The sequence below is a fragment of the Marinobacter sp. genome (assembly GCF_014859525.1).
In the GTDB taxonomy this organism is placed as follows: Bacteria; Pseudomonadota; Gammaproteobacteria; order Pseudomonadales; family Oleiphilaceae; genus Marinobacter.
In genome coordinates this window covers 57,672-98,946 of the sequence record NZ_JACUUB010000004.1, presented here as the reverse complement: position 1 = coordinate 98,946, position 41,275 = coordinate 57,672, and the positions used below count along the sequence as shown (strand labels likewise).

The 41,275-nt window shown below is 57.0% G+C and carries 40 protein-coding genes, 1 tRNA gene and 1 pseudogene (1 of these 42 running past the window's edge); 14 read left to right on the top strand and 28 right to left on the bottom strand.

The window, feature by feature from the left end; genetic code table 11:
* Nucleotides 1-149: 149 nt before the first annotated feature.
* From IBX51_RS02530 to IBX51_RS02515, 4 genes are all read left to right on the top strand, one after another.
* Nucleotides 150-1,361, top strand: a complete 1,212-nt coding sequence (locus tag IBX51_RS02530; protein ID WP_291828398.1) for a serine hydrolase — start codon at nt 150-152, stop codon at nt 1,359-1,361.
* A 140-nt stretch (nt 1,362-1,501) separates the two neighbouring features.
* Nucleotides 1,502-2,779, top strand: a complete 1,278-nt coding sequence (locus tag IBX51_RS02525) for an aminotransferase class I/II-fold pyridoxal phosphate-dependent enzyme (RefSeq protein WP_291828397.1) — start codon at nt 1,502-1,504, stop codon at nt 2,777-2,779.
* Between the two features lie 131 nt (nt 2,780-2,910).
* Nucleotides 2,911-3,957, top strand: coding sequence for a lipoyl synthase (lipA, locus tag IBX51_RS02520; RefSeq protein ID WP_291828395.1), 1,047 nt, complete (start codon nt 2,911-2,913; stop codon nt 3,955-3,957).
* 139 nt (nt 3,958-4,096) lie between these two features.
* Complete coding sequence (locus IBX51_RS02515; RefSeq protein ID WP_291828393.1) at nt 4,097-6,574, top strand: MMPL family transporter; 2,478 nt, start codon at nt 4,097-4,099, stop codon at nt 6,572-6,574.
* 102 nt (nt 6,575-6,676) lie between these two features.
* On the opposite strand, the gene IBX51_RS02510 is transcribed toward IBX51_RS02515, so the two are convergent.
* Entirely contained in the window at nt 6,677-7,117 is a 441-nt protein-coding gene (locus IBX51_RS02510; RefSeq protein WP_291828391.1) for a Spy/CpxP family protein refolding chaperone, read from the bottom strand.
* Nucleotides 7,118-7,356: 239 nt separating this feature from the next.
* On the opposite strand from IBX51_RS02510, the gene ylqF reads away from it, so the two are divergent.
* A complete protein-coding gene (ylqF, locus tag IBX51_RS02505; protein WP_291828390.1) occupies nt 7,357-8,280 on the top strand; it encodes a ribosome biogenesis GTPase YlqF in 924 nt (307 codons plus the stop codon).
* A 115-nt stretch (nt 8,281-8,395) separates the two neighbouring features.
* Nucleotides 8,396-9,145, top strand: a complete 750-nt coding sequence (gene fnr, locus IBX51_RS02500) for a fumarate/nitrate reduction transcriptional regulator Fnr (RefSeq protein ID WP_291828389.1) — start codon at nt 8,396-8,398, stop codon at nt 9,143-9,145.
* Between the two features lie 42 nt (nt 9,146-9,187).
* On the opposite strand, the gene IBX51_RS02495 is transcribed toward fnr, so the two are convergent.
* Nucleotides 9,188-10,072 (bottom strand): sugar nucleotide-binding protein, encoded by an 885-nt coding sequence (locus tag IBX51_RS02495; protein WP_291828388.1) that lies wholly within the window; start codon nt 10,070-10,072, stop codon nt 9,188-9,190.
* A 157-nt stretch (nt 10,073-10,229) separates the two neighbouring features.
* Here IBX51_RS02495 and IBX51_RS02490 point away from each other — a divergent pair, with 157 nt between their 5' ends.
* Nucleotides 10,230-10,586, top strand: a complete 357-nt coding sequence (locus IBX51_RS02490) for a hypothetical protein (RefSeq protein ID WP_291828386.1) — start codon at nt 10,230-10,232, stop codon at nt 10,584-10,586.
* A 30-nt stretch (nt 10,587-10,616) separates the two neighbouring features.
* On the opposite strand, the gene alr is transcribed toward IBX51_RS02490, so the two are convergent.
* The 8 genes from alr to rnr form a co-directional block, all read right to left on the bottom strand.
* Nucleotides 10,617-11,693, bottom strand: coding sequence for an alanine racemase (alr, locus tag IBX51_RS02485; RefSeq protein WP_291828384.1), 1,077 nt, complete (start codon nt 11,691-11,693; stop codon nt 10,617-10,619).
* Nucleotides 11,693-13,099: a replicative DNA helicase gene (dnaB, locus tag IBX51_RS02480; RefSeq protein WP_291828383.1), complete on the bottom strand. Its 1,407-nt coding sequence runs from the start codon at nt 13,097-13,099 to the stop codon at nt 11,693-11,695. Before dnaB ends, alr begins: the two co-directional genes overlap by 1 nt.
* Nucleotides 13,100-13,248: 149 nt before the next feature.
* The gene (gene rplI / locus IBX51_RS02475) at nt 13,249-13,695 is read right to left on the bottom strand and encodes a 50S ribosomal protein L9 (RefSeq protein WP_291828381.1); all 447 of its coding nucleotides are present in this window, start codon (nt 13,693-13,695) and stop codon (nt 13,249-13,251) included.
* Between the two features lie 20 nt (nt 13,696-13,715).
* Nucleotides 13,716-14,582: a hypothetical protein gene (locus IBX51_RS02470; protein ID WP_291828380.1), complete on the bottom strand. Its 867-nt coding sequence runs from the start codon at nt 14,580-14,582 to the stop codon at nt 13,716-13,718.
* Between the two features lie 25 nt (nt 14,583-14,607).
* Nucleotides 14,608-14,838 carry a 30S ribosomal protein S18 gene (gene rpsR / locus IBX51_RS02465; RefSeq protein WP_008937282.1) on the bottom strand — a complete coding sequence of 77 codons (231 nt, stop codon included), beginning with the start codon at nt 14,836-14,838 and terminating at the stop codon, nt 14,608-14,610.
* A 24-nt stretch (nt 14,839-14,862) separates the two neighbouring features.
* Nucleotides 14,863-15,279: a 30S ribosomal protein S6 gene (gene rpsF, locus IBX51_RS02460; protein ID WP_291828367.1), complete on the bottom strand. Its 417-nt coding sequence runs from the start codon at nt 15,277-15,279 to the stop codon at nt 14,863-14,865.
* Nucleotides 15,280-15,519: 240 nt separating this feature from the next.
* Nucleotides 15,520-16,257: a 23S rRNA (guanosine(2251)-2'-O)-methyltransferase RlmB gene (gene rlmB, locus IBX51_RS02455; protein ID WP_291828365.1), complete on the bottom strand. Its 738-nt coding sequence runs from the start codon at nt 16,255-16,257 to the stop codon at nt 15,520-15,522.
* Between the two features lie 25 nt (nt 16,258-16,282).
* Nucleotides 16,283-18,724 (bottom strand): ribonuclease R, encoded by a 2,442-nt coding sequence (gene rnr, locus IBX51_RS02450; RefSeq protein ID WP_291828364.1) that lies wholly within the window; start codon nt 18,722-18,724, stop codon nt 16,283-16,285.
* A 254-nt stretch (nt 18,725-18,978) separates the two neighbouring features.
* On the opposite strand from rnr, the gene IBX51_RS02445 reads away from it, so the two are divergent.
* Nucleotides 18,979-19,065 (top strand) — tRNA-Leu (locus IBX51_RS02445).
* 234 nt (nt 19,066-19,299) lie between these two features.
* Here IBX51_RS02445 and IBX51_RS02440 read toward each other — a convergent pair.
* From IBX51_RS02440 to mpl, 3 genes are all read right to left on the bottom strand, one after another.
* Nucleotides 19,300-20,439 (bottom strand): acyl-CoA dehydrogenase family protein, encoded by a 1,140-nt coding sequence (locus IBX51_RS02440; protein WP_291828362.1) that lies wholly within the window; start codon nt 20,437-20,439, stop codon nt 19,300-19,302.
* A gap of 123 nt (nt 20,440-20,562) precedes the next feature.
* Entirely contained in the window at nt 20,563-21,186 is a 624-nt protein-coding gene (locus tag IBX51_RS02435; protein WP_291828360.1) for a flavin prenyltransferase UbiX, read from the bottom strand.
* Nucleotides 21,179-22,573 carry a UDP-N-acetylmuramate:L-alanyl-gamma-D-glutamyl-meso-diaminopimelate ligase gene (gene mpl, locus IBX51_RS02430; protein ID WP_291828358.1) on the bottom strand — a complete coding sequence of 465 codons (1,395 nt, stop codon included), beginning with the start codon at nt 22,571-22,573 and terminating at the stop codon, nt 21,179-21,181. The genes IBX51_RS02435 and mpl overlap by 8 nt, the downstream gene beginning before the upstream one ends.
* A gap of 144 nt (nt 22,574-22,717) precedes the next feature.
* Between mpl and IBX51_RS02425 the strand changes: the two genes are divergently transcribed.
* Nucleotides 22,718-23,980, top strand: coding sequence for a 6-phosphofructokinase (locus IBX51_RS02425; RefSeq protein ID WP_291828356.1), 1,263 nt, complete (start codon nt 22,718-22,720; stop codon nt 23,978-23,980).
* Between the two features lie 70 nt (nt 23,981-24,050).
* Here the strand turns inward: IBX51_RS02425 and IBX51_RS02420 are convergent, their stop codons facing one another.
* From IBX51_RS02420 to IBX51_RS02410, 3 genes and pseudogenes are all read right to left on the bottom strand, one after another.
* The gene (locus IBX51_RS02420; RefSeq protein WP_291828354.1) at nt 24,051-24,305 is read right to left on the bottom strand and encodes a GrxA family glutaredoxin; all 255 of its coding nucleotides are present in this window, start codon (nt 24,303-24,305) and stop codon (nt 24,051-24,053) included.
* 185 nt (nt 24,306-24,490) lie between these two features.
* Nucleotides 24,491-24,625, bottom strand: a pseudogene (locus IBX51_RS15050) (methyl-accepting chemotaxis protein); the annotation flags it as partial.
* Nucleotides 24,626-24,742: 117 nt separating this feature from the next.
* Nucleotides 24,743-25,126, bottom strand: a complete 384-nt coding sequence (locus tag IBX51_RS02410; RefSeq protein ID WP_291828350.1) for a hypothetical protein — start codon at nt 25,124-25,126, stop codon at nt 24,743-24,745.
* Between the two features lie 58 nt (nt 25,127-25,184).
* Here IBX51_RS02410 and IBX51_RS02405 point away from each other — a divergent pair, with 58 nt between their 5' ends.
* Nucleotides 25,185-25,637, top strand: coding sequence for a YqaA family protein (locus IBX51_RS02405; RefSeq protein WP_291828348.1), 453 nt, complete (start codon nt 25,185-25,187; stop codon nt 25,635-25,637).
* Here IBX51_RS02405 and IBX51_RS02400 read toward each other — a convergent pair.
* Entirely contained in the window at nt 25,568-27,022 is a 1,455-nt protein-coding gene (locus tag IBX51_RS02400; protein WP_367166332.1) for an ABC1 kinase family protein, read from the bottom strand. The genes IBX51_RS02405 and IBX51_RS02400 overlap by 70 nt on opposite strands.
* 273 nt (nt 27,023-27,295) lie before the next feature.
* On the opposite strand from IBX51_RS02400, the gene IBX51_RS02395 reads away from it, so the two are divergent.
* On the top strand, nt 27,296-28,378 hold the full coding sequence (locus IBX51_RS02395) for a GGDEF domain-containing protein (protein WP_291828344.1): 1,083 nt from the start codon (nt 27,296-27,298) through the stop codon (nt 28,376-28,378).
* 18 nt (nt 28,379-28,396) lie between these two features.
* On the opposite strand, the gene lipB is transcribed toward IBX51_RS02395, so the two are convergent.
* The 10 genes from lipB to IBX51_RS02345 all read right to left on the bottom strand — a co-directional run bounded on the left by lipB (nt 28,397) and on the right by IBX51_RS02345 (nt 37,440).
* Nucleotides 28,397-29,035 (bottom strand): lipoyl(octanoyl) transferase LipB, encoded by a 639-nt coding sequence (lipB, locus tag IBX51_RS02390; protein WP_291828342.1) that lies wholly within the window; start codon nt 29,033-29,035, stop codon nt 28,397-28,399.
* 4 nt (nt 29,036-29,039) lie between these two features.
* A complete protein-coding gene (locus IBX51_RS02385; RefSeq protein ID WP_291828341.1) occupies nt 29,040-29,309 on the bottom strand; it encodes a DUF493 domain-containing protein in 270 nt (89 codons plus the stop codon).
* A 46-nt stretch (nt 29,310-29,355) separates the two neighbouring features.
* Nucleotides 29,356-30,519 (bottom strand): D-alanyl-D-alanine carboxypeptidase family protein, encoded by a 1,164-nt coding sequence (locus IBX51_RS02380; protein ID WP_291828339.1) that lies wholly within the window; start codon nt 30,517-30,519, stop codon nt 29,356-29,358.
* Nucleotides 30,520-30,567: 48 nt separating this feature from the next.
* Nucleotides 30,568-31,473 carry a septal ring lytic transglycosylase RlpA family protein gene (locus IBX51_RS02375; protein ID WP_291828337.1) on the bottom strand — a complete coding sequence of 302 codons (906 nt, stop codon included), beginning with the start codon at nt 31,471-31,473 and terminating at the stop codon, nt 30,568-30,570.
* Between the two features lie 115 nt (nt 31,474-31,588).
* Complete coding sequence (gene rodA, locus IBX51_RS02370) at nt 31,589-32,731, bottom strand: rod shape-determining protein RodA (protein WP_291828335.1); 1,143 nt, start codon at nt 32,729-32,731, stop codon at nt 31,589-31,591.
* Entirely contained in the window at nt 32,731-34,626 is a 1,896-nt protein-coding gene (mrdA, locus tag IBX51_RS02365; RefSeq protein WP_291828333.1) for a penicillin-binding protein 2, read from the bottom strand. Before mrdA ends, rodA begins: the two co-directional genes overlap by 1 nt.
* Before the next feature lie 8 nt (nt 34,627-34,634).
* The gene (gene rlmH, locus IBX51_RS02360) at nt 34,635-35,105 is read right to left on the bottom strand and encodes a 23S rRNA (pseudouridine(1915)-N(3))-methyltransferase RlmH (RefSeq protein ID WP_291828331.1); all 471 of its coding nucleotides are present in this window, start codon (nt 35,103-35,105) and stop codon (nt 34,635-34,637) included.
* Between the two features lie 2 nt (nt 35,106-35,107).
* Nucleotides 35,108-35,458: a ribosome silencing factor gene (rsfS, locus tag IBX51_RS02355; protein ID WP_291828329.1), complete on the bottom strand. Its 351-nt coding sequence runs from the start codon at nt 35,456-35,458 to the stop codon at nt 35,108-35,110.
* Nucleotides 35,459-35,528: 70 nt separating this feature from the next.
* Complete coding sequence (gene nadD / locus IBX51_RS02350; protein WP_291828327.1) at nt 35,529-36,179, bottom strand: nicotinate-nucleotide adenylyltransferase; 651 nt, start codon at nt 36,177-36,179, stop codon at nt 35,529-35,531.
* A gap of 4 nt (nt 36,180-36,183) precedes the next feature.
* On the bottom strand, nt 36,184-37,440 hold the full coding sequence (locus IBX51_RS02345; protein WP_291828325.1) for a glutamate-5-semialdehyde dehydrogenase: 1,257 nt from the start codon (nt 37,438-37,440) through the stop codon (nt 36,184-36,186).
* A 135-nt stretch (nt 37,441-37,575) separates the two neighbouring features.
* Between IBX51_RS02345 and IBX51_RS02340 the strand changes: the two genes are divergently transcribed.
* From IBX51_RS02340 to IBX51_RS02330, 3 genes are read left to right on the top strand one after another with little or no spacing between them, the layout of a single operon-like run.
* A complete protein-coding gene (locus IBX51_RS02340) occupies nt 37,576-38,592 on the top strand; it encodes a GGDEF domain-containing protein (RefSeq protein WP_291828323.1) in 1,017 nt (338 codons plus the stop codon).
* Nucleotides 38,589-39,587, top strand: coding sequence for a GGDEF domain-containing protein (locus IBX51_RS02335; RefSeq protein ID WP_291828321.1), 999 nt, complete (start codon nt 38,589-38,591; stop codon nt 39,585-39,587). The genes IBX51_RS02340 and IBX51_RS02335 overlap by 4 nt, the downstream gene beginning before the upstream one ends.
* A complete protein-coding gene (locus tag IBX51_RS02330) occupies nt 39,584-41,035 on the top strand; it encodes a VTT domain-containing protein (RefSeq protein WP_291828319.1) in 1,452 nt (483 codons plus the stop codon). Before IBX51_RS02335 ends, IBX51_RS02330 begins: the two co-directional genes overlap by 4 nt.
* On the opposite strand, the gene IBX51_RS02325 is transcribed toward IBX51_RS02330, so the two are convergent.
* On the bottom strand, nt 41,032-41,275 hold the end of the coding sequence (locus IBX51_RS02325) for an LON peptidase substrate-binding domain-containing protein (protein ID WP_367166333.1). It continues 335 nt past the right edge of the window; the window shows 244 of its 579 coding nt (coding positions 336-579); the start codon falls outside the window, past its right edge — the gene reads right to left on this strand; the stop codon is at nt 41,032-41,034. The genes IBX51_RS02330 and IBX51_RS02325 overlap by 4 nt on opposite strands.

Here is a 41,275-nt window from a genome sequence, read left to right as displayed (position 1 = left end):
AGCACTCATAATGCTGGGGTCGGCGGTTCGACTCCGCCCCTTGCTACCAGTATCCTGAAAGCCCGGTTCGAAAGAACCGGGCTTTTTTTCGTTCTGGCCTTTCTCCATTGAGAGCCCGATTACACGTTTTATAGCACAGGATAGCAGCCATGCCGGAATCCCTCGTGTCAGGACTGTCGCTGGACCGCCTTGAGCGCATCAGCCAGCACTTTGAACAGAACTATATCCAGCCCGGCAAACTGCCCGGTTTTGCGGCACTGGTTGCGCGACACGGCAAGATTGTCTGGAGGGAGACCGGAGGGCTGCGAGATGCAGAGCGCAACCTGCCCATGGAACAGGATACAGTGTTCCGTATCTACTCCATGACCAAGCCCATCACCTCCATCGCCATGATGCAACTGTATGAGCAAGGCAAATTCCTGCTGAACGACCCGGTGCACAAGTACCTCCCATCATGGCGGAACCTCAAGGTGTACAAGAGTGGCAGCTATCCGGACTTCAAAACCGGGCCGGCAACCACCACCATGACCATCCGGGACCTGATGACCCACACCTCCGGACTGACCTACGGTTTCACCGAGAGAACGGAAGTAGATGCGGCTTATCGCCAGTTGAAGCTGGACGGCAGCTCTATTCTGACCCTGGACAAGCTGGTAAACCGGCTCGCAGAATTGCCACTGGAGTTCTCACCGGGCACCGCCTGGAACTATTCCGTATCCACCGATGTACTGGGGTATTTGGTAGAACTGCTGTCCGGAAAGCCTCTGGATGAGTATTTCCGTGAGCACATTTTCGAGCCACTGGGCATGATCGACACCGGCTTTCACGTAACGCCAGAGCAACAGGACCGCTTTGCCGCCTGCTACCTGTACCAGCCTGGCGACACCATCAAGCTGCAAGACGACCCAGAGCGCTCCCGCTACCTGAAGGCACCCAGGTTCCTGTCGGGCGGCGGCGGCCTGGTCTCCACCATGGATGACTACTTCCGCTTCGCCCAAGCCCTTTGCCAGGGTGGGGAGTACCAGGGCCAGCGTATTATCGGGCGCAAAACCCTGGAATTCATGCGCATGAACCACCTGCCCGATGGCAAGGATCTGCCGGCGCTCTCAATTGGCGGCTTCAGCGAAACACCCTATGCCGGCAGCGGCTTTGGACTGGGCTTCTCGGTAAGAACCGATGTTGCCAAGTCTGCCACCATCGGTTCGGAAGGCGAATTCGGCTGGGGCGGACTGGCCAGCACCAGCTTCTTTGTCGACCCGGTGGAGGACATGGTGGTGATCTTCATGACTCAGCTGATGCCATCCTCATCCTACCCCATCCGCCAGGACCTTAGAGCACTGGTGTACGGTGCGCTAACCTAAATCAGCCGCAAGACACCTTCGTTTTCCTGCGGCAAAGACATAAGCGTATAACGCTTCAAGCTGTGCGCGGTCTCCATTGCCTGTGGCATACTCACCAGCCCAGACCAACCAAAAACAAACCACCAGCAAGGAATGTTGTGATGAAAGCGGAAACTCTCGCGCTACACGCCGGCTTCAAGAGCGACCCGACGACCAAGGCCGCTACAACCCCCATCTACCAGACCACCTCGTATACCTTCGATGACACCCAGCACGGTGCCGATCTGTTTGATCTGAAGGTTCAGGGCAACATCTATACCCGCATCATGAACCCGACCAATTCGGTTCTGGAAGAGCGTATGGCGGCCCTGGAAGGTGGCGTTGGCGCACTGGCGGTGGCGTCCGGTATGGCAGCCATCACCTACGCCCTGCAGACCATCTGCAAAGTGGGCAATAACATCGTCAGCACCAGCCAGCTCTACGGCGGCACCTACAACCTGTTCGCCCACTCATTGCCCAACCAGGGCATCGAGTGCAAGATGGTGCCGCACGATGATTTCGCGGCGGTGGAAAACGCCATCGACGACCAGACTCGCGCCCTGTTCTGCGAGTCTATCGGCAACCCGGCCGGCAACGTGGTGGATATCCAGAAGTGGGCAGAGATTGCCCATAAGCATGGTATTCCGCTGATCGTTGATAACACCGTGGCCACACCGTTCCTGTGCCGGCCGTTCGAGCACGGCGCCGATATCGTGGTGCACTCCCTGACCAAATACATTGGCGGCCACGGCACCACCGTCGCCGGCATTGTGGTGGATTCCGGCAAGTTCGACTGGAAAGCCAGCGCCGACAAGTTCCCGATGATGAACCAGCCCGACCCGTCCTACCACGGCGTGGTCTACACCGAAGCGCTGGGCGAAGCCGCCTTTATCGGCCGCTGCCGCGTGGTACCGCTGCGCAACACCGGCTCGGCCCTGTCGCCATTCAACTCGTTCCTGATCATGCAGGGGTTGGAAACCCTGGCCCTGCGCATGGAACGCCATTGCGACAACGCCCAGAAAGTTGCCCAGTTCCTGCAGGACCACCCAGCCGTCGAATGGGTAAATTACGCCGGTCTGGACAACAGCCCCTATAAGGCTACCTGCGACAAAATTTGCGGCGGCAAGGCCTCCGGTATTCTGAGTTTCGGCATCAAGGGTGGCCGCGAGGCCGGTGCCAGGTTCATCGATGCGCTGGACTTGATTCTGCGCCTGGTGAACATCGGCGATGCCAAATCTCTTGCCTGCCATCCTGCCACCACCACCCACCGTCAACTGGATGCGGACGAGCTGAAGAGCGCCGGTGTCAGTGAGGATCTGGTACGGCTGTCGATCGGCATTGAGCACGTAGACGACATCCTTGCCGACGTCACTCAGGCTCTGGACAAATCCCAGGCTTGATCTTGCTCAACCGGGTACGACCAATGTCGTGCCCGGCACCCCCGTGATTGTCCGTATCTGCCTTGTATCTGCCCGCCCTGCCGATTAACCTTTAACGTTATTCATACCTTGATCAGAGAGCTCCCGGCCAAATGAGCGACAGCGCAAAGCCCCGCATTATCAGTGGTTCCAAATTCCGTAACGAGCATGGCTTCGCCGCCATCAAGGACGGCGTGAAACGATCCGCCGCCAGCACGGAAGACAAACCCCTGGAGCGCAAGCCCAAATGGCTGAGAGCCCGAATGCCCGGAGGCGAACGTTACGACGCTGTGCGCCGGAATGTGTCGGAGCATCGCCTGAGCACCGTATGCCAGGAATCCCACTGCCCCAATATCGGTGAGTGCTGGACCAACGGCACCGCGACCATCATGGTGATGGGCTCAGTCTGTACTCGTGCCTGCAAGTTCTGCGCGGTCGATACCGGCAACCCGAAAGGCTGGCTCGATGCAGAAGAGCCCGAGAATACCGCCAAATCGGTGGAATTGATGGGGCTGCGCTACATCGTTTTGACCTCGGTTGACCGGGACGACCTGGACGATGGCGGCGCCGCACACTACGCCGCCTGCGTGTCGGCCATCAAGCAACGCACACCGGAAGTCGCGGTAGAAGCCCTCACCCCGGATTTTGATGCTGTGATGAGCGATGTCGAGAAAGTGGTGGATTCTGGCCTCGACGTGTTCGCTCAAAACGTGGAAACCGTCAAACGCCTGACCAGCAAAGTGCGCGATCCGCGCGCCGGCTATGAGAAAACCCTGAGCGTACTGGCTCACGCCAAAAAGCATCGTCCGGATGTGCTCACCAAAACCAGCCTGATGCTGGGGCTTGGCGAAACCGAAGAAGAAGTTCTGCAGACCATGGATGACCTGCGCGCCATCGACGTTGACATCCTGACCCTGGGCCAGTATCTGCGGCCCACCCCGAACCACCTTGCGGTCGAGCGTTACGTCACCCCGGAAGAGTTCAACCGCTACCGGGAAATCGGACTGGAGAAAGGCTTTATGGAAGTGCCCTCCGGCCCCATGGTCCGCTCCAGTTACCGCGCGGACAGGGTGTTCGACAAAAACAACCTGGGGCTGGCTGTGCCCGAAGTGCCGCAGTCTGCCAACGCCGTGCAAATCCCGGTGAAGGCCATCGACTGATGGCGCCCATGCTGACCCTGCTGCGAAACATCCGCCAGAAGCATCCTGTTAAATCTCTCGAACAAGCAGCCTCAAAGGTCACAGTTCACTGAGGTTTGTGGCAAACTCTGCACTCGTTTTTTAAGCAGAGCCGTTATTCATGAACCGCCTTGGCGCCCTTTACGATCGTTTTATCCTTCCTCACCCCTGGATTGTACTGATTCTGTTCGGTGTACTGCTGGCGGTAGCCGCTCTCCGCTTTGATCAATTCCGACTGGACGCCTCGGCCGAATCCCTGGTTCTGGAGAACGATCGCTCACTGGAACAATACCGGCAGGTCAACCGGGTGTTCACCACCTCCGATGACTTTCTGGTGGTCACCTACACCGCACACGAAGACCTGTTCACGGACACCGGCCTGGGCCACTTCCGGTCGTTGCGAGACAAACTGGCGGCCCTGTCGGCTGTGAGCTCGACCAACAGCATTCTTAGCGTTCCCCTGTTGCACAGTCCGGACCTGACGCTAGACACAGTCGACAGTGAGATCAAGACACTGGATGCCGATGACGTTGCACCAGAGACCGCACGCCAGGCGCTGCTCAACAACCCCATGTACCCCAACTTGCTGATCAGTGAAGACGCCGGCACCACCGCCATTCAGGTAAACCTGCCAACGCCCGAACGCTATTTCCAATTATTGAATCAGCGCGATGAGCTGAGGGACAAGGTCGATGCCGGCACGGCCGATGCCCATGATCGGCGGCAACTGGAACAGGTCAGCCAGGAGTTTATCCGCTACACCGACACCCTCGGTAAAGAGCGGGATGCCACCATCGCTGAAGTACGAGTCATTCTTGACGAGTATCGTGATCGAGCGACCATCCATTTGGGCGGCGTGCCCATGATCGTTTCCGATATGATCCGGTTCATCCAGAACGACTTGTCTACCTTTGGTTTGGGCGTGCTGGCGTTTCTGTTGCTGACCCTTGCCATCATCTTTCGGCAATGGCGCTGGGTTCTGGTGCCCCTGCTCTGCTGCAGCTTAACCGTCTGGCTGATGATCGGCTTTCTGGGCTGGGCTCAGTGGCCCGTTACCGTGATCTCATCCAACTTCGTATCGCTGCTGTTAATCATGACCCTGTCGCTCACCATTCACTTGATCGTGCGTTACCGGGAATTCCAGCACGACGAGCCGGAGGCAGAACCAGGGAGTGTTCTGCGCCGAACCATCATGGCCATGATCAAACCCTGCTTCTACATGGCCATCACCACCATTGTCGCCTTCGGCTCTCTGACCTTTAGCGGCATCCGCCCGGTGATCGACTTTGGCTGGATGATGACCCTGGGCCTGGCCGTTGCCTTCGTGATCACCTTCCTGATTTTTCCGGCACTGCTCAGCCTGCTGCCACCCCCTCTGGACCAGTGCGTCGCGTCTGATCGCGTTCCCTTTACCGACGCCTTCGCACGCTTTACCGAACATTTCGGTGGCACAGTCCTGGTGGGCTCCGGGGTGATTGCCGTGTTGTGTGTGATCGGCCTGAGCCGGTTGACCGTGGAAAACAGCTTTATCGACTACTTCAAATCGTCCACCGAAATCCATCAGGGCATGGTCGTCATTGATGATCGGCTTGGAGGCACCTCGCCGCTGGACGTGGTGATCACCGATCAACCGGTTCCGGAAAACGTCAATGACGACCCGTTTGCCAGCGACTGCGACCCATTTGTTGAGGACTGCGATGAAGAGGAGTACCGCGATACCTGGTACACCTATCAGAAAATGCGGCAACTCGGCCAGGTACATGATTTTCTGGATAGCCTGCCAGAAACCGGCAAGGTACTATCGATCAGCACGACACTAGACCTGCTCGCTCAGATCAATTCGGGCAAACGCCTTAACGCACTGGAACTGGCCTTTGTCCCGGCGGCTGTGCCGGCAGATCTGCAAGAGATCCTGCTAACGCCTTACATCTCGGAAGAGCAAAAGCAGGCCCGCTTCAGCATTCGGATTCTTGAAACCATGCCCGACCTGCGCCGGCAAGATCTGCTGGACCGCATCCACACTCACCTTACCACCGAGCTGGGATACGACGACGACCGCATTCAGCTGTCTGGCATGACCGTTATGTACAACAATATGCTGCAAAGCCTGTTCGATTCCCAAATCAAAACCATCGGTGTGGTATTCGCCGCCATTATGGTGATGTTTCTGATTCTGTTCCGCTCAGTAACACTGGCCTTGATCGGCATGGCACCCAATTTGATTGCGGCAGGCTCTGTCCTGGGTCTGATGGGCTGGCTGGGTATTCCTCTGGACATGATGACCATCACCGTTGCCGCCATCACCGTGGGCATCGCGGTTGACGATACCATCCACTACATTCACCGCTTCAAAACCGAGTTTGTGAAAGACGGCGACTACCTGGCCACGATGCATCGCTGCCATCGCAGCATCGGCCAGGCCATGTTCTTTACGTCCCTGACCATTATTTCCGGATTTTCGATTCTGGTGCTGTCGAACTTCATTCCGACCATCTACTTTGGCCTGTTCACAGGTTTCGCCATGTTCATGGCATTACTCGGCTCTCTCACCTTGCTGCCAAGGCTGATCATCCTGACCAGGCCCTTCCCCTCTCCATAACAAAAAAACCGCCAGGGCAAGGCTCTGGCGGTTTTTTGTATAACAACGTGGTTTGCCGCAGGCTGTCTTCAGCGCCGGCACGTCACACTGTTGCTGGCCAGATTACTGGCCCGGCTGCATCATTTGTTGCTGTTGCATCTGACGCTGCATTTCCTGCATACGACGATCCAGCTCATCACGCTGCTCTGCGGTGAAGACGGCATCAACACGGGCCTGCATGAGTGCAGACAGGGCCGCAATCTCACCAGTTACATCACCCAGCTCTTTGGCATTTTCGCGAATTGCCGATTCACTGTAGTCGGCCTTGATTTCAGCCTGCAAAGCCTGCTGCAGTCCCTGTGCGTTTTGGCGCAACGAACCGATCTCTCCTTCCATTTCATCAATGATGCCGCGAATTTCGGTCTGCTGAGTATCAGACAACCCTACCATTTCGGCCAACTGGGCTACCTGATCAGGCTGGCCGGGTGCAGCCTGCTGGGCGAACGCGGGCATTGAAAGGCTAAAGGCTACCAGTGCAGAACCGATGATCTTTACAAGCTTCATAGAAATCTCCAAGTCGCCGGCAGCCAAGCTTTAACCGCCGGATTGCGTTGCTTTAAGTACTCAAGGCTGTACACCCTAAAACATTCCGGCACCGGATTTCACCCCGACATCCCTTCTTTTTGTACATACTTCCAAAAAAATACCGGCCTGCCCGCAGCACACGGGGGCAGGCCGGTATATGAAAATTTAGTCATTCCCCTGCATAATGGCGCCTTCAAACAGCAAGCGGAGCGAATATCATGGCTATTAACTGGTTTCCAGGGCATATGCACAAGGCCCGAAAGGAGATCAAAAAAGTCATGCCTCAGATGGATCTGATCATCGAGGTTGTTGACGCCCGCATCCCGTTCAGCAGTGAGAATCCGCTCGTACCGTCTTTACGGGGCGACACCCCGCTGATCAAAGTACTGAACAAAAGAGATCTGGCAGACCCTGCTGTCACCGAGCAGTGGCTCAAATGGATCGAACAGGAACGCGGTGTTCGCGCCATCACCCTGACCCATAATCAACGGCAGGAGGCTCTGGGCATCCTCAAGCTTGCCGAAGAGCTGACACCCAACCATGATCGGCAAAAGAGTGCTCTCCGGGTGATGATCCTCGGCATTCCTAATGTCGGCAAATCGACTCTGATCAATACATTGGCGGGGCGGTCGGCGGCAAAAACAGGCAATGAGCCCGCCGTTACCCGAGCTCAACAAGCCATTAAGCTCCCCGACAACGTCCTGCTTTACGATACCCCGGGCTTTTTATGGCCAAAACTGTCACCCGAGGCCTGCGGCTACCGTCTTGCCATCACCGGGGCCATTCGCAGCGCGGTGCTGGACTTTGAAGATGTGGCCATGTTTGAGGCCGACTTTCTGATCAAGGCTTATCCAGAGCTGGTTATGACCCGTTACGGGCTCGACGAGCAACCTGTTGATGGCCTGGGCCTGATGGATGCCATCGCAGGCAAACGCAAGTTCTTCCGCCGCGGCGGCATTCCGGATCTCCACAAAGTGTCTGAAATTCTGCTGAACGAGCTCAGGGCTGGTACGATTGGACGAGTTTCGCTGGAAACTCCGGCAATGGTTGAGAAAGAACTACTGGAAACAAAAGCCCGGGAAGAAGCTGAAGCCGCCGAAAAGGCCGCTCGCACAGATGAAAGGAAAAAACGATCCCGCTGACCGACCGAGGCCAGGCCCGGCATTGCCCGTAAGCGTTTACGCCTAAAAGCTACTCATAACGCTATGCTTTTTTGCTATACTTGACGTCAGTCAATGGAGAGATGGTTAATCCGCTATGGCCCAGGCAATACAACTGCATCAAGTGACATCCCTCAAGGCCTCATGCAACCAGTGCAGCTTGAGCAATCTTTGCCTGCCGCTGGCCATTGAGGAAAACGATCTCGACCGACTGGAAGACATCGTTCAGCAGGGGCGAATCTACAACCGCGGCGAGCACATTTTTGACCAGAGCACTCAGGTCAGGTCCTGCTTTGCGGTTAAGAGCGGCTCGATCAAGACGTCCATCATCAGTGAAAACGGTGAAGAGCAGGTAACCGGTTTTTTCATGCCCGGCGAACTGGTGGGTCTGGACAGCATGAGCAGCGAGAACTACGCCTGTACGGCCAAAGCGCTTGAGCGCACGAGCATCTGCGAATTTCCGGTCAATAAACTGGAAGAATTAACGCTCAAGCTGCCTGAACTCCAGCACCATATGTACCACCTGATGAGCCAGGAAATCCAGAATAGCCATCAGCTAGCGATGCTGCTAAGCAAGAACACGGCCGAGGAGCGGATCGCCGCCCTCTTGTTGTCACTTTCCAGCCGGTTCCGCCGCCGCAAAATGTCGCCAACCAATTTCAGCCTGCCTATGGCGAGAAACGACATCGCCAACTTCCTTGGCCTTGCCGTGGAAACGGTCAGCCGAGTGTTCACGCGTTTTCAGAACCAGGGGATCATCCGCGCACGGGGCCGTGAGGTGGAGCTTCTGGATGTTGAAGCCTTACAGATGGTCACACGGGATTTCGCAAGGCAAGGCGGCCAGTAACCGCTTCGCAGAGCCCGTTTTCACCTAAAAGAGCCGGCACCCTCAGGAGGGACTCGCCGGCTCTTTTTGTTGAGAAACGTCTGCTCTTGCCTTCAGCAGAGCCACTTCTTCCAACAACCAGGTTCGCCACGGCAACTGTTTGATCCCAAACGTATTCTTGATTTTGCTGCACACCATCGTGGTGTTCACCGGCTCCAGATGCGCCCAATCCGGCACCTCATCAACAATCCGGATGCCTTCAGGAATGCCAGGCATCCCGGTAATCGCCAGCCCAAGTTCGTAAAGATTGACTTCCTCAGCGCCGGCGTACTGATAGGTGCCCCATGCTTCGGCTCCGCAGTCTACCTGCAACACTACGGCGGTAATCACACGAGCCAGGTCTTGCACTGCGACCGGCTGCCCCAGACAACGGCCAGGCAAAAACAGCCCGTCACTGCCGGTCGCGCTCTTCTGAACCTTCTGAACAAAACGAGCAAGACTCCAGCCCGTTCGAAGAATGATGTGCCTCGGCAAAATCGTTCGTAGCGCCTGCTCACACTCCCACTGCCATCGACCTAATTCATTCATCGGCTGGCCTGGGTTAGATGCTATGTAGGCCGCTTGTTTTCGGCCATCAAACACATAACAGGACGACAACTGAATCAGCGCCATTGCCTTATCACGGGCGTACTCCGCCAGCGCCAAGGGTAGTGAAAAGGCCACCTGATGGGTCGCCTCGCGATCGCGCTCGGCCTTTTCCGGATTCACCAGCCAGAGTGCGTTAACGATGAGCTCGGTATCGCCCGGAATCCAGCTTTCCAAGGCATGCAAATCAACATTGGCCGGGTCGCTCACCAGCAACGGGCTGACCTGTAGATGCGTGTTGCGCAGCCGCTCCAGAAGCACCTTGCCCAGCGGGCCATAGTCGTGAACCACAAGTACATGCACGTTAAATCACCGCCTCCGGAATATCACTGATGTGACGGGCGCAATCCATCACCCAGGCCAATGGCTCGGACAACGGATTTGCTGCACTATCATGCAGCCTGAAACGCCGGTGTTAAAAAGAAGTCTCACTGACGAGCATACAACAACAGGAACCTCTATGCTGAAACAACAAAGCCACATCGTGGCCCCCATTCCTGACGAGCTGCGCACACGAGCCCTGTATACCGTCTGCGAGCTGAAGGAACGCGGCAAAGCCGATAAACAAGCCATCGACAAACTGTTCGACCTGATTGTAGAGCTGACCGAACAAGGCCTCGATTTCTTTTTTCTGGAGCCTCTGCGCCGTCTTAACGCCGGCAGCATGATGATGGGCATGGCCAAAATGGGTATCGGCAGCATGCTCAAGGGCAGCAAAATGGTCGTTCACAAGGTACTGAAGAAGCTGGATGACCGCAGCCTGGCTGCCATTCTCGATTTTATTGAAGAAATCATCCACGAACCTGAAACCCACTGACTCCATCCAGGACGGCCCGGGAGCTGTCGATCAAAGACAGATTCTGGGCACCCTTGCGGTAACGCCGGTCAACAGTTCGTACCCTATCGTGCCGGCACAGGCTGCCACTTCATCCACGCCCACCGTCGGCCCCCAGAGCTCTACCGCATCTCCTTCACGGGCCTCTGGCGCTTTGGTCAGGTCTACTGCCAGCATATCCATCGATACCCGCCCAAGCAGGCGAACACGCTGGCCACCAATCGCAGCGGGCGTGCCGGTGCCGGCATGGCGAGGGTAGCCGTCACCGTAGCCGATGGCCACCATGCCCATCCGGGTGTCGGTCTCCGCCACCCAGCTGGCACCGTAACCCACGGATTCTCCAGCACGGACCATGCGGGTGCTGATTAACGGTGCCTGCAGTGTCATGACCGCCCGCAAGCCCAGCTCTGCGCCGGTTGCACCAATCATCGGCGACGCTCCATACAACATAATCCCGGGGCGGCTCCAGTCATAGAGGCACTGCCCGGCACGAAAATGCGCAGCAGAGTTGCCCACACTGCGCATCAGATCAGGCCAGGCCGCCGTGGCAGCGTCAAAACACCGGGTTTGCTCGTCGGTCATCGGGCTCTCGAGATCGTCAGCACAGGCGAAGTGAGTAACAAAACCCAACAGCTGGGCCCGTTGCCCCCCGGCATCCAACGTGTTCATCAGGGCCGGAAGCTCGTCAGGGCGAAAACCCAGCCGGTTCATCCCCGTGTTCACCTTTAACCAAAATGTTGGTGTCGGACCGCCAGCGGCAAGCCACTGCAATTGTTGGGTACTGTGCAGCACCGGCTCAAACCCTTGCGCCTGGCAGTCAGCCAGGTCACCACGGGCATGAACACCCTGCAATAACACCACTGGCTGGGTCAGACCGCTATTGCGGATAGCAAAGGCCTCTTCAATACAGGCAACAGCGTACTTTTCCGCATCATTTGCCAGCGCACTGGCAACGGCTGTAATCCCATGGCCGTACCCGTCAGCTTTGATGACTGCCATAGTCCGGGCGATACCGGCCTTTTCGCGGGCGAGCCGATAGTTGAATCGGAGCGCGTCAAGATCGATATGGGCGACAGTACTGCGCGGCATTAATAATCCCCACCGTAATCTCCGTAATCCCCGTGCGCCAGGTCTTCAAATTTGGTGTATTTGCCAATAAACGCCAAGCGGATGGTGCCGATCGGACCGTTCCGCTGCTTACCGATAATGATTTCGGCAATGCCCTTGTCCTGGGTGTCTTCGTTGTAGACCTCATCACGATATACGAACATGATGACGTCTGCGTCCTGCTCGATCGCACCCGACTCACGGAGATCCGAGTTGATCGGCCGTTTGTTGGGCCGCTGCTCCAGGCTTCGGTTGAGCTGGGACAACGCCACTACCGGGCAGCTCAGCTCTTTTGCAATCCCCTTGAGAGAGCGTGAAATTTCTGAAATTTCTGCGGTACGGCCTTCGGAGTTACCGGGCACCCGCATCAGCTGCAGATAATCGACCATGATCAGGCCGATCTTGCCATCGTTTTCCCGGGCAACTCGCCTGGCCCGGGAGCGCATCTCGGTAGGGCTCAGGCCAGGGGTGTCGTCAATGTAGAGCGGCTTGTCTTTGAGCAGACTGACCGCAGACGTCAGGCGGGGCCAGTCGTCTTCATCCAGCTTACCGCTGCGCACCTTGGACTGATCGATACGTCCGAGCGATGACAACATACGCATGGCCAGCGCATCTGCGGGCATTTCCATACTGAACACCAGGATCGGTGTGCTGGTACTGATCAGGGCGTTCTCAACGATGTTCATGGCAAAGGTGGTCTTACCCATCGAGGGCCGCCCTGCCACGATGATCAAATCGGCCGGCTGCATACCCGAGGTCTGGTCATCCAGATCCCTGAAGCCGGTGGTCAGGCCGGTAGTCTGCTCACCAGACTCAAACAACTCCTCGATACGACTCAACGCCGTGGCAAGAATCGGGTTGATCGACTTGGGCCCGGAGCCTTCTTTGTTACGGGATTCTGCAATCTGGAATACGCTACGCTCAGCTTCGTCCAGTATTTCTGCGCTTTTGCGACCCTGAGGATTAAATGCAGAGTCTGATATGGCCCCGGAAACAACCAAAAGCTGACGCAGAATTGACCGTTCCTTGACGATCTCGGCATACGCTTTGATGTTAGAGGCACCCGGTGTTTTCTCCGCCAACTCAGCCAGGTAAGGCAAGCCCCCGGCATCTTCGATGTCACCGGCACGCTCAAGAAATTCAGCAAGCGTGACAACGTCAAGCGGCTCATTCTCACTGGCGAGACGTTCCACCGCACCAAAGATCAGCTTGTGATCCTGACGATAGAAGTCCACCGCCGAAATAATCTCGGAGATCTCATCAAACCGCCGATTGTCCAGCATCAGACCGCCAAGCACCGCTTGTTCCGCCTCTACAGAGTGAGGGGGCACCTTGATGCGACTGGTTTCCGGATCAATTGACGCAGATTTGAACGTGGGGTTCGCCATAAACACCAGACAAGTATGAAATGATTAAACAGGAGGACAAGAATACCAGAAAGCAACGGGCCCGAAACCGTTTCCGGCTCGGGCCCGTTTCAGAATGCTAACGCCAAGGGCCTTATCATTCTAAATGATCAACAAATCGTGGCGACCGATTACTCGGCAACAACCGCCAGCTTGATGGTCACTTCAACGTCTGAGTGCAGCTGCAGCTCGATGTCGTACTCACCGGTAACCCGCAGCGGGCCTTCTGGCAGACGAACCTCGCTCTTCTCGACCTCGGTGCCGCCAGCAGAAACAACTTCTGCAACATCACGAACACCAATAGAGCCGAACAGCTTGCCTTCTTCACCAGCCTTGGAGGTGATGGTGAAGGATGCACCTTCCAGAGCTTCAGCGCGAGCCTGGGCAGTTGCCAGCTTTTCAGCGGCCACTTTTTCCAGCTCAGCGCGACGCTCTTCGAACGCCTGTACGTTTGCGGCCGTGGCAGGAACAGCTTTGCCATACGGCAGCAGGAAATTACGACCGTAACCGGCCTTAACTTTTACCTTGTCGCCCAGAGAGCCAAGGTTTGCTACTTTCTCGAGCAGAATAACTTCCATCTCGTTAACCTCTTCGTGCTTTATTCAGCCGGCCCGGCGGGCTTTATGCGCCCCCGGATATCCAGCCAGCTATCCACAAAAGCCAGAACCAATAACAGCATCATCAGACTTGGACCCAGCAGCACCAGCGCAATGTAAAACATTGCCAGCCAGTTGCCACTCCACTGCTTACGACCAACCGCACCGTGGACCACCGCCAGTCCTGCAATGAACAACGGAGTTCCCGCCGCCCAGACCAGAAGCATGGAGTTAAGCCCCAATACCGGGCCCATCACCATGGTGATCACACACACAACCGCAATCGCTGGCGACAACCGCAGGGCATGAAATTCCTTGCGGAATCCACCGGGGTTATAAAGCCCCGCCTGCCATGCCCTCGCCAGCATCGTCATACCGATCGCTGTGGCGAAGTAAGTGCCTGCCATACTTGCGTTCATGGTGTCCCGGATGATCAGCTCAAGATCGCTGCCCAAAGACCGGGCCACTTCGGCATTGTATTGCTCGTAAAACCCGACACCCGCCTGAACCAGTTCGTCCAGCAGCGCCGGATACATCACGGGCAACAACAACCCGGTCAGTATGGCCAGAAAAGCACCAGACAACAGTGCTCTCTCCCAGGCATGCGTTGTTCTGAGAATAGATGCCATCAGCATCACCTGCAGCAACACCACCAGCGATGTCGGATCCTGACCGTAAACGGCCCAACCCAACGCGGGCATTAATGCCCACAGGCCGATGTTCAGCCCCTGCCGGATACCCAGTCTCAGAATGACCAGGCCAATAACCGCTGCGCCAATCCAGAACAACAGAGGTACTGCAGTGGTAACTGCGGCAACCCCGCCGGCCTGCAGGGGACCGCGCATTACAAATTGTGCCAGTGCACGCATGGTCCCGGGTCCTGTCTGTCTGTACTTAGTGGTCGTGGCTATCCGTATACGGCAGCAGTGCCAGGTAGCGGGCGCGCTTGATAGCGGTAGCCAGCTGACGCTGATAACGTGCTTTGGTGCCGGTAATACGGCTGGGCACGATTTTGCCGGTTTCAGTGATGTAGCCTTTCAGGGTGTCGAGATCCTTGTAATCGATCTCTTTAACACCTTCTGCCGTGAAACGGCAGAATTTACGACGTCTGAAAAAACGAGCCATAACGTAACTCCTAACTCCGGTTAATTACTCTTCTTCGTCCTGGGAATCATCGCTCTGACGATTGTCAGAATCGGCTGAACGACGTGGACGCTCATCCCCGCCAGAACGACGGTCCTCACGGGACTCGGCGGCCTTCATCGGAGACATGTCAGTAACCGCCTCGTCACGACGCAGAATCAGTTCGCGGATGATGGCATCGTTGAACCGGAAGTTATGAGTCAGCTCGTCCATAGCGGCTTGTGAACATTCAGCGTTCATCAGCACGTAGTGAGCTTTGTGAATCTTGTTGATCGGGTAAGCCAGGTGACGACGGCCCCAATCTTCCAGGCGATGTACCTTGCCGCCATCTTCAGTGATGACGCTGGTATAACGCTCGATCATAGCGGGCACCTGCTCGCTCTGATCCGGATGTACCATAAATACGATTTCGTAGTGACGCATGAGTTCTCCCTACGGTTTGAACAGCTTCCTTCTGCGGCGGGCGCGGTAAGCCCCGTTCCCGAGCATGAAAGCAAGGAGGTGACAGCAAAGCTGCCGGCTTCTTTTGCTTTAGCGGCAAGACCTTATCAAAGACGGCCCCGCCAAAAGCGAGATCTTGCACACCTGACTTCAGACAATACAAAACCACCCCTCGCAAAAGGGGTCACGTATTCTATGCGCATGGGGGAGGTTGTGCAAGACTTAACCGAGCCGCTGGCGCAGGGCCTCATACAGGCAGACGCCGGTCGCCACCGACACATTCAAACTATCAACATGCCCCTGCATGGGAATGTTGACCAACTGATCGCAGTGCTCACGCGTCAGCCTGCGCATGCCCTTGCCTTCTGCACCCATAACCAAAGCCACCGGGCCTTTGAAATCAGCCTGATACAGACTGGCGTCAGACTCCCCGGCGGTTCCGATCAGCCAGACACCCTGATCTTTCAGCTCTCGCAGAAACCGGGCGAGGTTGGTCACTCTGACAAAGGGCACGGTCTCTGCCGCGCCACAGGCCACTTTTCTGGCCACCGGTGTCAATGAAGCAGACTTGTCTTTCGGCACAATCACCGCCTGCACCCCAACGGCATCGGCCGTGCGCAGGCAGGCGCCCAGGTTATGGGGGTCGGTCACACCATCCAGAACCAGCAGAAACGGCGGCTTGTTACTGGCCGCCAACTGAGCCATCAGGTCCGCCTCGGTCCATTCACGGCTTTCGCTGACCGCCGCCACCACACCCTGGTGGACGCCACCAACCCGCTCATCCAGTTCCCTGCGATGCACCACCTTCCAGCGCACACCCAAACCATCGAGCGCATCGGTTACCGACTTTACACGCTTATCCTGACGACCGGTCTGAATCCAGACCTGCTGCAGCCGCTCCGGCTCTCGCTTGAGCACCGCATCCACAGCATGCCAGCCAAATACATATTCATGAGACACTAACGATTACTTCCTGTGCAACGAATCACGATCGGCTTTTGCGCTTTCTGCCCGAGGCAGACGGCTTACCTTTGCCGGCACTCCGGGACGCTTCTCTGGCGGCTTCTGACGCCAGCCTGTCTTTGGCGCTTCCGGATTTGCCTCGCTTGCCACCTTTACCCGCTCGATCACCCTTATTACGGGTTTCGCGCTTGGAGAGGTCCAGGGCATCACGGTCTTCGGTGCGCTTTTTCGGTGTGCTGACCAGCTCCAGGTCAATTTTCCGGTCTTCCATGCCTACCCGAACAACCCGCACCCGCACTTCATCACCCAGGCGGAAGCTCACCGCCGTGCGCTCACCAATCATCCGATGCTTGGCCGCATCGTGATGGAAGTAGTCACCACTCAAGGTCGACACATGCACAAGACCTTCGATGTAGATTTCTGACAGCTCCACAAAGAAACCGAAAGGCGTCACCGCAGCAATAACACCGTCGTGCTCCTGGCCCACGTGATCCCGAAGGAATTCGCACTTGAGCCATGCCATGACATCGCGCGTTGCATCATCGGCGCGCCGCTCGGTCATCGAACAGTGCTCACCCAGCTGTTTCACTTTAGCGAAATCGTAGGGATACACCGCCAGCTCGGAATCAGACACCTTGGGCGAGACCACATCCTTCTGCACATCCGGATTATGAATCCGGGATTTGATGCCCCGATGCACAATCAGGTCCGGGTAACGCCGGATCGGCGAGGTGAAGTGAGCATAGCTGGCAAAGCCAAGACCAAAATGACCGCCCTCTTCCGGGCTGTACACCGCCTGACTCAGCGATCGCAACATCACCATCTGGATGACATTGGCGTCTGCGCGGTCGGCCACCTGGGCCAGAAGCTGCTGGTAATCGGCCGATGTCGGCTTGTCACCACCGCCCAACTGAAGCCCCAGTTCGCCGAGGAACAGCCGGAGATTGCTCAAACGCTCTTCAGAAGGCCCATCGTGCACCCGATACAGCGAAGGCACCTCATGCTTTCTGAGGAATCGGGCCGTGGCCACGTTGGCGCACAACATGCACTCTTCAACAATCTTGTGGGCGTCGTTGCGGTGCACCGGCACAATTTCTTCAATCTTGCGCTCAGCGTCAAAAACGATCTTGGTTTCCGTGGTTTCAAAATCGATGGCGCCCCGCTCGGTACGCGCACGACGAAGCAGTTTGTAGAGCTCGTAAAGGTTGTGCAGGTGCGGCAGCAAATCTGCGTAATGGGCACTCAGCTTGTAACCCTGCTCTGTGTCGGGGTGCTCCAGCATGGCGCTAACCTTGTTATAGGTCAGCCGTGCATGGCTGCGCATCACCGCCTGATAAAAGGTGTAGCCACTGATATTACCAGCAGCGCTGATGGTCATGTCGGCCACCATACACAACCGATCCACACCCGGATTCAGCGAGCACAGACCGTTGGAGAGCTTCTCCGGCAGCATCGGAACAACATGGTCCGGAAAGTACACCGAGTTGCCACGCTGGATAGCCTCTTCATCCAGCGGCGAACCCGGGCGCACGTAATGGGACACATCGGCAATGGCGACCACCAGTCGATACCCGCCGCGGGGGCGTGGCTCGCAATATATCGCGTCGTCAAAATCCCGGGCTGTTTCATCGTCAATAGTGACCAGGCGCATATTGCGGATATCTACCCGGTTCGCCTTGTCTTTTTCAGTGACCTCTTCGGCGATACCCGAGGTTTGCTCACCCACCGCAGATGGCCAGCTGTGAGGAATGTCATAGGCGCGGATAGCCACGTCGATTTCCATTCCAGGCGCCATGTGCTCCCCGAGCACTTCCAGTATGCGGCCCGTGGGCTGGGTGCGCACCGTGGGCTGGCGCATAATTTCCACGACCACATACTGACCGTGCACAGCCTTACCAGCGTGCTCATCTGGCACCAGAATCTCATGGTTGATGCGCGCATTCTCTGGCACCACGAAGGCTATGCCGCTTTCTTTGAAGAACCGGCCGACGGTCTGCTGCGTGCGGTATTCCAGCACCTCGACAATGACACCCTCACGACGACCACGATCATCCACCCGATCAACCCGGGCGGCTACCCGGTCACCGTGAAACACCTGACGCATCTGACGCGCCGTCAGGAACAGGTCCGAGCCGCCGTCATCAGGAATCAAAAACCCGAAGCCATCCCGGTGCCCGACAATCTTGCCCGTGACCAACTCAGCCTCTTCTATGGGCAAAAATGCATCCCGGCGATTGCAGATCAACTGACCGTCGCGACACATGGCGATAAGGCGCCTGCGCAAGGCCTCAATACCTTCTTCAGAACTTTGCCCCAGCTCCTGACACAAGGTCTCATGGGTAGCCGGCGCACCACGCTCTTTCAGGTGATTGAGAATAAATTCCCGACTCTGGATCGGATTATCGTACTTCTGGGCCTCGCGCTCGGCGTGAGGGTCCCGTCCTTCTTTGTTACTGGAAACCATTCGGATCCTTGTCATTCAAGCCGCAAATCAGCGCGGCGATATTCATTGTGCCAACAGTATAACGTCGGTACGGCAAACGTGCCTAACCAGGGCGCAATTTATAGGCATAAATACGCCAAAAACTTTTTTCCAAAAATGTTTGACAGCTTATAAGGGAATTATTAAAGTACGCGCCATCGGTTGAGGGCAAACCTCACTGATGTGGCAGAAACGCTCAGTTTTCAATAAACTAACAGCAAATCTGCAAATCACCTGCCGAGGTGGTGAAATTGGTAGACACGCTAGCTTCAGGTGCTAGTGCTCGCAAGGGCGTGGAGGTTCAAGTCCTCTCCTCGGCACCATTTCCTTCCCCAGGAAGTGGAAAAGATACCAACACGAACACCTCGAAAGCGATAACCGCATCCGGCACCCAGAGCTGCGACACGGACACCCAAGCTCACTCTTCCGCCAGAAAACCAACGAGATAATCCGACAGGGTCTGATACTGATAGTCCACCCTGGCAGAACAATTCCGCCGAAATAGAGAGATCGGAGGCACCCGCGGGCAGATCCTGCCCCCGCCTGGAATCCGCCGGTCAGAACGACCGGGCCACGATCTCTTTCATGATTTCGTTGGTACCGGCATAGATGCGCTGTACCCGCGAGTCTGCCCAGGCCCGGGCAATGGGGTATTCCCACATGTAGCCGTAGCCACCATGCAACTGCACGCACTCGTCCATCACTTTGCACTGCAGATCGGTGGTGTGCTGCTTGAGCATGGCGGCGGTGGGGATATCCAGCTTCTTGTCCAGATGCAGTTCCAGGCAGCGGTCGGTAAACACCCGAGCTGCGGTGATTTCGGCTTTCAGTTCTGCCAGCTTGAAGCGGGTGTTCTGGAAGGCGATGACCGGCTTGCCGAAGGCTTTGCGCTCTTTCACGTAATCCAGGGTCCACTGCCAGGCAGCTTCGGCGGCCGCTACTGCGGTCAACGCCACCTGCAAGCGCTCCGCCGGCAGTTCTTGCATCAGCTGGAAGAAGCCCTGCCCTTCCATGGCACCCAGCAGGTTGTCCGCCGGTACTTTCACATCCTGAAAGAACAGCTCGGAGGTATCCTGGGCCTTCATGCCTACCTTGTTCAGGTTCTGGCCTTTCTCGAAGCCTTCCCAGGCGGTTTCCACCAACAAAAGGCTGGTGCCCTTGGCACCTTCCTTGGGGTCGGTCTTGGCAACAACAATCACCAGGTCTGCCAGCTGGCCGTTGGTGATAAAGGTTTTGGAACCATTAAGGATGTAGTGGTCGTCCTGGCGGATCGCAGTGGTCTTTACACCCTGCAGGTCAGAACCCGCGCCCGGCTCGGTCATGGCGATGGCGGTGATCATTTCACCGGAGGCCATTTTGGGCAGGTACTTCTGCTTTTGCTCTTCAGAGCCGTAGTTCAGGATATAGGGCGCGACGATATCGGAGTGCAGGCCCCAACCAATGCCGGACAAACCAGCCCGGGAGATTTCTTCCATGATGACCGCCGAGTAGCGGAAATCGGCACCGACACCGCCGTATTCTTCCGGCAGCATCGGGCACAGGAAGCCCAGCTCGCCCGCCTTCAGCCAAAGCTCGCGGCTGACCTGGCCGTCTTTTTCCCATTGCTCGTGATACGGCGCGGCTTCCTGCTCCAGAAACTTGCGAACGGAATCGCGGAAGCCTTCAAGATCGGCGTCGAAAACAGTACGTGGAATCATGCTGAACCTCGGTGAACGGGTTGGTTTATCGTTGTGTTCAGCAAGTCTGTGGCGGGGCGGGTTTTCGCTCAATGGTGAAAACCATCAATCGCTTTGGCCAAAACCATCGCCCTGAGGGTGAGCTCAGCCGTCCGTCTTCTCCCCCCAGCGGGGCATCAGGGTTTGCGGCAGGTCCAGGTGATCAAGGATTCGCGCCACCATGAAGTCCACCAGATCGTCCAGTGATTGGGGGTTGTGGTAGAACCCCGGGCTGGCCGGCATGATCACTGCTCCCATCCGGGTGAGCTTGAGCATGTTCTCCAGATGCACTTCGGAATACGGCGTTTCCCGCAACACCAGAATCAGTTTGCGGCGTTCTTTCAGGGCCACATCCCCTGCCCGCTCGATCAGGTTATTGCTGGCGCCGGTCGCCAGCGCCGAAAGAGTGCCGGTGCTGCAGGGGCAGATCACCAGCGGTGCTTTCTCACCGGAGCCCGACGCCGGGGGCGAGAACCATTCTTCCCGGCCAAACACCTGCACCTGTCCCGGTTTTGCCCGAGCATAATCGGTAAACGCCTCGACCATGGCCGGTTTGGAACCTGGCAGTCGAAACTCCGTTTCAGTGGCAATCACCACCTGAGCGGCCTTGCTCACCATCACATTCACCCGGCAGCCATTGGCCACCAGGCATTGCAGCAGTCGCAGCCCGTATTGGGCACCGGAGGCACCGGTAAAGGCCAGATTGATGACCGGTGAGGTATCAGCCACGTCGTTTCTCCAGTTCGGCAACCAGTTTTCGGTGAATACCGCCAAAGCCGCCATTGCTCATAACCACAATGTGGCAGGTTTCCGGCAGCTGTTCCAGAGCCGCGGCAATCAGTGCCTCAACCGACTCTTCCACGGCATGGTGATCCAGCTCACCGTGCTCAGCCCGCCAGCCCTCGACCAGTTCCGGTAGCCAGGTCATCTCGCTGAGATTCCCCCAGAGTACACGGTCAGCAGCAGCGGCACTGGGAATCAGGGTTTGCTGGTGCACGCCCTGCTTCATGGTGTTGGACCGGGGTTCGATAATGGCAAGGATGGGCTCATTACCCACCTGGTTGCGCAGGCCTTCCAGGGTCAGGGCTATGGCCGTGGGGTGATGGGCAAAATCGTCATACACGCGCACACCGCCAATTTCGCCCACCAGTTCCATGCGCCGTTTCACCCCGGAGAACCGGCACAGGGCCGCCACCGAATGGTCCGGGGTTACGCCTACATGACGGGCAGCTGCGATGGCAGACAGCGCATTGCGCACGTTATGCATGCCGGTAAGATTCCACTTCAGGGTAGCCACCGGCTGCTCATGGTGAATCACCATAAACCGGCTGCCATCTTCCGACAGTAACTCGGCGCGCCAGTCTGCGGTGCGGCTGATCTCGCTGCCGATGGCGGTATCCTGCACCGGGCTCCAGCAGCCCATCTCGAGCGCATTATCCAGATGCGGGTCCAGCGCCGGGCGAATGATCAGCCCCTGCGATGGCACGGTTCTGACCAGATGGTGGAACTGGCGTTCGATGGCTTCGACATTCTCGAAAATATCGGCATGGTCGTATTCCAGGTTGTTCAGAATCAGCGTGTTCGGGCGGTAATGAATGAACTTGGAACGTTTGTCGAAGAACGCGCTGTCGTACTCATCGGCCTCGATGACAAAAAAATCACTGCTGCCCAGGCGCGCGGACACCGGAAAATCCTGAGGTACACCGCCAACCAGATACCCCGCATCGAAACCGGCCTGGTCGAGAATCCACAACAGCATGGCCGTGGTGGTGGTTTTGCCATGGGTGCCCGCCACCGCCATCACCCAGCGATGCCGCAACACTTCCCGGGCCAGCCATTCGGGGCCGGACATATAATCAATACGGCGGTTGAGCACGGCCTCCACTTCCGGGTTGCCCCGGGACATGGCATTGCCGATCAACACCAGGTCGGGCTTTGGCTCAAGATTCTCGACCCGGTAACCTTGCATCAATTCGATGCCCTGAGCCTCAAGCTGGGTACTCATGGGCGGATAAACGCCTTGATCGGAGCCCGTCACGGTGTGGCCCAGCTCGCGTGCAATAACCGCCAGGCTACCCATAAAGGTGCCGCAGATGCCCAGAATGTGTATGTGCATTAAGGTGTTGCCTCCGGTTTGAAACCTGCCAAGCCTCTACCATACTTTCTGCGGGGTCAAGAGCCGGTAACTGCTCATGAAATACCACCGCGTTTGACGTATCATCTGCGTCATCATTGAACCAGCAGGAGGCTTCAGCCTGAGATGGCGATCAAGAACGCATTTTATGCCCAATCTGGCGGAGTTACCGCCGTTATCAACGCTAGCGCCTGTGGCGTTATCCAGACCGCGCGCAAGTACCCGGACCAGATCGGCAAGGTCTATGCCGGCCGTAACGGCATCATCGGCGCCCTGAAAGAAGAGCTGATTGACACCAGCCTGGAATCCGACAAAGCCATTCAGGCACTGATCCACACCCCGGGTGGCGCTTTCGGCTCTTGCCGCTACAAGCTGAAAAACATCTCCGAAAACCAGCGCGAATATGAGCGGCTGATTGAAGTGTTCCGGGCCCACGACATCGGTTACTTCTTCTATAACGGTGGCGGCGACTCTCAGGATACGGCCTACAAGGTGTCCCAGATTGGTGAAAAGATGGGTTACCCGATCACCTGCATCGGCATTCCCAAGACCGTCGACAACGATCTGCCGTTCACCGACTGCTGCCCGGGCTTTGGCTCGGTGGCCAAATACATTGCCACCTCCACCCTGGAAGCCAGCCTGGACATCAAGTCCATGTGCGAAACCTCCACCAAGGTGTTCATTCTGGAAGTCATGGGCCGTCACGCCGGCTGGATTGCGGCCTCGGGCGGCCTGGCTGGTCAAGGTGAAGGCGAACCGCCGCACATCATTCTGTTCCCGGAAATTCCGTTCAACCGCGAGACCTTCCTGGCTCGGGTCGACCAGTGTGTCAAGGATTACGGGTACTGCGTGGTGGTTGCCTCCGAAGGCGCCCAGTATGAAGACGGGCGCTTTGTCGCAGACGCCGGCGCCAAGGATGCCTTTGGCCACACCCAGCTGGGCGGTGTCGCGCCAGCCCTGGCCAACATGGTCAAGCAGGCGTTGGGCCACAAATATCACTGGGCGGTGGCCGATTACCTCCAGCGCTCAGCTCGCCACATTGCCTCTGCCACCGATGTCGAGCAGGCCTATGCCGTCGGCAAAGTCGCCGTGGAAATGGCTCTGGCCGGCAAACAGGCGCTCATGCCTATTATCGTGCGCGAACAGGCCAAGCCATACCGCTGGTCAATCGGCGAGGTCAATCTAAGCGAGGTGGCGAATCAGGAAAAGAAAATGCCGATTCACTTCATCACCGACGATGGCTTCGGCATCACCCAGGATTGCCGTGACTACCTGGAGCCGCTGATTGCCGGCGAGAGCTTCCCGCCGTTCGAAAATGGCCTGCCCAAAGTGGCTCATCTGAAGAGCCAGCTGGTCGAGAAGAAACTGAGAGCCGAATTCAGCCTCTGACCTGCGGGAACGAAAAAGCCCGGTCACTTTGCGGTGACCGGGCTTTTTCATACCAGAAGCGGGGGCGGGATCAGCGGGCTGCTTCCGCCTCATGCTCACGAACATAGGCAGAGAAATCGTCGCAACCGCCAACATACTTCGAGCCCACCAGAATCTGAGGCACCGTATATACCGGCCTGCCGATCTGATCGGCAATATCTTGCTTGCTCATACCTCGTTCGATCATGTCGACCCAGGTATAAGGAATGTTTCTCGATTCACACAGATCCCTTGCCCGAATGCAAAAACCGCAGCTTGAACGGCCATAAATGGTGACCTGCTCCATAAAAATCTCCTCACACCAAGGGTAAGCCCTCAGGTAACTAATATGATTTTAAACTGTGGCCATAATGACACGAGACGAGCTAATTGAAAATTGATGCTTCTCATGGCGGTCATAGTAAGGGTCGATACTGAGCGAACGGCGAATGGCCAAGTGATCAGGTTTTCAATCGAAGCCACGCCCCTGCTCCCCACTCTGGCGGCTTGGATCGCAGCGTTCAAAGCCAAGAGATTGGTATGTTCAGCAATCCCTCGAATAACTTCAATGATCCGGTTTATTTTCTCACTGCACTGAACCACGTGCCCAATCGCCGAACTGGCCTGCCCATATCACCGGCCAAGGTATCCAAGCCATTGAGCGCCGACCTCAGCGCTTCATCAAGCAGTCGACCAAGGTGTTGCTGGTAATAACTGGATGCCAAAAGTAGATGTCCTGACCGTCTAAGCGTTAGACTCGAACTTCGCTTCGAGCAAACTGAGATGCGCCTGTTCGGCCAAAATGGTACCCACGGTTTCCTGAAGATCCCGCCGGCTTAGCCGGCCGGAGCTGTCAGAGGTGATGTTCCGGGTGATCACACTGCGAACAACTTCCGGGGTCTGATAGGCAGTCTCAAACTGGCCGGTTACCAATTCACCGTATTGACCGGCGGTTGCCGCCAGCTGATCCATCACAATGCTCTGCACGGTATTGCGGGTTTCGCTGGACAACCGTGCTTCCATCGAGCCCAGAGACAGCTGGGCGGTCAGGACAATGCTCACGCCCATCAGCAGCAGAAGGGTAATGACCAGCCCATAGAGCTTGAAGCGCAGTGATAGGTGTTTCATAGACAGCAAAACCTTTTTGGATGAGCCTGTACCAACATACTAGAGCATGGAGTCGCCCTTGGCGTATTTGACCCTGTTTTTAACCGCGTTTGCCGCGGCCACGCTGCTGCCAGCCTGGTCGGAGTTAATGCTGGGAACCTTGGCCAGCCAGGGCCTGCCCCTATTCTGGTTGTGGTTCTGGGCAACCCTTGGCAACACGCTGGGGTCAGTCGTTAATGGGGTTATCGGCAGGCAGGTGGATCGCTTTAAGCACAAACGCTGGTTTCCGGTCAGCGAACTGCAGTTGCACAAGGCCCGGAACCGCTTCAACCGGTATGGTCAGTGGTCGCTGCTGCTGGGCTGGTTACCCATCGTCGGCGACCCGTTAACCCTGGTGGCCGGCATCATGCGGGTGCCCTGGGTCAACTTCGTGATCCTGGTGGGTATCGGAAAAGGCGTACGCTACGCCTTTGTGATCTGGGTGGTACTGGAGGCCACCGGATTTGGTTCATCGCCTCCGCCCTCGCCATAAAGATACTTGCGAAGCAGGTCTTCGCCGTTGAATTCCGAGTGCAGCACGGCGATGAAGGTGTACACACCAATCAGCTTGCGGTTCAGGAACACGAATTCCTTGGGCGGCACCCGAAAATACCGGCTTATCGCCGAACGGGCCGCCTGTTTGGCAACCCGGGATGGCAAGTCGCTTTGCTTCCACCGGTACTCACCCTGCGCGTTTACCGCGTAGTCTGGCCACTGGGTGCGGTCCCCCGCCAAAGGCTCAAGTACCGACATGCAAACGGAGCCGAACTTCTCAAGCACCTCCACAGGCCAGTCCCGGCTCATGAAACGGAGTGTGACACCACCATCGATCACTTGCTCCAAGTCCTGCTCGTAAGAGGCTCGAATCATCTGAATGACCGGATCCAGAAATTGCCGCGTGTAGCTCTGAACCGCACCAAAATCCAGCAGCACAATGCGATCATGGCCAGACGCTTCACCTTCTTCGCCGGCAATCCGTATCCGGTAGTTGCCAAAGTTCGGATCGGTCTGCATCTCGCCCCAATCAAACAGCTCGCGGAAGAACAGCTCCAATGCGGCCTTGCCCAAGGTACTCCGGCGGGCCAGCGACAGATCCCGAACCGCCTGGGAGCCAACCGAATGGCCGTGTTCATAGGTCGAAGCAATGATGTGATCCGTTGAGTATTCCTGTAGCACCCGGGGCACAATAAACCGCGGATCGGAATCCAGCATGACGCGGAATTTTTCAGTGGTTCTGGCTTCCAGGCGATAATCCACCTCCCGGTGCATCATCTGCCGGACTTCTTCCAGCCAGTCTTTGAACTCGGGTCCAAAGCTGACTAACCGGGCCACCTTAAGAAGCTGCGCCACCGCATTGAGGTCACTGTCTACCGCATCCGCAACACCCGGGTATTGCACCTTGAGCACCAACTCTAACCCATCGCTGCGCCGGACCGCCCGGTGTACCTGACCAAGCGAGGCTGCACCAATCGGCTCCTGATCCACCTCAAGCTCCGCGAGGCGCTCCGCGCCGATCTCAGCTTTCAGTACCTTTTCGATGGCTGGCCATTCCAGTGAGGTGGTCTGATCCTCCAGAGTGTGCAATGCCTCAGTCACTTCCTCCGGCAGAAAATGCTCACCGTAGAGCGCCATCACCTGGCCAATTTTGACCACACTGCCTTTGAGCCGCCCCAACTCATCCACAAGGAAGCGTGCCTGGCTCGACATCATCGCGCGATGACGTTTTTCCCGGGTTTCTTTATCGCTGAACCAGTTCGTCGCCATGTGAGAGGCCATGCGGGTACCGGCAAACAAGCCTGCTTTAGTCAGCGACAACCGACGCTCAAAGCTGCCGGTTTTGATGCGAGACACGGATTTTCCGGGGCGTCTTGAAGACATGGACAACCTGTATATTCAGCGAATGATGAAGTTTCCGATGATTTCGGGCGCAACTAGAGCTAACCACTGGTCATTATACGGAACCCGGGCAAGGACAACCTAACCGGTGCGTCGTCAATTTAGCGTTCGCCCAGCCAATGTGGTTACTTTCCATTCAATTTAAATGTAGCTCGGAAGACAGTTACGATTCTATACAGTTTCAGGTCACAAGGCGGACTAGAATCCGTCAATACCGTGCGTGCGACTTTCATCATTTACAACAAAAGCCCAGCTATGAATCCGTCAGCATCCAGAACACCAGATTCTGAACTTTCCCAATTTCGGGTGAAAGGCGAAATTCCCGTTCCGGCCCTCATTAACGGGCTGACCGCGGCTGCAGTGCCTCTGTTACTGTTTTTTTCCTGGCGATCCAGCCAGCACGACGACTCGTTTACCGCGCCCCTGTTGGTGACTTTTTCTGTTCTGCTCGCGGTCAACGCCATTGCCTTTCTGTTCTCCGGCCACAAAACTGTCCAGCGCCGTGTGTTTATCACGCTGATCACAGCCCTGTTCACCTATCTGGCCACGCAAGCGGTTGAAGACGGGTCGGCCATCATTTGGCTGTTTGCCTACCCACCCATCATTTTCTACATCAGTGAAGCCCGCGTCGGGGTTTTAACCTGCCTGGGCGGCTGGCTTGCCGTTTTGCTTCTGTTCAGTCCGCTGGGCGACTTGTTATTCGAGTCGCCTTACAGCGGCACCTTCAGACTGACCATGATTATCGTTCTGGCGTTCGAAATGGCCACCTGTTACATCCTCGACCAGAGCCGCCGACGGAGCAAGCTGGGGCTTATCAAGCTGGCCAAGGAGTTTGAGTATGCAGCCAAGCATGACGCACTGACCGGGCTGGCCAATCGACGGGAAGGACTGGAACAGCTGGAGGCAGAATCTCAACGCTATCTCAGAAATGGCCGGCCTTTCTCGGTGCTGTTGATGGACATCGACCTGTTCAAGACCGTTAACGACACCTATGGCCACCAGGTTGGAGACGACATGATCGTACTGGTCTCCCAGACGCTGACCGCACAATCACGTAAGGTAGACACCATCGCGCGTTGGGGAGGAGAGGAGTTTTTGGTGCTGTTGCCGGAAACGGTAACAGCACATGCGATGGCATCAGCGGAGCGCATACGCCAGGCGGTTGCCAGCCAAACCGTTGATGCCAACAGCAAACCGATTGGCGCGACCATCAGTGTTGGCGTGGCCACAATCCAGGGCACAGAATCCATCGACCGCCTGCTACAGCGAGCCGATGAAGCCCTCTATCAGGCCAAGTCTGAGGGCCGAAACCGCACTTGTCAGGCTGTAACGGGTTAATAGGGGCACGACCCGGCATCACCAGCCCTGGTGATACTCCATATGTTGATGACCAAGACCGCTGATCAACGCCTGCACCAGCCTGTCCTCGACATCGTAGACGGATATACCGGGAACATAATCACTCACCTGGCACATAGACATTCCTGCATAGCCGCAAGGGTTGATCCGGCTAAACGGCTCCATGTCCATGTTGACGTTGAGTGCAAGGCCATGGAACGAGCAGCCTCGGCGCACGCGTAATCCCAACGACGCGATCTTGGCACCGTTCACATACACGCCGGGGGCGTCCGATCGTGGTGCCGCATCGATATCCGACTGAGCCAAAGTCCGGACAATGGCCTGTTCGATCTCATCCACCAAATCCCGCACACCCAGCTTGCGCCGTGACAGATCAATCAACAGGTAGATAACCAGTTGCCCCGGGCCGTGGTAGGTAACCTGTCCGCCGCGATCAACCTGAATAACCGGAATGTCGCCCGGCAAAAGAATGTGCTCGGCCTTACCGGCCTGGCCCTGGGTGAATACCCGCGGGTGCTCCAGGCACCAGAGCTCGTCCACGGTGGCGTCGTCCCGGTCGGCGGTGAAGGTTTTCATCGCTTGCCAGGTTTCCATGTAAGGCTGCTGCCCCAGTGAACGAACAATCAGGTCTGTCATTTAATCAGAGCACCATGTGAACCCGGCCGCTGGCTTTAAGGTCTTCAAACAGAGCCTGAAGCTGCTGTTCACCGGTTGCAACAATTTTCAGATGTACCGATGAAAAGCGCCCCTTGCTGCTACCTGTCACCGAAACATCGGCCTCACAGACACCCGGCGCATGCTGTTCTACCACGCCCAGCACAAACTCGGTGAAGTCTGGCGCCGCATTTCCGATAACCTTGATGACATAGTCACAGGGGAACTCGATTTTCGGCGGTTTCGGCTCGCTCATGCCTTGTTACTCCCCGGCAGCTGACCCTTCACGCCAGCAGTCTCCGTTAAAATAGTTGTACAAAAAACAGTTTGATCGCATCCCACAGGCGTTTGAACAAACCACCCTCCGGCACTTCGGTCAACGCCAGTACCGCCTTGTCGACCACAACCTCACCGTTGAGCGTCACCTGAATGCGACCCAACTCGTCACCCACCTTGATGGGTGCTTTTATAACAGAATCAAGATCCACCACCGACTCAAGTTGATCCTTAGCGCCACGGGGAATGGTCACGTGAACGTCGTCCGCCAGTCCGATCGAAACCTGGTCGCTTTTACCGCCCCAGACTCGGGCATCCATCAATTCCTGACCCGCACGGAACAAGCGCTCGGTTTCGTAGTAGCGGAAACCGTAGTTAAGCATTTTCTGAACTTCCTGGGCCCGCACCTGAGCACTGCTTGTACCCATGACCGCAGCGATCAAACGGGTGTTATCCCGCTTGGCAGAGGCCACCAGGCAGTAGCCAGCCTCATTGGTGTGGCCAGTTTTCAGGCCATCCACGCTGTCATCTCTCCACAGCAAGCTGTTGCGGTTTGGCTGGCGGATATTGTTGAAGGTGAAGCTCTTTACCGCATACAGCGGGTAATTTTCCGGATAATCTTCAATGATGGCTTCGGCCAGCAGCGCGAGATCATACGCGGTTGAGTACTGATCTGGCGCCGGCAAGCCCGTTGAATTCTGGAAATTCGTGTTGTTCATGCCCAGCAGCCTTGCTTGCTGGTTCATGATATCGACGAAAGCATCTTCACTGCCGGCAACGAACTCAGCCAAAGCGACCGAGGCATCGTTGCCAGACTGGATGATGACACCCTTGAGCAGATCTTCTACCGACACCTGAGTACCTTCCTGAACAAAAGTTCGGGAACCTCCGGTCTGCCAGGCTTTTACGCTGATAGGCACCATGTCGGTCATGGCAATACGACCCTCATCAAGCTCGCGCTCAACAATGTAAGCCGTCATCATTTTGGTAAGACTGGCAGGAGGCAGCCGTTCACTGCTGTTGTGCTCCATGATGATGTGACCCGTTTTCGAGTCCATCAGGAGCCAGGAGCTACCTGCAATCTGGGGCGGCGCCGGAATTAACACCGACTGAGCTGATGCCGTCCCGACGAGAAGAGTCGCCAGAGACAGGACCAGGAGAAAACTGCGCATTATAGAATTAAAAGCCATGGGTAGATTCATTCGTCGTAAGGTGTGTTTCTTTTGGGTTTCAGGTCATCAGCGGGAATCGGTCAGCACAATGGACTGACTGAATCCGTTGGATTCCAGTAGATTCTGAGCCCGACGGGCCTCTGTTTCATCATTGAACGGCCCTATCTGCGCTCGGTGAAAATTGCCCGAGCCTGTGGTCACTTGCCTGACCCGCATCGGCCGCTCAAGAACGTCTCGCGCTCTGGCCAGCAGCGCCTCTGCCGGATCTCGCTGGCTGAACGACCCAAGCTGCACAAACAGGCCGGTGCCCGATGCCTGCTGGTCACTGGGCGCTGAGTTACTGCCCGCCAGCGGTGCCATCACGCCGGGGTTAAATGGTTTGCCGGCCAGCGTCATGGAGCCGTCTTGCCGGACGGTAATAGACTCTATCTCTACCCTCGCCGTCCCCCGAGATTTATAGTCGAGCTTTTTGGCGGCGGCATAAGACAAATCAATCAGGCGATCACCGTGAAACGGCCCCCGGTCATTCACCCTGACAATAACCGACTTGCCATTGTCGAGATTGGTGACTCGGGCATAGCTGGGAATGCGCAGGGATTTGTGGGCCGCAGACATCGAGTACATGTCGAAGACTTCACCATTGGACGTCTTGTGGCCGTGAAATTTCTCACCATACCAACTGGCAACACCACGGGCGACATAACCGTCATTACTGTCCATTACCCGGTAGGTTTTGCCCCAAACCTGATATTCAGCCATGTTTCCCGCGTTGCGGGGAGGCTCATAGCGGGGCACGGCATCTTGCAGTCCGGAAACATCGAAGTTCCCTGACGGCGCACGATCCTGTTTCAGGGTGTACCTGGAAGAGTGATCTGGCCCAGACGTCTTCGGCGACTCCGGCGAACTGGCGCAGCCGGACAATACCAGAACAGCAACCAGTCCCAACCACCCGATTTGTTGTACCTTGAGCATTGTATTTGGCAACCCATGTGGTTTCATTCGGCACCAGGCGTTAAAGACCTGAAATATTGTAACGGGTTCCCGGTCGTTTTCACCATTACCGGCAAGCCATCATCCAGACGAGGCGTCACGCTGTGATCATGCGGCGATGAGTGTGTATCGACATCAGCACCCCAAACGCAGCCATCAACGTTACCCCAGACGTGCCACCGTAGCTGATCAGGGGCAAAGGTACGCCAACCACTGGCAACAAACCACTCACCATGCCGACATTCACAAAAACGTAGATGAAGAACGTCATGCTCAGCGCGCCTGCCAGCAATCGGCTAAACGTATTTTGCGCCATCATAGCAATGTACAGGCACCTTAGAATGATCAGAAAATACAGGACCATCAGCAGCATGATGCCGACGAAACCAAATTCCTCGGCCAATACCGCAACAATAAAATCGGTATGGCTCTCCGGCAGGAACTCCAGATGTGATTGGGTACCCTGGAGCCACCCTTTGCCGTCCATACCGCCAGAACCGATAGCGGTTTTGGACTGAATGATGTTCCAGCCAGCCCCGAGCGGATCACTTTGCGGGTCCAGCAAGGTCAACACTCGCTGCTTCTGATAGTCTCTCATCACAAAAAACCACATCATGGGCGCCGACACAGAGACTAGCGCAAAAAACGTGGCGATCAGCTTCCAGCTGATACCGGCAAAAAACACAACAAATATACCGGCCATACCAACCAATAATGAAGTGCCCAGATCGGGCTGCTGGACAATCAGCGCCATCGGTACCAGCACAATGAGCAACCCAAGCGCCACGTGAGTTAATCTGGGCGGCAAATAGTGCCGGGAGAGGTACCAGGCCGCCATCATGGGCACCACCAGCTTCATCAACTCCGACGGCTGAAACCGCGGCAACCCCGGGATTGCCAACCACCGCTGAGCGCCCTTGGCACCAACGCCCACCAGCAAAACGGCAACCAGGCCAATCATGCCGGCGACATAAAGCCAGGGAGCCCAGCGCCGAAAAACCGCTGGATCCAACTGCGCAAAGACAAACATCACAATCAGAGCAACCCCAAAGCGGATACCCTGAGCCTTAACCACCTCAATGTTCCTGTCCGCTCCGCTGTAAAGCACAAACAAGCCAGATCCCATTAACAGCAGCAGCATCAGCAACAAAAGCGGGTCTAAATGCAGAGTGGCCCACACGCTCCTGGAGCGGGTCAGGTAGGTATCGGCGGGGCTATTAAGCAAATTCCCAAACGCCATCAGCGAGCCTCCTCGGCGTTGACCTGACTGATCACCGAAGGCTCATCCATGGCAGGAAACTCTTCCAGCCAAGCGTCAAACAGAGCCCGAGCCACCGGCGCCGCGGTGGAACTACCACCACCGCCATTTTCGACGATAACGGCAACCGCAATCTTGGGGTTATCCGACGGCGCAAAGCCGACAAACAGAGCGTGGTCCCGCAAACGCTCCCGAATCTGTTCTTCGTCATATTCCTCATCTTGCCCGAGGCTAAACACCTGGGCGGTTCCGGTCTTCCCGGCCATCCGGTAACTGGCGCCCTGGCCTGCCGCACGCGCAGTACCCCTCGCACCGTGCATAACCTCGACCATCGTATCCACCACGTATTCCCAGTCGTCAGGATTCTCAAGTTTTAGCGGTTCGTGGGTTGTTTCGGGCAAAAAGGCCTCAACGGGGCGATCACCGCGAATGTCTTTCAATAACCGTGGCTCGACCCACTCTCCGCGGTTGGCAACCAGAGCCGTGGCCGTGGCCAACTGCAAGGGTGTCGACAGGAAAAAACCCTGACCAATGCTCATATTCACCGAGTCCCCCGGGTACCAAGGCTCATTTCTGGCACCTCGCTTCCAGTCGGCCGACGGCAACAAGCCACTGAGCGCACCCGACACGTCCAGAGTGGCGTCTTCACCAAAGCCAAAATGCGCCAGGTATTCCGACATCACACCAACGCCCATTTCAACGCCGACGGTGTAAAAGTACACATCATTAGAGCGTGCCATGGACGTCTTGAGGTCCACCCAGCCATCGCCAGACCTGTTCCAGTTCCGGAAGCGCCGGCCGCCCTCACGCAACTGGAAGTATCCGGGGTCCCAGATTCGCCTTTCCCGGTCTGTTACACCACTGTCCAGGGCAGCGATCGCCATCATCGGTTTTATCGTAGAACCGGGCGGGTACTGGCCGCGAAGCGCGCGATTGAATAACGGTTTGTCGATGTCGGTACTGAGGCTGCGATAATCGTCCACACTGATACCGGTAACGAACTTGTTCGCATCAAAACTGGGCACACTGGCCAGCGCCAGGATACCGCCAGTGTCCGGCTCAATCGCAATGATGGCGCCCCGCTGCCCCGCCAGCAGTTCATGAGCTTTACGTTGGAGCCTGAGGTCCAGGTGCAGTTGAAGGTCTTCACCCGGCACCGGATTTACGCGCTCCAACACTCTGAGAATTCGCCCTCGGGCGTTGGTTTCCACATGCTGATAACCGACCGTACCGTGCAGCACTTGCTCGTAGAATCGCTCGATTCCGGATTTTCCGATGTAGTTGGTACCGGCGTAGTTCACCGGATCAATGCGCTGGAGTTCTTCCCGGTTAATTCTGCCGACATAACCAAGGGCGTGGGCCGTCAGCTCACTGTGAGGGTAATAACGCACCAACTCTGCCCTGACCTCAACACCGGGAAATTCGTGGCGATGAACCGCCAGACGGGCGATTTCTTCCTCACTGAGATCGTAACTCAGAGGAATTTCCTGAAAGGGACGACGACGCTCTTGCAACCGACGCTGAAAGCGTTCCACGTCTCCCTCGTCGAGGTCGAGGATGTCTGAAAGGCGCGCCAGTGTGGCGTCCATACCCTCAACCCGCTCAGGCACCAGGGCAAGGCTGAACACAGGCCGATTCTCTGCCAACAGATGATTACTTCTGTCGTACACCAAACCCCGCGGTGGCGGCACCGATTGCACCTGCACCCGGTTTTTGTCAGACAAGGTCGTGTAGATGTCGTGCTCGACAATTTGTAGCTGGTACATACGGGCCAATAGCCCGAGCATCGTCAGCAGCACCAGGACCAGCATAACCAGAGCGCGGCGCTGAAACAGCCTGCGCTCGGCTGCGGTGTTCTTGAACTCGCCCCAAGCCATAAGAACTCCTAGGCCCGGTGGTAAGGGTGGTTGCGGGTGATAGACCAGGCACGATAAAGCTGTTCGGCCAGAACAATTCGCACCAGAGGATGAGGCAAAGTAAGAGGAGAGAGTGACCATTGCTGATCGGCGCGCTGGCGGCAAGCGTCTGCCAGCCCGTCAGGGCCGCCCACCAGAAAGCAGACATCCTGACCATCCTGCTGCCAGCTCTCCAGCTGGCTGGCCAGTTTTTCCGTCGACCAGGCCTTACCCCCGACCTCCAGAGCAATCACCCGATCGCGCTGGCCAACGGTGGCCAGAATCGCATCGCTCTCCCGCTGCATCAGCCGGTGAATATCCGGGTTTTTGCCCCGGTGAGCCATGGGGATTTCAGTCAGTTCCAGGGGCAACTCGGGCGGCATCCGCCGAGCATAATCGTTATACCCCGCACTGACCCAGTCGGGCATTTTTTGCCCCACACAGATCAGACGCAGTTTCATGCTTACTCGCTGCCTGCTGCACCAACGTCCGGAGCATCACGCCAGAAACGCTCCAGGTCGTAGAATTCACGGGCCGCAGGCAGCATCAGATGCACCACTACGTCGCCCAGATCCACAAGAATCCAGTCGCTACCGCCCGCACCCTCAACGTTATTTGCTTTTACACCCTGATCTTTGGCGTCAGAGACGACAGAATCGGCCAAGGATTTAACGTGACGGCTGGAGGTACCGGATGCAAGCACCATGTAATCAGTAACACTGGTACGATCACGGACATCGATGACGCTGACATCCTGTGCCTTGATGTTTTCTAGTGCGGTTACGACCAGATCTTTCAGTTGTTCTGCCTGCATAATTACCCTGTTTTCCGGGCTCTGACCAGAGCGGCCACCCGATAAGTGATATTCAAACGCAATTGTATCACTAAAAGTTCCCGGCAGGGCACGCGCCATACAGGCGGAGCGACTGAATTCTTTGCCACACCGGGTCTGGCGTCAGGTAGCGGGGGGAGCGACCGCTGGCAATCCGTTGGCGAATGCCCGTTGCAGAAATGTCCAGCAGGGGCGGATTCAGCTGCAGAATGGCGCCGCAAGGACTTGCTCTCAGGGCTTCGGGGCCAGGCACGCTGCGCTCAGCCAGCAACCGGGCGGCCTGACTGCCAACAGGGATACCCGCACCCGGGCGCTGAACCACCACAATATGAGCCAACGCCGGGATATCCACCCACTCACGCCAGCGATCAAAGGCGGCGAAGGCGTCCGTACCCACCACCATAACCAGCGGCATTTCCGGACCCAACTCTGCTCGCAACTGGCGGAGCGTGTCCGCGGTATAGGACGCGCCGGCCCGATGCAGCTCCCGGTCGTCCACACACAGCCGGTGCTCGCCGTTTATTGCCAGCCGGATCAGCTCAAGCCGCTGCTCAGACGTCGCCCCGGTGTTGCCCCGATGCGGTGGGATATGACAGGGCAACAGATGCACCCGGTCCACCGCCAGAGCGTCCGAGATTTCGAGCCCAAGCCGAAGATGACCATGATGAACCGGGTCAAAGGTACCGCCATAGATGACATGCATGAGATCAGGCCCGAACGTGGCCGTCACCGAACACCACGTACTTCTGTGACGTCAGCCCTTCGAGACCAACCGGCCCACGAGCGTGAATCTTGTCGGTAGAGATGCCGATTTCTGCACCCAAGCCGTACTCGAAGCCGTCTGCAAATCGGGTCGACGCATTGACCATGACGGAACTCGAATCCACCTCGGTCAGGAAACGGCGGGCCCGGGTGTAGTTTTCAGTGATGATGCTGTCTGTGTGCTGAGAGCTGTAATGATTGATGTGCTCAATGGCCCCGTCCAGACCATCAACAACCCGAACCGCCAATACCGGTGCCAGGTATTCGGCATGCCAGTCGTCCTCGGTGGCCGCCACAAGACCGCTCACGATCGCACAGGTGCGCTCGCAACCACGAAGCTCCACACCCTTGGCGACAAACTCTGCCGCCAGCAGAGGCAGCATATCCCCGGCAATTTCCTGATCCACCAGCAGGGTTTCCATGGTGTTGCAGGTGCCATAACGGTGAGTTTTGGCATTAACGGCCACCTTCAACGCCTTTTCGGGATCGGCGTGGCTGTCGATGTACACATGGCAAACACCGTCCAGGTGTTTGATGACGGGCACTCTGGCATCCCGGCTGATCCGCTCGATCAGTCCCTTGCCGCCCCTGGGGACAATCACATCAACGTACTGGGGCATGGTGATCAGCTCGCCAACAGCAGCTCGATCGGTGGTTGCCACCACCTGCACCGCCGCTTTCGGCAAACCGACAGAAGCCAGCCCCGAAGCCAGACACTCGGCAATGGCCTGATTCGAGTGGATGGCCTCAGAGCCACCACGCAAAATGGTTGCGTTACCGGACTTCAGACACAAGCTGGCTGCCTCAACGGTGACGTTGGGCCGGGATTCATAAATGATGCCGATCACGCCCAGCGGCACCCGCATCTTGCCAACCTGGATACCAGAAGGACGATAGGTCATGTCGGTAATGACCCCGACCGGGTCCGGCAGCCCGGCGACCTGAGCCAGGCCTTCAATCATGGCGTCTATGCGCGCCTCCGTAAGTTCCAGACGATCCAGCATGGCATCGTCCAGACCATTGGAACGGCCAGCGTCGAGATCTTTCTGATTGGCCCGAACAAGCTCCTGTCGAGCGTCACCCAGGGCGCTGGCCGTCGCCAACAGGGCCTGATTGCGCACGGCTGTGGTTGAGCGGGCCACTTTGCGGGCCGCGGCACGCGCCTGCTGGCCAAGCTCTGCCATGTAGGCTGCTACATCCATTGGAATACCTTTATAGTTGCAAGCTGAATCCGGAACAAGACCGATACTTTACCTTTCCCGTTTCAAGTCCGCATCCCAAACGACTATTATAGCGCTGCACAGATTCAAATGGATGCGTCAGCAAAGGATAGAAACATGCCCCAGTCGGCTGAAAAATTCTTGCCAGGCAGGCTCGCACGGGCCGGCTTTATTATCCTGGCAATTACCAGCGCGCTTTGCCTGTTACTGGGAGAGCCACTGGCAGCCGTTAGTGCGGCAGCCGCTGCCGGCATCAGCCTCGCAACCAAGGCTAACAGCAACAAACCCCACCCGCTGCTCTGGCGTCGCTTGAGAATCGCCTGCTTTGTTATCCTGACCCTGGCACTGCTGACCGCTCTGTGGGTTGGTCCCTGGGCTCTCAGCCACTGGCTCTATGCATTACCGCTGATCACCTTCGCCCTGATGCCCACCCATGTGGCGGCGCTAACCACGGTTCTGTTGACGTTTGCCATTTTGATCAGCACCCAATGGGCGGTTGTGCTTCCTGACCGCCATCAGATGATCAGCGCGTTTGTGCTGACCACCCTGCTCTCGGCATTGCTGATCTTTCTGCGTGATTACAAAACCCGACAACTGGCGCCGTTGCGACGCACCGACGAACTCACCCAGGCCGCCAGCCGGGAATACCTGTCTGCCGACCTGCACAAAGAAATTCAGCGCAGCGAACGCGAAGGCACTGACATGTCGGTAATGATGATTGGCCTCGACACTCACCTCAGTGACAACGACCCCGACGAAGACATTCGTGCCATTTTGCCAAGGATTGGCCGTTATCTGCATTCTCAGCTCCGGGACTTTGACACCTATTATCGAGTTGCCGACCTTCAATTCCTGGTTATCCTCCCCGGCATTAACACGTCGGGGGCCGCCATGAGTGCCGAGACAATACGCATCGGCCTTTGCAAACTGCTGGAGTCTCACGGCATGAAACTGACCGTCAGCACCGGCATTTCCGGCCTGAATATCGGCGACGATGCAGACAGTCTGCAGCAAAGCGCAGCCAATGCGCTCCGGCGTGCACAGCAGCAAGGTGGTAACCGCACCCAGGCTTACAGCAATTGGGTACATTCGGATGTACAACATTCCGCAGGCCGGCAGGACAGGTCGTCATGACAGAAACACGCTTGAGAACCTGGACACACAGCTTCGGATACGGCCTGACCGCCATTTTCATCTTTACGCTGGCACTACAAAACCTTCGCTATGGCTTCTATGAGCTGTTCTATCTGGCTCTGGTGATGACCGGCCTGCTGCTTTCTGGTCTGATATACACCCTGGTATGCCGCCGCCAGCAATTGTCAGCGTCGGGTCACCTCCTGATTCTTGCCGGCCTGAACAGCGGCCTGGTCGCGGCCATTCTTGCTCTGGACAGCCCGGGCGTTATTCACTGGGCCATGCCATTACTGGCTCTTAACTTGCTGATCTTGCCTTTACGACGGGGGCTCGGACTTTCCGCGCTGCTGTTGATTCCGGTGGTTGGCAAGGTCTGGATTACAACTCCGGGTGCAACCGCGCTGATCGTCTCCGCAGGCCTTATCCTGCTGCTGGTGGTGGTTGCGCTCTACATTTGGCACTACGACAACATCGCCCAGTCAGCCGAAGATCTGGCCATTACCGACCCGGTGACCGGCGCCCACAATTCGCGCTTTCTTGATGAAACCCTGCAGAAAGAAATCAGCCGTGCGATCGCCACCGGCCACCCACTGTCGGTGATCAACCTCAGCCTGGACTATGCGGACGAAGTGCGCGATCTCCATGGCAAACCCGGCTTACAACGCTTGTTCAGACAGGTTACCGAGCACTTATTCGGCGTTATCCGCGCCGGCGACACCCTGTACACGCTCAACGAATCAGAATTTTTTCTGATCCTGCCCTTCACCCCCGAGGAGGGCGTTCGCGTGATTGCTGAACGGATCCGCAGAACCATTGGCGAACATGAATGGCCCGGCATTGGCAGAACGTCGGTCAGTCTTGGCTGCACTACGCGCGGCAACGGCGATACCAGCACGGCCTCACTGCGCAACCGGGCAAATCAGGCAATACATGAAGCCCGCAAACGCGGCATGGATTCCGCCTGGTTCAGTCCGGGAGAATCTATCGAGGCATGACAGAAACCTGGTTAGCAGACGCTGCTGCCTGGGTAGGCGACAATCCAGGCTGGCTGATTCTGGCACTGTTCGCCACAGCGATGGTCGAATCGATCGCCATTGCCGGCCTGATCGTGCCGGGAGTTGCCATGCTGTTCGGGTTTGCTGCTCTGGCTGGAAAGTCAGGCATGCCACTGTCAGAGGCATTGTTGTGGGCGGGGCTGGGCGCGGTGATCGGCGATGCCATAAGCTTTGCGATAGGTCGCTATGTCAAAGGCCGCCTGCATTCCGTCTGGCCCTTCACCCGATACCCGGGACTCGTCACCCGAGGGGAAACCTTTTTCAACGCGCACGGCGGCAAAAGCGTGATTGCCGGGCGTTTTATAGGACCGATTCGCCCGGTCATACCGCTGATTGCCGGCGCCTTACACATGTCCTGGCGACGTTTTCTCAGCTTCAATCTGATCTCCGCCGTGGGCTGGGCGCTGGTCTATGTGCTGCCAGGCTATGCCATCGGCAGCGCACTGGCCAGCGAGATCGAACCACCTCCTCACTTTTACCCGGTTATAGCTGTCAGCGCCGCCATTCTGGTCGTGCTCTATGTTGTGGTGCTTCAGTTCCGCCTTGGCGTTGGTGAAGGCAGCAGGCCGTATCGCTGGCTGGAATCCCGCATGACCCGGTACGACACCACCCATCGCTTCTGGCGGCTGTACACCAACGAAAGACCCTCTCGCAAAGGTGAGTTCCCGCTGCCTTCCATCGTCATGGCCGCCGCTGCGCTGGCGATGCTCCTGATTCTGACTCAGGTGGTCAACTTCAGTCGCCGGACCTACGAATTCAATCAACTGGTCTCAAGCTGGTTTGATGCACTACGACAACCCCTGCTGGACATTCCGGCTGCGGCGGCCACGCTACTGGGCGATCCACCGGTTCTGTTGAGTGCGGCCCTTATGGCGACCCTGGTGCTTGCCTTTCGCGGTTATTACGCCGCTGCGTTGCACATTGCCGGTGCGGCCCTGCTGAGCCTGGTCAGCGTCTGGCTTCTGAAAACCGGCCTGCCGTTTGAGGGCCCGAGCCCATTACTGAAACCCCCGACCTCCGGCACTTTCCCCAGCGCTCAGGCCACAGGCGCGACGGTTCTGGTGACTATGGCCGCCAGCTTTATCGCCGGTGAAAGTCGCAAAAAGCAACGCTGGCAAACCTACGTCTTGCTGTCATTACCATTGATTCCGATCGGGCTAAGCCAGCTCTATTTGGGCACAAACTGGTTTACCGACGTGCTTGGCGGGTTCTTACTCGGACTGGTGATCACCGGCGCAATACGGGCAAGTTACAGTCGCTATGACCGCGTACCAATTTGGGCGGACGCCTGCACCTGGGTCGCGGTCGCGCTTTGGCTGGCATTTTCAGCAGGCTACCTGGCTATGCAATGGAATACCGCCAGCGTCGCTTGTCGGCCGCTGTTCTAGTTCTGCTCAAGTGCCTCAAGCAGCTCTAATAGCCGGTCCAGTCGCTTCAGCGGATCTTGCAGTTCTGCCAGCCTCTGCTTTTCCTGTTTGTCCAACGGCAACAGTTCGGTTAATCGCCAGCCTACGTGCCGGGCGTCTTCATAGTCCACATCCATACCCAGATCATTTACCACCGGATGCCGGAACAAGGCCCGCAACACCGATGGCAACTCGTGGTAACGCTCTGGCACCACGCTTTCC

What these genes read in the sequence shown, in the direction of transcription:
- IBX51_RS02530 (WP_291828398.1), top strand. Translation starts at nt 150, where the DNA reads ATGCCGGAATCCCTCGTGTCAGGACTGTCGCTGGACCGCCTTGAGCGC.
- IBX51_RS02525 (WP_291828397.1), top strand. Translation starts at nt 1,502, where the DNA reads ATGAAAGCGGAAACTCTCGCGCTACACGCCGGCTTCAAGAGCGACCCG.
- lipA (WP_291828395.1), top strand. Translation starts at nt 2,911, where the DNA reads ATGAGCGACAGCGCAAAGCCCCGCATTATCAGTGGTTCCAAATTCCGT.
- IBX51_RS02515 (WP_291828393.1), top strand. Translation starts at nt 4,097, where the DNA reads ATGAACCGCCTTGGCGCCCTTTACGATCGTTTTATCCTTCCTCACCCC.
- IBX51_RS02510 (WP_291828391.1), bottom strand. Translation starts at nt 7,117, where the DNA reads ATGAAGCTTGTAAAGATCATCGGTTCTGCACTGGTAGCCTTTAGCCTT.
- ylqF (WP_291828390.1), top strand. Translation starts at nt 7,357, where the DNA reads ATGGCTATTAACTGGTTTCCAGGGCATATGCACAAGGCCCGAAAGGAG.
- fnr (WP_291828389.1), top strand. Translation starts at nt 8,396, where the DNA reads ATGGCCCAGGCAATACAACTGCATCAAGTGACATCCCTCAAGGCCTCA.
- IBX51_RS02490 (WP_291828386.1), top strand. Translation starts at nt 10,230, where the DNA reads ATGCTGAAACAACAAAGCCACATCGTGGCCCCCATTCCTGACGAGCTG.
- alr (WP_291828384.1), bottom strand. Translation starts at nt 11,693, where the DNA reads ATGCCGCGCAGTACTGTCGCCCATATCGATCTTGACGCGCTCCGATTC.
- dnaB (WP_291828383.1), bottom strand. Translation starts at nt 13,099, where the DNA reads ATGGCGAACCCCACGTTCAAATCTGCGTCAATTGATCCGGAAACCAGT.
- rplI (WP_291828381.1), bottom strand. Translation starts at nt 13,695, where the DNA reads ATGGAAGTTATTCTGCTCGAGAAAGTAGCAAACCTTGGCTCTCTGGGC.
- IBX51_RS02470 (WP_291828380.1), bottom strand. Translation starts at nt 14,582, where the DNA reads ATGCGTGCACTGGCACAATTTGTAATGCGCGGTCCCCTGCAGGCCGGC.
- rpsR (WP_008937282.1), bottom strand. Translation starts at nt 14,838, where the DNA reads ATGGCTCGTTTTTTCAGACGTCGTAAATTCTGCCGTTTCACGGCAGAA.
- rpsF (WP_291828367.1), bottom strand. Translation starts at nt 15,279, where the DNA reads ATGCGTCACTACGAAATCGTATTTATGGTACATCCGGATCAGAGCGAG.
- rnr (WP_291828364.1), bottom strand. Translation starts at nt 18,724, where the DNA reads ATGGTTTCCAGTAACAAAGAAGGACGGGACCCTCACGCCGAGCGCGAG.
- IBX51_RS02440 (WP_291828362.1), bottom strand. Translation starts at nt 20,439, where the DNA reads ATGATTCCACGTACTGTTTTCGACGCCGATCTTGAAGGCTTCCGCGAT.
- mpl (WP_291828358.1), bottom strand. Translation starts at nt 22,573, where the DNA reads ATGCACATACACATTCTGGGCATCTGCGGCACCTTTATGGGTAGCCTG.
- IBX51_RS02425 (WP_291828356.1), top strand. Translation starts at nt 22,718, where the DNA reads ATGGCGATCAAGAACGCATTTTATGCCCAATCTGGCGGAGTTACCGCC.
- IBX51_RS02420 (WP_291828354.1), bottom strand. Translation starts at nt 24,305, where the DNA reads ATGGAGCAGGTCACCATTTATGGCCGTTCAAGCTGCGGTTTTTGCATT.
- IBX51_RS02410 (WP_291828350.1), bottom strand. Translation starts at nt 25,126, where the DNA reads ATGAAACACCTATCACTGCGCTTCAAGCTCTATGGGCTGGTCATTACC.
- IBX51_RS02400 (WP_367166332.1), bottom strand. Translation starts at nt 27,022, where the DNA reads ATGTCTTCAAGACGCCCCGGAAAATCCGTGTCTCGCATCAAAACCGGC.
- IBX51_RS02395 (WP_291828344.1), top strand. Translation starts at nt 27,296, where the DNA reads ATGAATCCGTCAGCATCCAGAACACCAGATTCTGAACTTTCCCAATTT.
- lipB (WP_291828342.1), bottom strand. Translation starts at nt 29,035, where the DNA reads ATGACAGACCTGATTGTTCGTTCACTGGGGCAGCAGCCTTACATGGAA.
- IBX51_RS02385 (WP_291828341.1), bottom strand. Translation starts at nt 29,309, where the DNA reads ATGAGCGAGCCGAAACCGCCGAAAATCGAGTTCCCCTGTGACTATGTC.
- IBX51_RS02380 (WP_291828339.1), bottom strand. Translation starts at nt 30,519, where the DNA reads ATGGCTTTTAATTCTATAATGCGCAGTTTTCTCCTGGTCCTGTCTCTG.
- IBX51_RS02375 (WP_291828337.1), bottom strand. Translation starts at nt 31,473, where the DNA reads ATGCTCAAGGTACAACAAATCGGGTGGTTGGGACTGGTTGCTGTTCTG.
- rodA (WP_291828335.1), bottom strand. Translation starts at nt 32,731, where the DNA reads ATGGCGTTTGGGAATTTGCTTAATAGCCCCGCCGATACCTACCTGACC.
- mrdA (WP_291828333.1), bottom strand. Translation starts at nt 34,626, where the DNA reads ATGGCTTGGGGCGAGTTCAAGAACACCGCAGCCGAGCGCAGGCTGTTT.
- rlmH (WP_291828331.1), bottom strand. Translation starts at nt 35,105, where the DNA reads ATGAAACTGCGTCTGATCTGTGTGGGGCAAAAAATGCCCGACTGGGTC.
- rsfS (WP_291828329.1), bottom strand. Translation starts at nt 35,458, where the DNA reads ATGCAGGCAGAACAACTGAAAGATCTGGTCGTAACCGCACTAGAAAAC.
- nadD (WP_291828327.1), bottom strand. Translation starts at nt 36,179, where the DNA reads ATGCATGTCATCTATGGCGGTACCTTTGACCCGGTTCATCATGGTCAT.
- IBX51_RS02345 (WP_291828325.1), bottom strand. Translation starts at nt 37,440, where the DNA reads ATGGATGTAGCAGCCTACATGGCAGAGCTTGGCCAGCAGGCGCGTGCC.
- IBX51_RS02340 (WP_291828323.1), top strand. Translation starts at nt 37,576, where the DNA reads ATGCCCCAGTCGGCTGAAAAATTCTTGCCAGGCAGGCTCGCACGGGCC.
- IBX51_RS02335 (WP_291828321.1), top strand. Translation starts at nt 38,589, where the DNA reads ATGACAGAAACACGCTTGAGAACCTGGACACACAGCTTCGGATACGGC.
- IBX51_RS02330 (WP_291828319.1), top strand. Translation starts at nt 39,584, where the DNA reads ATGACAGAAACCTGGTTAGCAGACGCTGCTGCCTGGGTAGGCGACAAT.